Genomic DNA, 56,385 nt, shown 5'->3' with positions numbered 1-56,385 from the left:
AGAATCTACGCGGCGCCGATGTCCCGGTAAAGGATTTTCGACGCGAACTGAAAGAAGCGATGGGCGCCTTGCAGATGGATCCCAACTTCGCGGCGCGCTATGTGAACGATGGCTTCTCCGGCGGAGAAAAGAAACGTCATGAAGTTCTGCAAATGACGTTGATGCAGCCGAAGCTGTGCATTCTCGACGAAATCGATTCCGGTCTGGATATCGACGCTCTGCGCATTCTGGCCGCAGGCGTGGAACGCCTGCGCAGTCCGGAGCGCAGTATGCTACTGATTACTCACTACCAGAGACTGCTCAACTATTTGAGCGTAGATCGTATCCATGTTTTCATGGCCGGGCGGATCGTCATGAGCGGCGGCCGCGAGCTGGCCGAAAAGCTGGAAGCCCACGGTTATGAGTGGGCGGCGCGGGAAGCGGGATTGAGCCCTGGCGCGCTATGAGCGAGGCGCCTTCGGCCACAATGGAGCTGCGTGATGCGCCCCTCCCTTCGCCGCACGACGAATCCTGGCGCAAGGTCGATCTTGGCGGCTTTGATCCGCGGACGCTGAAGTTGACAGAGGCTGCAGTGCAACCGCCGCCCGCCAGCGAGCTGCATGCCTGTTCGCTGCTCACGCTGGCGGAAGCGGATGGCAGCATGCAGCAAATTGTGGCGGAGCGACAGCAAATGAAACGTCGCCAGGCCCGCGATGCAATCGCACTGGCGCGAGCCCTGGCCCCATCGACGCCATTGATTCTCAGCGCTGCGCCCGGCGCACAGGCGGCAGCGACGCTTCGCTTTCGGCCGACTGCTGGCGCTCTCTTTGCGCCACAGATCTACGTTTTTGTCGGCGCCGGCGCCGAGCTGACTCTGATTCTGGAGTGCGAATCGCAGGGCGAAGAGACTGTCTATTTACCGCAGCTTGAGCTGCATGTGGCAAAGGGCGGACGCCTCAAAGCGGCCCTTGCCGTAGCCCATGCCGGCGGCGATCGACGATTTGGATGGCTGGAAAGCTTTCTGGCAGAGGATGCCAGCGTCCACCTGGCAACAGCCTTCGATGGCGGTCGCCTGGCCAAGGATTTTCTGATTGGCCGACTGCAAGGTCGCGGCGCAGTATTTCGCGCCGTTGGCGCCCTGGCCCTTGGCGGTCGCGACTTCTGCGACGTGGAGATGATTGCCGACCATCAGGCCGACGACACACAGAGCTCCCTGCACTACAAGACCGTGCTGCGCGAACGAGCGCATAGCATTTTCGATGGCAATCTGATCATACCTCCAGGTCGACAGCGCGTCCGTTCGCACCAGTTGAATAACAACATTCTGCTCGATCGCAGCGCGCGCGCCGAGTCGATGCCGCGGCTGGTCATTCAGGCGGAGCGAGTGCAGGCCGAGCATGGGGCCACCGTCGGTCAACTGGACCACGATGCGCTGTTCTACCTGATGGCTCGCGGGCTGAGCGAAGCGGAGGCGCGGGTCCTGCTGGTGCACGGCTTCCTGGAGCAATTGCTGGCCGAGTTTCCGTCCGCCGAACTGGCCGAGAAGATTCTGTCGCGCTTCTACCGACGATTGAGCCTCTGACGTCATGGCCTATATCGCACTGCTCCCAGAAACGGAACTGCTTGAGGCTCAAGTCCGCTGCATCCAGACGGAGATTGGCCGCATCGTGCTGGCTCGAGTGGCGGGCCAGATCCACGCCTTTGAGGACCGCTGCAGCCATGATGACGGACCGCTGGCCGGCGGCAAACTGGAGGGACATTGCATCCATTGTCCCAGGCACGGCGCCAGCTTCGACATCCGCAATGGATCGGCGCTGCAGCTGCCGGCAACGGAGGATATCGAGATCTTTGCGGTACGCGTTGTCAATGGTCAGGTGGAAGTGGATCTGGCCTGAAGCCCGCTGCGGCCTCCGGCCAAAAGGGGATTGATGACGCCGCAGCCGGCGCCTACTATAGTCGGAGACAGGCAGAAATGGGAAGCTTACTGGATTACCGCGCGATTCGGGAGGATTTCCCAATTCTTTCAACGCGCATGAACGGCCGACCGCTGGTCTTTCTGGACAGCGCTGCCAGCTCGCAGAAGCCGCAGCGCGTAATTGACGCCTTCAACGACTACTATCGCTGCCGCAATGCCAACATCCATCGTGGCGCCTATCGTTTGAGTTACGAAGCTACCGATCTGTATGAAACCACGCGTCGCCGCGTCGCTCATCTGCTCAATGCGCCGCATCCCGAATCCTGCGTGTTCACGCGCAACGCTACGGAAAGCATCAACCTTGTGGCGCGCTCCTGGGGCGAGGCCAATCTCGAAGAGGGCGATGAGATTCTGGTCAGCGAACTGGAACACCATTCCAATCTGGTGCCGTGGTTCATGGTGGCGCAACGCTGCGGCGCCAGAATCCGCCATATTCCGCTGACCGCGGACTATCAGCTTGATCTTTCACGCCTCGACGAAGTGATCAATGCGCGCACGCGGATCATCGCCGTGCAACACATGTCCAATGCGCTTGGCGTCATTCATGATCTGAAGCGCATTGGCGCCAGAGCGCGCAGCGCCGGCGCACTGTTTCTGATCGACGGCGCACAGGGCGCTTCACATTTGCGCGTCGATGTACAGGATCTCGATTGCGATTTCTATGCACTCTCCGCTCACAAGATGCTCGGTCCCACCGGCGTCGGCGTGCTCTATGGAAAAAGGGAACTGATGGAAGCCATGCCGCCCTTTCTCGGAGGCGGCGATATGATCCTGACCGTCTGGAAAGACGGCTTTAAGCCGGCCCCGCTGCCTAACAAGTTTGAGGCCGGTACGCCGAATATCGCCGGCGTGGTGGCCTTTGCCATCGCCCTTGACTATCTGGAAAAGGTTGGTCTGGAGCGAATTCATCAGCATGAGGCGGCGCTTCTATCTTACGCTGTTGAAGAATTGTCCAGGGTTCCAGGCCTTACGCTTTACGGCACATCCGATCTGAGCGTGCGCGGCGGGGTCGTTTCCTTTAATGTGGACGGCGTCCATGCTCATGATGTCGGGACCATCCTCGATGAAGAAGGCATCGCCATCCGCGCCGGACATCATTGCTGCGAACCCTTGATGCGACTGCTCGACATTCCGGGCACGGCGCGCGCCAGCTTCTACATGTACAATGGGCCGGAAGATGTAGATGCTCTGGTTCGCGCCCTGCACAAGGTGCGCGACATTTTCCGCAGCGCCGTAAAATCTTGAGTCGAGGAGCCCAGGGCAGTCATGGCGCTGAGCGAAGATCTATATAAAGAAGTAATTATCCAGCATTCGCAGAGTCCCTCGCACCGCGGGCATCTATCGCACCCCAGCGTCGTGGAAGAGGGCCTCAATCGCAGCTGCGGCGATCAGGTGGAAGTGGAACTTTTCATCGAAGCGGGACGCATTCAGGAAATCCGCGTCAATGGGCGCGGCTGCAGCATCTCCACAGCCTCCGGCTCGGTCATGGCTGAGGCCGTCGAGGGCATGGAGCTGGCCCAGGCGAGCAAGTTGATTGATCAGTTCAAATCGATGATTGTGGAGGGCGGCGCCGTTGAGTTTCCGGAGGAGCTCGAGGACCTGGAGGCCTTCAAGGGAGTGCAACGCTACCCGGTGCGCGTCAAATGCGCCACCCTTTCCTGGAACGCGCTGGAACAGGCGCTGCAGAGAGCCGCGGGAAATTGATCGCAAATTCAGGACACGGCGCCCCCGCTGGCCTGAAAGCCCATGGAGACATCCTTCGATGAAGCGCTATGGGAGCGCGGCGCACGGATCATCAATCGCATCCGACTGGGCTTGACCCTCTTTTTTGCCTCGAATGTAGCCGCCGCCGTTCGCTACTACACGGCAGTGCAGACGACGGTGCTGTCCGCCGGACTGCTGCTGATGCTCGCCTACACAATCCTTTACTGGCTCTTGAGTCGCAAGGGCAGAGCCAGCCAGACGCTCGCGCGCTGGCTTACGATTCTCGATATCGCCCTGCTGGGCATGATGCTTTCGGCGCTGATCGTTGGCCGTCCGCAAATAGGCTGGCTGATAGTTCGCGAACCTATATTGTATTCGATCTACTTTTTCTACATCATGATGTCCGGATTCCTGGGCAATCCGCGCTTTACGATTCTGGCCGGCATAGCCTCGATGATCAGCTATCTGTGCGCGCTGATCTTTGCTCTCTCCAGCGGCTTACTGATCAGCGGCGACGAAGATAACGCCTGGGCGGCGGGCAAGACCACCTATCTGGGAGAGGCTTTGCATTGCCTCTATTTGCTGGCTGCGGCGCTGATCGTCCGTTCGGTAGTGGGCTTTTTGCAATCGGCCTCCGCCCGTGTGGAGCGGGCGCGCCGCGATCAGGAGCGCGCATACCGCAACCTGCACGACAATCGCATGAACATTGCCATGGCCGTGGGCGTGCTCAAGAAGTCGATAACGCAATTCAACGAATTCCTCGACTCCATGCTGCAGGGCATGGACAACAACGCCAGCTCCGTGGCCGAAATGAGCGCAATCCTGGATGAATTCAGCGCCACTGCAGCCAACACGCGTGAAAACGTAGACCAGCAAAGCAAACGATTGGCTACACTGCAAGAACAGGGCTCGCTGGTGGGCGCCACTCTCGATCAGATTGTCATCTCCACCGACGCGCTGGGGCAGGTTTCCTCGCGCTCGCGGGCCTTTGTTGGCGAGGTCAATCAAGCCTTGCAAGAAACCATCGAATCGCTGCATCGTATTCTGGAGTCGCTGGCGCGCCTTGGCAAAATCAACAGCGTCATGGCCAACATCGCCGACCAGACCAACCTATTGGCGCTCAACGCTTCCATTGAAGCCGCCCGGGCCGGAGAAGCCGGACGCGGCTTTGCAGTCGTCGCCCTGGAAATTGGCAAACTGGCCGACTACAGCGTCAACAATGCGCGTTCCATCGAAGAGATCGTAAAGCAGAGCCGCCAGCTAACAGAGCGCGTGCGCGGCGCCTCCGCCAGGGTGACGGAGCGCGTCGATCTGCAGCAGAAAGAGCTGATCCAGATTGACGAGCAGGTTGGCGGGCTGCGCGAGGCCTTTCGCCGCCAACAGCAGTTGAATCAAACGCTGCTGACGCAACTGGACGACCTGCAGCGTTTTTCGGCGGAGAACAATCGCAATATGCAGTTGCAGCAAGCCGGGGCGCAAGAGGTGGTTACCGCACTGGAAAAGATGGAAGGCGAGACGCTTGCCCTTTCCAACCAGTCGCAAACGGTAAGACCTGAAATCGAACGCATCGGCGAATTGACCGATCATATGCTCAAATTGACGGTCGAGGACGCCGGCGAAGCGGCCGCCGATTGATCGGTTGAGGATCCTGGCCGCACAGGTTCATCTGTCTCGCATTCCTTTCGTCTAATAGGCGCAGTATGTCCAGCGATAAGCAACCGATCCGAGTGAGCATGCGCCTGAAGATCATTCTGGCCTTCTTCCTGTTCAGTTCGGCTGTCTCCGTCACCCTCGCCTATGCAAGCTACCGAATTCTCTACGACCAGTTGTTCACCGAACTGCAAGGCCGTGTAAAGAATATCGCCTACCTGGGCGCCAGCAATCTGAATGCGAACGACCTGCGCGAACTCTTTGGACGCGTGGAGCAAGCCAGCGAAGATCGAGTCGCGGCCGAGGAGGCGGAGAATTCGGCGGAATACAGACGAATCTCCGATCAACTCAATGCGATTCGCAATTCCGAAGAACGATTGATCCGCTACGTTTACCTGTTGCGCAAGGAAAGCGACAATACCGCCCTCTACGTCGTCGACGCCGATTTCCTGGAAGACCGCAAACAGCAGGACGCGGCGCAGGATGAATTGTCCAGCTTTGCCAGCGAATTGGACATGTCCGAATATCCTGTGATGCAGCAGGCCTTTGCCGATCGCAGCAACATGGTCGAAAAGGAATTCACCTTCGATTCAGACTTTAATGTACGCTCGGTAAGCGCCTATGCTCCGGTTTACGGCCCCGACGGCGTTATGCTTGGCTTGCTTGGCATCGACATGGTCGACGCCGATATGCAGGCAGCTCTGGCCAACGTGACTCAGCTTTCGGTGATCCTGACGGCATCGGCAATTGCCGTGGCCTTGCTGACATCCATCCTGCTGGGCGCCTATTTTACGCGCGGCATTCTGGCGCTGGAGCGCATTGTACGGCGCTTTGGAGAGCGCGACTTTGGCGTGCGGGCCCGCGTGGAGTCTTCGGACGAAGTGGGACAGCTGAGCTTCAGCTTCAATTCCATGGCTGAAACGATCAGCAGCTACAATGATCGGCTGCAGGGACTGCTAGATTCCTACGGCAAATTTGTTCCGCACGATCTACTCAAACTCCTCGGACGGGCCAGCATCACCGAAGTGCGCATGGGCGACCAGGTTCGCAGCGAAATGAGCGTGCTCTTTTCAGACATTCGCGACTTCACCACGCTTTCGGAGCTGATGACGCCTGAGGAAAACTTCAATTTCCTGAATAGCTATCTGCGACGAGTTGGCCCGCTGATTCGCAATCAAGGCGGCATCATTGATAAGTACATTGGCGACGCTGTCATGGCCCTGTTTCCACGCCAGGCTGACGACGCCGTCCACGCTGCCATCGCCATGGTTCGAGAAGTGCGCAGCTACAATGTGCAGCGCCAGCGGGCCGGCTACCAGCCGCTCAAGATTGGCGTCGGCATCCACACTGGAGCGCTGATGCTGGGCACCGTGGGCGAAGAGCAAAGAATGGATACGACCGTCATTTCCGACGCGGTCAATCTGGCTTCGCGTATGGAAGGCCTCACCAAGTACTACGGCGTCAATATTCTGGTCAGCGAAGAAACCATCGAAGCGCTACAAGTTCGAGGCGATTTCAGCTTCCGCTTTGTCGATCAGGTGCAGGTCAAAGGCAAACGCGACGACGTAAAGATCTATGAAATACTGGACGCCGAACCGGATTCAGCTGTTGCACGACGACGGGCATTGATGCCAGACTACCTGGAAGCGGTAAAGCTCTACCGACGCGGTCAATTCAAAGAGGCCGCCGAGCGATTTGAAGCGATCATTGCCCGCGATTTTGATCCAGTGTCGGAGATCTATCTGCGTCGGGCGCTGCAATGGCGCGAAGTCCCGCCGCCGCAGGACTGGCGCCCCATCGAGTTGCTCGATCACAAATAGACTGCAGCGCCTGGCTGCGAGCCGTCCAGATCCAATTAGCGCTTGGAGAATTGCGTTCCGCGCCGCGCTTTATGCAGGCCGTATTTTTTGCGCTCCACCATCCGCGAGTCGCGCATCAGCATACCGGCTTTTTTCAGGGGGGCGCGCAGCGATTGATCGTGCAGCTGCAGCGCTCGAGCGATTCCCATGCGGACCGCGCCGGCCTGGCCGCTGATGCCGCCGCCTTGAACATAGACATGCAGATCATACTTTTCGCCGCTGCCAGTCAGACGCAGACCCTCAGTAGCCTGACTCAGCATACGGCCAACGCGGAAGTACTCCTCTGGCTTGCGGCCGTTGATCAGTAGTTCGCCCTTGCCTGGCGACAGTTTGACCCGCGCAATGGCGTTTTTCCGACGACCTACAGTGAAGATATCTTTTGCCATGGTATTAACTTCTCAATCCGCTCTGCTTTAAATTGCTCTTACTTGAATACAGGCTTCCAGCGCTCCGCCTGCTGCGCCTTGTGCGGGTGCTCGGCATCAGCAAATATGCGAATGTTTCGCATCAGCTTACGGCCCAGCGGTCCCTTTGGCAGCATGCGCTTTACGGCGGTCTCCAGTACAAAGACCGGATTCTCATTCATCCGCGCCCGCAGATTAGCCGTTTTCAGTCCGCCCGGATAGAGCGAGTGCTTGTAGTAGACCTTCTGCTCCATCTTCTTGCCGGTGGTCTTCATCCGTCCGGCATTGACTACGATGATCTGATCGCCAATATCCTGATGAGGCGCGTAGTCGGCGCGATGCTTGCCGCGCAGGCGGTGGGCAAGGCGACCGGCCAGGCGGCCAAGGGTTTCGCCCTCAGCATCAATCATAATCCATTGCTTTTTTACGTCTTCGTTTCGAGTGAAACGAGTTCTCTGCGAAGCCAGATAGGTTGCCATAAGTTCTCTGTATGTTTGGCGGACGGATTCTTGGGCCGTCCGGATCGGTCAGGCCAGCAGGCCAGGGCCGCTGCTACCGGAATCGGCATGATTTCCAGGGGCAAGGGCATGGTCAACGGAAATCATTGACCACCCGTCCCCGACGACCGCCTGGCCTCGCGCCGCAGCCTTGTGGACCGCTGGCCGCAGTCCATACTCCCGGCCTCAGGCGCTCAGCGCGCCGCCACAACTGGAACCGCTGCCAGCGGTACAGGCAAAGCAATGGTTGTGCAGCACAATCGATCGGGCCTCCCAGTCAGCCTGGTTGAGATCGCCAATGTGCCCGATCGCCGCCGGCAACTCCAGCATCTGATTAAAATCGCAATCATAGAGCTGGCCATCATAGCCAACCGAAACCTGTCGGCGGCACATCAGCCCATCCAAGGTCGCCGGGTTAAAGGCCCCGGCCAGCATACTCATATATTCTTCCAGCTTGTTGGCGCGCAGCAGCGACTCCAGAAACCTGCTGATCGGCATATTGTTCATGCAATATAGATTGTGAAAACGGATGCCAAAGTCGGCGGCTAATCGCTCACGGAACTCGCGCTCCAGCTGCGCTTGCTGACCGGCCAGGAACAGGCCGCTGGGATTGTAGACCAGATTTAGCCTGAGCTGATCGCCGTATCCAAGTTCGTTGAGTTTGCGCAAAGCGGCTATGGAACGCTCAAATACGCCGCGGCCACGCTGCTGATCCGTGCGCGCTGCGGCAAAGTGCGGCAGCGAAGCCACAATCTCGGCTTGCTGCGAAGCCAGAAACTCGGCCAGATCTTCCTGGCCAGGCTCTTGCAAGATCGTCAGGTTGCAACGATCAATGACAAGCTTCCCAAGGGCGCGCGACTCGCGCACCAGCATTCGGAAGTTTGGATTCAATTCCGGGGCCCCGCCGGTAATATCTACGGTATCAACGCCGGGCAATCGGGCAAGGGCCTGCAAGCAAAGCTGCGCAACTTCGGCATTCATGCTCTCGCTGCGCATCGGAGAGGCGTCCACATGACAATGCCGACAGGCCTGGTTGCAAACCTTGCCAACATTGATTTGCAAAGTTTGTAGCTCGGCGGCGCCAAGCCGACGCTGACCTGAAATTTCCGCCAGGCGTGCTGTGAAGTCCGGCGCCGTATCGGACAGCGCCTTGAGCTGCATCCCAGAACTGATGCTGGAACGACTCATAGCGCAGTATTGTCGACGTGATTCATCATCTGCACGCTGTGCACCAGCGTAATGCCGGCGGCCATTGCCGCCGCGACGTGCACCGCCTCCATCATCTGTTCCTGGTCTGCGCCTTTTTCCAGACAGGTATGACTGTATGCGTCGATGCAATAGGGACACTTCAGCGCATGCGCTACAGCCAGAGCAATCAACGCCTTCTCACGCTCGCTGAGGGCGCCAGCGGCCATCGATTGGTTGTAATAGTCAAAATATGCCTTCCCCAGTTGCGGCTGGAAGCGGCCAATATCGCCAAACTTTTTCAAGTCCTGGGAATCGTAGTAGTGGGGACGATCGGGCATCTGCAAACTCCTTGAATCGATAGAATCGCGCTGCAAGTTTCGGTCACAAAAATTGACTTAACAACATGCAATCGCCTGTAAATTGCAAAAAATATGATTGAACGCACGGCGATTTCTACATTTCTCGTTTTTATGGCCATCGACTTCAAAAAGACGCAGCTTGGAATCCAGCCGCAGGTTCTCACCGGCCTGGTCAGCCTGGATAGCAACTCCAATGTGAATTTCAGCGAACTGGATCGTCTGGTCAGCGCAGACCAGAACATTTCTGCTCTGGTGATGAAGGCGGCCAACTCTTCCTTTTACTCGCGTGGTATTCCCATCGCACGTCTGCAGCAGGCTATCGGCCGCCTTGGCTTCAACGTTGTTCGCTCCATGGCGATTGTCGCTTCTTCACAGCAAATGTTTGAGCAGGCTCGTTACGCCCGCTTTCGCCGTTACGTAAGCGAGCACTGCATGGTTACGGCGCTGATTGCCCGGCAACTGGCGGTCAAACTGGGACGTAAGGACCTTGCCGAGGAGGCCTTCGTTGCCGGACTGCTGCACGACATTGCCAAGGTTGTGATGAATGCTCACGATCGCCAGAAGTTCATCGCCACCCTTGATATCATTGAAAAGGAACAGGCCAGCGGCGTTGAGGCGGAGCGTCAGATTTTTGGCTTCGACCACCACCAGGTCGGCGCAATGATCGTGGACGAGTGGAAGCTGCCGCATCTTTTTAAGGCGGCCCTTTCCGAACACGAGGGACAGCCGCAGTTGCATCGGCCGGATCGCGAAGAACGAGAGCTGGCAATCCTTTCGCTGGTTGGCTACGCCAATGCCATCGCCCACAAGATTGGCTACGGCGGCGGCGAGAATGAACCAGACGCGGATCTGCAACTGTTTAGCGCAGAACTCAAGGCGCCGGCGGAGCTGCAGGCCTACTACCTTTCCGATGCAGTTCGCAGCGACCTGCAAAACGACGATCAATTCAAATTCTACATGTCGCTGGTCTAGATCGCAGGGAGCGGGCGAAGCGCCAGGCAATGAACCATAATGAAGCCAGCGCAACCGTAGCGGATGGTTCAGACGAACTGACCTTTCGCATCTTGCTGTACGAACCGGCGGATTACCAGGATGCGCTGCCGGCGCGGCTGGAAGGCGTTGCCGAGGCTCTCGGTCAACCGGACCTCAAAGGTCCTTTCTTTGCACTCGTCCAGGAACTTGCCGCCAATGCTTTGAAGGCGCTCTACAAGCGAATCTACGAAGACTACATGATTGCCGAGCTTGGACTCCAGGATGTCGAGTACGAGCAATGGCTTCAGATTTTTCGCAGCGAGATTGAAACCAACAGCGCCGCAAACTTTGCGGAAATTGCCCGCGAGAAGAATCTCTACGCCCAGGTAACTGGACGTCTTCTGCCAGATTGCTATCGCTTCGAAGTTAGCAATCCCGGCGAGCCAAGCGAAATCGAGAATGAGCGCCTGCAGGCGGCGCTGAAGCGGGCCCGGGAAACGAACGGCCTTGGCTTTATTTTTTCGGACAGCGAGGGCGCCGACAGTCAGCAGGAAGGCGGAGGCCTGGGAATTCCGCTGCTGGTCACCACGTTGCGCAGCCTGGGCGCCGGCAACGATGCGCTGAGCATTGGCGGCGAGAACGGCGCTACCGTAGCGCGGATCAATTTCCCGCTGTCCATCTTCCAGCACAAACAAACCGAGGTCGTGCGGCGCATTTCGCGCAACAAGCGACTGCTTGCCGCAGTCTGGAATTTGAACCGCGAACTGGGTCATGGCTTTGTGCGCTTCACTCCGGATGGCGCTTTGCTGGAAGTGAATGATTCGCTACTGCAACAACTGCAGATCGAGACCGATCGGCCGCAGGAAATGCAAAATCTTCTGCCAGCGCGCTTCTTTGGCGATATCTTTCGCGGGGCGCGCAACATTCGCGATACGCGCCGCTTTGAGAATTATCGTCTGTGGCTGCGCGCCATGGATGGCACCGAAGCTCTCTATAATATCAGCGGCTATTTGACCCCCTCCGGCATGGTTGATACGGTCTGGCAGCGCGTGGTCGTTGAGAATGCCGGCGGCCGCTTGCGCGAAGGCTCTGTGATGGAGAGCCTTGAGATCCAGAAGATCATAACGCCCTACATTCCGCCGCAAATTATGACCAAGGCCCGCGAGGTGGTGCGCCAGGGGAAAAAGAAACTGCCCGATGAAGTGCGCGATATCACCATCATGTTTCTGGATATGGTGGGATTCACGCAGAAGTCAGAGCGCATGCAGCCGCAAAAGATTGTCGATTTTCTGAACCTGGCGCTTGGCGCCGCCGTACGCTCCATCGAGCGTCATGATGGCGCCGTGGACAAGTTTATGGGCGACGCCATTATGGCGCTGTTCCGCAATCCTCATGCGGGGGTAGTTGCTGCCATGGAAATCCAGCGCAGCTTTTCGCAGATGAATGAGTTTCGCCGCCACACCGGGGAAGAGCCGGTGGAGTCGCGCATTGGCATTCATTCCGGAAAAGTCATCGTTGGCAATATCGGCTACGGCGGCCGCATGGATTGGACTGCCATCGGCGATACGGTCAATACTGCGGCGCGCATTGAGCAGAACAGCAAGCCAGGTCAGGTACTGATCAGCGAAGACACTTACGAAAGGATTCGCGACTATCTGACCGTCGGCGAGCGCTTCCAGATTCGAGTCAAGGGCAAGCGGCAGGAGATTGCCGTGTACTTTGTGGAAAACGTAGAATCGGAGGATGCGCAGATGACTGCCGCCGCCATACGCCGAACGCTCAATCAGGACGCCGCCGCCCAGAACTGAGCGACCGCCTGCCCGAGCTTGCCCTATTTTGAACTCAACTGATCGGCGCCATCCCAATCGGGCGGCCGACCCTGTAGACTGGCGTCGCGGGCCCGCTCCAGGAAAAGTCGCGCCGCCAGGTCCGCGGAGTCCTGGTCGGTTAGCGAACGGAAGAGCGACTCAGCGCGATCAAACTGCCGTTCCTCGTAAGCGCGCACCGCTTGCTCAAAGGGCTGCCGCAAACGAAGCCGGGTCTGTTCGGCGACCGTATCGCCGAACAGCAGTTCGTACAGCGCTACCGGCGCCGATTTTCCCTTTACTCGAACGCGGCCCAGGTAGCGCAGTTGCGCCAGTCCATGGGGAAGCGCCGCCGCTACGGCGTCGGTGATCAAAGCGGTAGCGCCGTAGTACTTGGTCGCACTTTCGACGCGCGAAGCCAGATTGACATCGTCGGATATCACTGTGCCTTCCATGCGTTCGTTCTCGCCAATGGTTCCCAGCATCAGACGACCGGAATGCACGCCAAATCCAACGCTGATGATCGGAAAATTGTGCCGCGCGCGGGCCTGATTCCACTCCTGCATTGCGGCGCGCATCTCCAGAACGGCTGCGACGGCATCGGCTGGCGACTGTGGAAAGAGCGCCATGATAGCATCGCCAATGTATTTGTCGATGAACCCGTTGTGCGCTCGAACAATCGGCCCCATGCGCCGCATATAGGAGTTGATGAAGTCGAAATTCTCCTTGGGCGTCATCGTCTCCGAGAGGTTGGTAAAGGAGCGAATGTCGGAAAACAGAATGGTCATTTCCTTCTGCACCTGGTCGCCGAGCGCCACCTCGCTCAGATTACTGCGCTGCAACAGATTGAGAAATTCAAATGGAACAAAGCGTCGCGAGGCCTGATTGAAGCGCGTTAAGTCAACGTTCAGGCGCTCCGTCTCATCATGCAGGCGCACAAAACGATTGGCCAGCACCAGCGACATAGCCAGGACAAAAATGGTGAAGGCATAGGTCAGCACAGTTGGGAGATTGATGACGCCCTTGCCGGCGAGCACATCGAGCAGAAAAGCCGCAGCCAGCACCAGCGAAGCGCTCAACATCAAAGCGGCATCCAGATCGCGTCGCCAGCTGGCGTGCCCGGCGATAAATAAAATCGCAATTGTGTACAGGAGCCAGCCGGGCTGAATAAAGGTAAAGAGTACGTACTGCCACATTGCATTGGAGGGATGCAGGGCAATCAAGATAACGGCTGCCGCATTCAAGATATGCAGCGTGCGCGCCGTGCGATCGCGCCAGAGGCCCAGAGCGAAAAGCCGCTCATCGTAGCGCCGGAAGAAGGCGCGAATAAACTCGTAGAACAAGGGCAGCGTTAGAACCACGCTGATCGTCTGGATGCGCTTGAGATCATGCAGCGAAAGCCCAAACTCGTACTTCCATTGCGTGCGCAGCAAACCGTAGATTGTAAAAGCCAGCAGGAAGAGAGAAAAATAAAGGTTTTCTCGCTCCTGCCGGCGTCGCAAATAGAAGAGCGCAAAATAGATGGCAAAGGTCAAATAAACCGCCAGCGATAGCGTCTGGCTGACATTTTCCAGATAGAAGTCCCGCAGCAGATCGCGCGTCGGCCTCAATTCGATGCGATCGCGGTAGATCCCAAGTTCGCCCGGAATGCAGCCGCGTACCTGAACCAACAGCGTATTGTGTCCGCGGCGCAGCAAGCCCGGAGGGATTTCATAGAGTCGCTGTCGATCATAGGCCTGACAGTTTGGCGATTCCCAATCCCCGGTTTGACCGATAGCCGCGCCATTCAGGTAAGTTCGATCGCGGTCGGCGATCTCTCCAAGACGCAGGGAAAAGGGGATGCCGTCGGACTCACCGCGCCACTCAAAGTCGCGCCGGTACCATACGCTTTCTTGATCGCGGAAAGGCGAACCTTCTTCGCCGAGATTGCCCGGCGTCTTCATTTCTACCCAGCCAGCGTCGCTGCGATCGCCTTCGGACTCGCGTGCGGGGTCGATTGGCGAGGACGTAACGAACCATTGTGCGCCGGCCTGGTCCAGGCGCAGATACGATGAATCGCTCTGGACTTGCTGTGCGGCAACCGGAGCGGACAGCAGCAGGGAGACCAGAACCAGAAAATATGTACTGCTTCGAAATTCAGCGGCTGGCGCTTTCGCGCAGAATAAAACTCGCCATGGCATCGCTGACTGGGTCGCCGGCGGACGAAATAGAGAGAACCATTTGCGAATGGCTGTATCCGGGAATTTCCATGAAGGCATTCAGCTTTCCCCTTGCCCGAAGAATTGCGGCAAACTGACGGCACTGGCTCACAATATAGGGTAAGTCCTGCTCGCCGGAAATCAGTAAGACCTCAGGCAGCCGGTCAACCGGCATTTGCTGCGGAGAAAAAGAAGCCCATTGGCTGGGATCCTCGCCAAAATGCGGTCGAGTTAGTTCACGATTGAACTCTTCCTCGCTGCCAGCAGCCATGCCGGCAATATCCAGCACCGGCGAAAGCGCCACGATCCCATGGATCCTGCTTCGGTCCGCGCCGGCCGATTCAAACAGCCCTGGCTTTTGGCTGCTCAACAGCGCGAGGTGTCCGCCGGCGCTATGACCGACTAGCGTCAAAGGCAGGGGCCCATACTTTTGGGCGATCTCCTTCTGGAACCAGGCTACGGCGGCAGCTACGTCGCGCAGTTGCTCTTCCGGACTTGCCTCGGGAAAGAGGCGATAACTGATAACTGCCGTGGCCACGCCGCGCGCCGCCAGCGATTCGCCAACATTGGAATAGAGACCGGTGAAGAGCCGAAAATAGCGGCGGTCCTGATTGCGCCAGAACCCGCCATGGATGAACAGTGCGGCGGCCTTTGGAGCGCCGGTCGGATAAAAGAGATCGGCCTGATGACGGTCATTGTTATCGCCCAGGTAAGCCTGGTCCGGCTGTCGCCTGAGGCCAGCGGCGCCGCAGGCAAGGTTTGCAACAATGCCGATGCCTGCCAGAAAGAGACGCGGCCATTTTTTCATTGGGCTTACTCCGCCGACGCAGGTTGCAAGCGAGCGCTGAGCTGCTCGCGTCGTTGGCGCATCTGCTGAAGCTCCCCAAGCATCGTCAATAGTTCTGCACGTACATCAGGCGCCGGAGCGCGACCTTCGGCAAGGGCCGTTTCCATTTGTGCCAGGCGACTGGCAATGGCCGATAGCAACCGTTCATTGCGCTGCTGGACCAGACGCAGCTTCTGGAGGTAACGGGCCTGGCGTTGGGCGGCGTCGCCGTAGCGCTCCAGGCGCAGACTCAAGCGTTGCAGGCGCAGGTTGGCGGCCGGGTCGCTGCCAGCTTTGCTTCTGGCCTGCTGCAGCTTCTTCTTCTGGGCAAGCTGGCGGGACAGGACCTTGTATTCCTTTTCCAGTTCGCCCAGGCGCGCCTTGAGTCGACCATGAGCAAGCTGCAATGCTCTGGAGGGATCAAGCGAGGGCTTGCTGGCCGTTGATTTACGTTGCACAGGTTCCGCCATTTTTTGCCCCATCGCTATTTTTTTTCGGCAGGAGTGGCGGAGCGGCCTACTGGAAAACCCCTGTCCGCAGTCCGTTGCGCCGAAAACGGCTGGCAGGCCGCCGACGGGCGCCGTCTAAGCTACAAGAAACCGGGATCAGCTCTCGGCTTTCAGCCAGCAAGAAACTGCCCCCTGGAGATTGAAATGAATCGGACCCGTCTTTTAGTTGCCGCACTTGTCCTGGCCCTGCTAACGCCCGGCCTGGCGGCGCAAGCGCCAACAGCCGCTGAAAGTCCGCGCATCAGCGGCTGGCGCATCGATACCAGCGCCAGTCAGATTTCCTTCTACGTGCGCGCCCGTCTGACCAATGTTCGCGGCGTCTTTCGCAGCTTTGGCCTGCGCGAGTTCAGCATGAGCGGCGACGATTTGAGCAGCATGCGCGGCAAGATTGCCATTCAAACGGCAACGGTCTTTTCTCGCGACAGCAAGCGTGATGAACACCTGCGGCAAGATGACTTCTTCTGGTCGGAGCGCTATCCGGACGCTCTGGTAACTGTAGACAGCATTGTCCTGCAGGAAGGCCGCTATATGGCGACCTTCACCTTGCAAATCCGCGATAAATCAAAGAGCTACACCATTCCGCTGGAGATCGTGCGCGAAGGCCAGAGTATTCGTGCTACCGGATCCTTGCAGGCCGACCGTCACCATTTTGACTTGAATGGAACCTTCGGCGCAAACCTGGTCATGGACGATCTGGTTGATCTGAACTTTCGCATTGTGCTGACGAAAGGCTGAACCCATGCGCCGCTGCGCCCCCTGTGGCGCAGCGGACGCCGGTCCGGCCGCCACTGCTGGCGATCGTTTTCTTCTTTGCCTGTGCGCTCAGGCGCCAGGCAGCAGCGCCGCGATTGGCTTCGCCGACCGCGGTACGAAGGGCAGAGGGCGTCCTGCCGAGTTTGTCAAATGGGCCTCGTGGTCAATTCCCGCAGCGCGATAGATCGTTGCCATCACATCGCGCCAGTGATAGCGTTCCGATCCCTGTCGCTCGCGGGTTCCTTTCTCGTTGGACTCGCCAACTACCACGCCGCCAGGAATAGCGCCGCCGCCGATCAACGTCGTCCAGCAAGATGGAAAATGATCGCGACCATCCCGTCCGCCCACCTCCGGCGTGCGGCCGAATTCTGTAGATAGGACAAGCAGCGTCTGTTTCAACAATCCGCTGCTGGCCAGTTCCGCAGTTAAGGTTGCGATAGCGCCATCCAGATCCCTGCAAATCGTCGCCACGCGATCGCGGTTGTTGTTGTGCGTATCCCAACCGCCCAGCGTCACCTGAATGAAGGGAATCTCCGCTTCCGCCAGCCGGCGCGCCATCAGCAGCGCTTTGCCCGCCCAGCTCTCGCCAAAACGAGCGCGCAACGCCGCCGGTTCGCGCGCAATATCGAAAACGGAAAGGCGATCGGTGTTCATGAAGTCCAGCGCCGCCTCGAAACTCTTGTCCCAGTAGCCTATCGCCGCCGCCGAGTTCTGCGCCTTGAAGGGGCCATTGACAATGTTCAGCAGTTGTTCGCGGCGGGCAAGACGCTCCGGCGTATAGCGGCCCCAGGCCGGGCGCAGGTGATTGACCGGTTGGTTGAGGTTGCCAATATGAAAGCCGGCGTAATGCACGCCGAGAAATCCGGGGCGGCCGATCAAGCCGCTGCGTTCTCCCAGCGTGATCTGCGAAGGGAAATAGGGTCCTGCCTCGGCGTTGCGTTTTTTTACGTAGGCAATCATCGATCCAAAGTTCGGCAGATCCGGAAAGCCGCGCCCCTCGCTCATGCGGTATCCGCTATTCAACAGGTACTGCCCGAAGCCGTGATCGCCCTCCTCGCTCCAGGTTGTTCGAATTACCGAAAGATGGTTCAGGACGCGCGCCGTTTTCTGAAAAGTTTCCGCCACGCGCAACGAGGGAATGGCGCTGTCTACGGCAGCGAAGTTTGTCAGCCCGGGTTTGGGGTCGAGCGTATCAATGTGGCTCATGCCGCCGGCCATATTCAAGAAAATGACGCTCTTGACCGGCGATGGCAAAGTCACGTCGTCGTAGATGTCTTCGGCGTGCAGCCTCCGGCCAAAGACCTGCGCCGCGGCCGCGCCGGCCAGCGCCGCACCGGCGCCCTTTAAGAATTCGCCGCGGCTCATGGATGCGCGCCGCAGTATCTGTATCATTCTATCAATTGACATGTTGAAACTCCATGCTGTTAAAGAGCGCCCAGAGTAGATCTTGTAGCGCTGCCTGATCATACTGGGGACGCGCCAGTCGTCCCTGGACCAGTCTCAAGACCGATTGCTTCTCTTCCGGAGTCCAGTTGCGGGACAGGGCGCTGCGAAAGGTCAGATTCATGGCGCCCTCCATGCCGCTGCGGTCAAACTCCGCTTTGAATAGAGTGTCGGCGCCGGCAAATTCCCAGGCCAGACGGCCGGTCAGTCGGCCGTTGATCAGCGTCAGAATCTGCTCGATGGTCAGGGTGCGATCATCATCGTCGATGTCGATGCGCGGACCGGCGCCAAATACGGCATGAAAGCTGGAGTAGTCCGCGGGTCGCGGGACCTGCGAGGCGACGACGAAGTCGCGGTTGTTCTGGATCGGCAGTCGCAGCGTTCCCACGCCGCTCAAGTCTGTATCTGATTGCGCTGCCGCGGCGGGCGGCAGCGACGCTCGCTCGCGCAGCTCGCTTACTTTCGCGGCCTGCGCTGCGCGTATCAGCGAGTTCATCAGCTGATCGGCATCCAGACGCTGCGGCTGAAAGTAAAGTTGCACGTCGCCAGAATCCGCAGCATTGGGCGGCGGCGCAGACCGGGCGTAGGCCTCGCTGCTGACAATGTAGAGGATGAGATCCTTGATGCGAAAGCCGCGCGCCAGAAACGCCTTTTCGAGGTGATCCAGCAACTCCGGCGACCGCATCTCCGTTTCTTGATTCCAGTCATCGAAAGGCTCAAAGAAGCTCCAGCCCATCAGGCGATGCCAGATGCGATTGATGATCACCTTGCGAAAGCGTACATTTTCCGGCGCTGTCAGCCAGGCGGCAAAGGCTGCGCGCCGGTCCTGGCCGGGTCGCAAAACGGCGCGCGTCCCATCTGGATAGCGCGCCTCAACCAGATCGCCGCCCGGTTCGAGGTCGCTTGTCGGGTAGCGCAAGCCAAGGCCGGGGTCATAGAAAATAGTTCGCAAGGGAAGCCGCGCCGCCTGACGACGATCGCGCTTTTGCTGGTCGCTGAGGCGCGCCAGCACCTCGCGATTGAATTCTCGCTCCTTCTCCTGCCAGAGCTTGCGATCCTCCTCGCTCAAGTCGTTGCGACGATCGCCTGGCAGCCAGGGCCGGCCGGCAAATTGTTCCCAGTCGCGATAGTACTCGTTGGAGGCGTAGGTCTGGCTGAAAAATGCGGCCAGACCATAGTAGTCGCGACGCTTGAAGTCAGGTTGATAGGGATGATCGTGGCAGCGAGCGCACTGCACCTTACGACCGTAGAACAGTCGGCCCGCATACTCAGCAATCTGCAGCGGATCAGCGTCATCGCGCAGGTAGAAGCCCGCGGCCGGATTCTGCTCTGGCGACCCGCTTGCCGTAATCATCTCGACTGCCATTTGATTGTAAGGCTTGTTTTCATGGAGCGATTGCGACAGGTAGCGCTGAAAGCCCCCATAGACGCTGTTTTTCTCCTGCGTACGATCGCGAAAAAGAGACGCAAGATAGGATCCCCAGTATTCGGCGAATTCAGGGTCGCGTAAGAAAGCGATTGCATAGCGACGTTGCGCGTCATCCGGCTGGCCTTCGAAATCCTGTAGCTCGGCCAGTCGCGGTATCGAGCCTCGCAATTGAAGCGACATCCGGCGCAAGATAGCGGCCGGCGCCGCAGTTTGCGGATGTTTGCCGGTCGCCTGCTGGTAAACTGCATCCAGCGGATGCTGATCATTGGCCTGCAGCGAGGCGGCGACGACAAAGGCCAGAGTCAGAGCGCCGGCCAGGACAGATGCAATTGTTATTGTACGCATAGTTTCATTGCCTGAGCTAAAGATCTTCTAACGCCTTGCGATGACTGCACAACGACGTCGGCGCGCGTCATCGCCTGGTCCGCCTATTGGACGAGCTTCATCAACCGCAGTCTGCCAGAATTTGTCTGGAAGCGTCCGCCGTTTTTCTAGTTCCCGCGAACCTCAGCCGCCGAGATAGCGTCGCTTGGCTTCAAGGTGTTCGCTGTAGGTTGCGCTAAAATGATGGGAGCCGTCCGGTTTCAGGACAAAATACAGGAACTCGGATTGCGCCGGAGCAAAAGCCGCCTCAATGGCCGCCCGCCCTGGATTGGAAATGGGCCCTGGCGGCAGGCCCGCATTTCGATAGGTATTGTAAGGCGATACAATCTGAAGATCTTTGTCGTACAGCTTTGCGCGCGGCCGATCCAGCAAGTATTGAATGGTAGCGCAGGACTCCAGACGCATACGCTTGTGCAGACGGTTCAGAAACACCTGCGACATCATGGGCCGCTCTTCCGGTCGCACCGCCTCGCGTTCCACGATGCTTGCCAGGATCACCCGTTCGCGGAGCTCAACCGGCGAGTACTGACGATCGCCGACAACTTCCTTGAGAACCTGCTGGTAGCGCTTGAGCATCAGTTCCTGAAGCTTCGCCGCCGGATAGCCAGGCGGGGCCATGTAGGTTTCCGGGAACAGATAGCCCTCGGTACTGGCGTCGGAAATTCCGTAGCGCCGCAACGTGTCTGGATCGCTGGCTATTCTCAGAAACTCGGCGCGGTCGCGCACAAATCCCTTCTCCGCCAGGTAGTCGCCGATTTGGCGATTGTTCCAGCCCTCCGGAATGGTTAAGGCAATCAAACGAACGCGACCCTCGCTCAGTATCGCGGCTATTTGGCCGACGCTCATTCCGTCGTTCAATTCATAGACGCCAGTTTTCAGTTTTCCGGAGAGTCCCCGCAAACGCAGGTAGGTGCGAAACCAGTCGGCATCGCGCACCAATCCTTGATCTTTCAGGGCGCGCGAAACGCTCAGGGCGCCAGCCCCCGCGGCCACTTCAAATTCAACGCGATGCGTACCGTCGCCGGCCGCGGCGCCCCGCCACTGCACCAGGGCAAAGCCGCCCAGCAGCAATGCTCCGCCGACGGCCAGCGCCAGAATCAGCATTTTCTTCATGCGAGCAGATCCCATTACACTTTATCCTGCGCGGACGCTGCGGACAGCGGACGCCTGCAGTTGGAGCCGGTCCTAAGACCGGCTCCAAGCGACAGGAGGTCGCGCCATTCGCAAACCGAATGTGAGGAACGGTTGAAAAATTCATGCGAATTCTCCATGGAATTCGCCATTGCCGAAGGCAATGCCGTGAATTTTGAAAACCGTTCCGTTTGTCCCAAGACTCCACGGATGGAGTTTTGGGACGCACTCCAAATAGATGCCGCCGGCCCTGGGCCGGCAAGCAGGGAATTGCGGCGACCGGACTCCGTCGCGCCTGGATCAGACGCCGCGAAAGCGTGGACTGCGCTTCTCGCCAATGGAACGCAGCGCCTCCCGGAAATCCTCGCTCTGGTAGTTTTCGGCCTGCGCCGCCGCCTCGTAGTCCAACGCTTCTTCAAGACTGTGGTTCAGGTACAGACCCTTTTTCAACAGACGCACGGCCTGGGGCGCGGCAGCGGCAATTTCGCGGGCCGTCTCCAGCGCCCGCTCCATCACTTGCGCTGCCGGAAATACATCATGGCACAAACCGCGACGTAAGGCCTCCTCCCCGGAGAAGTAGCGCCCGCTGAGCAGCAGCTCCTGCGCTTGATGTAGACCGGCGACCTCCTTGACCAGGAAGCTGGAACCCATGCCGGGATGGATGCCAATGCGCACAAAATTAAAGGCATACTTTGCGTCTGGAACAAAATAGCGAATATCGCAGGCCAGCGCGAGGGCCAGCGAAGCGCCGACGGCGTGTCCGTTGACAGCAGCAATGACGGGAAAAGGAGCGCTGCGAACGCTCAAGAAGAGTCGGTAAAAGGAGCCCATGAAGCTGCGATTCTCATCGGGATCTCGTTCGGCAAAGCTGGCCAGCAAACCAAAGTCGCCGCCGCTGGAAAACACGCCGTTGCGTCCGCTGATTACAAGCGCCCGGATCTCGGACTCATCTGTGGAAAGCCGCGTGATCTCGTGGTGGAACTGCAGCCCCAGTTCGAGGGTTAGCGAATTACGAGTTTCCGCGTTGTCCAGATAGAGCACGGCAATGTTGCCGCCCTCCTCCTGCTTGAGGATTTCTACGTCGATCGTTTTCATCAATAGTCCCCTGGCAATCGCGTCAGCGATCAATCGCGCGAGAGATCAGGCGGTTCATCGCGCGTGGAATGCAGCGGATGCCGGTCCATGTCTTTACGCCTCAAGGTGAGCGCCATCGACCAGACAAAGAGCGCTGTGACAAAACCCACCGATGTCAGCATGATCAGCCATCCGCCAGCATTCATTGACCGGCCTCCAGAGCGCGCCAGCGACGAACGGCCGCCGCAACCAGCGTGGCGAAAAAGCCGCCCAGAAAAAGCACAAAAAAGACGGTGTAGCGCGCGACCTCATCCTCGCGCAGCTTTTCCCATTGCGCCGGTCCATCGTAATACAGCCATGCGCCAAAGAGCACAATCAGGTAAAGCGGCGAAACATACTTCAATATGAAACGGAAGACCCGCGGGATGTGAATCAATCCGCCGCGCTCGGCTTCGTCCATGCCCGCATCGACGCCTATGACGCGGGCAAAAAAGATCACGAGAATCGTGGCCAGGACGTAGATCAACAAGGTGCCCACCCAGAAATTCAAGTAATCGAGAGCCCGCAGGTCCTCCGAAAACTGAACCACAAAGCCACAGCCAACCGCGGTGATGAAGGCCAGCAGGGCAACCGACACGCGGCGACCGATGCCCAGTCCTTCTTCCAGAAAGGCGATGGCCGGCTGCAGCATAGAGATCGAACTGGTTATGGCGGCAACAAACAACAGAAAAAACCAGAAGAAGCCGACGGCCGAACCAAGCGGCATATTGGCGAATATGTTGGGCATGGCCATGAAACCCAGCGTGAGCGATCCCTTGCTGGCGACGCGCTCGGCTTGCTGTCCAAGAAAAATGAAGGCGGTCGGAATGGTAATCAGGCCGCCCAGGGCCACCTCGGCAAACATGTTGCCAGAGGCCGAAGTCAGGCTGGAAAGCGCCACATCGTCCCCCGCGCGCACATAGCTGGCATAGGTAATGATGATGCCAAAGCCCACGGACAACGAGAAGAAGACCTGTCCGGCCGCATCGATCCACATTCTGGGCTGACTGAGATTTTGCAGCAGCGAGATGCCATTGCGATCCGGATTCCACATGAATCCCAGTCCTTCCAGGACATTCTGATCGGGCAGCGCCGGATCAGGCGCGCCCAGCGTCAGCACCCGCACCAGTACAATTCCAGCGCACAAGAAAAGCAGCGGTATGGCAATGCGCGAGACCCACTCAATGCCACGGATCAATCCGCGATATACAATGAGAAAGTTAAGGGCAAAGCAAAGCATCAACATCCAGACGCTGGTTGCCAGGCCGTTGTGAAACAGCGATCCATCGGCGTTCTGTCCGGTGTATTTGGAAAAAAAGTCCACATAGCTTTTCGGATCCTGACCAAGATCAAGTCCGCCTTGAAGGTATTGCAGCGCATAGTAGAGACACCATGATTCTATATATACATAGAACATATAAATCCCAACAGGAACCAGCAGGCCCAGCACGCCCACGTAGGCTGCGCCGCGCGTCTTCCAGAGCGTATAGAAAATGCCTGGACTGGAGTTGAATCCGCGCCGGCCGCCCATTCGACCCATGGACCATTCCGCCCAGGCGATCGGCAGACCAAGCAGCAGGAAGGCCAGAAAGTAAGGAATCATGAAGTGGCCGCCGCCGTATTGCGCCGCCAGTCCGGGGAATCGCAGAAAATTACCCAGGCCAATGGCGCTGCCCATTACCGCGAAGATCACGCCCAGCCGCGAGGACCAGTTTTCCTTGCCGTTCTTGTTCACAGTGCTCTGCCCTTGAAAAACCCTGCCGTCATCGCAGCCCGGCGGCGCAGAGCGGGTCAACCAAAAGCCCCGCCCAGGCCAGGCCGCTGCACCCGCGGATGATCATTCAGTCTGTCCACAGTCGAAATCCGGCAAGACGCTTGTAGACTTCGCCGCGGTCGCCGCCGTCTGCGACGCCAGCGCTGGAGTTTGCTGGCAAGCGACTGAGATTGTGGTAGGCTACAAGCGCCGCGGCCTCCAGCGCGGTCTGCGCAGCCTGACCTTCCCACGGCGCCGGCTGCCAGTTTGCAAGTTGCTCGGACAGCAATGCAGTAGTATAGCGACCCTCGCGAAAGCGAGTTTCACTCAGGATGGCGCGCAAGTATTCGAGATTGGAAGCCGGCCCAAAAAATACGGTCTCAGCCAGCGCTCGATCGAGCAGATCAATGGCCGCTTCGCGAACCGCGCCCCAGGCAATCAGTTTTGCCGCCATGGCATCGTAGTAGATAGAGATCTCACTGCCGCTTTCCACCCCGGCGTCGACGCGCAATCCCTCAAGGTCGGGAGTCTCAAAGCGAACGATCCGACCGGCAGAGGGAGCAAAGTCGCGCGCCGGGTCCTCGGCGTAGATGCGCGCTTCGATGGCATGTCCGTGCTGCTGCAGATCGCCTTGAGCGAAGGAAAGCGGTTCGCCCATGGCGACGCGGATTTGTTCGACTGCCAGATCTACGCCCAGCGTCATCTCTGTAACTGGATGCTCCACCTGCAGCCGCGTGTTCATTTCCAGAAAATAGAAATCGCCGTCGGCGTCGGAGTAGACAAATTCCACGGTGCCCGCGCCCTCATAGCCGACCGCTCGCGCTGCCTCAATCGCTGCGTTGGCCATAGCATCGCGCGTCCTGGTCGGCAAGTTGGGGGCCGGCGCCTCCTCGATCACTTTCTGGCGTCTGCGCTGTACGGAACATTCGCGCTCGAAAAGATGCACTACGTTGCCATGGCCATCGGCGAAGATCTGAATCTCAATGTGCCGCGGCGCCTGGATGAAGCGCTCCAGAAACACCGTGTCATTGCCAAAGGCGTTTGAGGCTTCGCGCCGCGCCGAAGCAAGCGCCGCCTCAAATTCTGCGACGTCCTCCACCAGGCGAATGCCTCTTCCGCCGCCGCCAGCGCTGGCTTTGATCAATAGCGGAAATCCGACGCGCCGGGATTCCTCGACCAGGCGCTGCGCACTCTGATCTTCTCCATGGTAGCCAGGCGCCACAGGGACGCCGCGCGCTTCCATCAAGCGGCGGGCCTGGATCTTGTCGCCCATGGCGCGCATTGCCGGCGGCGGCGGACCAATGAATATCAATCCGGCGGCCGCAACCGCTTCGGCAAATTCGGCGTTCTCGCTTAAGAAGCCGTAGCCTGGATGTACTGCATCGGCCCCGCAGCGCGCACAGGCCTCCAACAGATGGGCAATGTTCAGATAGGAATCACGCGCATCTGATTCGCCAAGAAAATAGCTCTGATCAGCCTCGGCGACATAGGGCATCAGGCGATCGGCGCGCGAGTAGACCGCAATGCTCTGGATGCCCAGTTGTCGGCAGGCGCGCTGCACTCGCCTGGCGATCTCGCCTCGATTGGCGATGAGCACGCGTTCAATTCTGCGCTGCATCCATGCATTGTTGGCCACGCGCTGCGCCAGGGCCAGCCGCTTTTCGGCGGTGGCCGTGGCTACAGCGCTTTTGCTTGACCGGTTTTCGAAGCGAAGTCCTGCTCGGGTTGCGCCAGAGGGGCGTCTTTTGCCAGCGGAGCGATCAAGCCGCCCCTTTCTGCAGCCGATTCTCCTTATTATAGAGGCTGATATGAATGCGCGGATCGTCAGTCTTCACTGTGCCCTGGCAGCCTTCGCGCTGGCTTTGCTGCAATGTCAATCACCGCCTGCCGAAAGCCAGCCAGTCGCTCTATCTGCTGAACAGACGGGGCCGGCTTACCTTGGCATCATCTATGTGAGCAATCGTGGAACGGCAGGCGTCCGCGTTGTCGATGTACTGCCGGCAAGTCCCGCGGAGCGCGCCGGCATCTTGAAAGGCGATACAATCGTCTACGCCAACGGCCAGTTCATTGGCGGCGGCTATCTGCTGCGGGCCATCATCGACGCATTGCGACCCGGACAGACCATTGACCTGGCCTTACGCCGACTCAACGGCCATGAGACGCGCGTCACGGCAGAGCTGGATCCTATTCCGCCTGGCGATCCCTGGATGCGCCAGCGCCCGCAATAAGAGCCGGCGCCAAAACGGGGAGTGCTGCGCTCAGGCCTCCTGCAATGCCAGCGCGGGCTGCGCAAGCGACCCAATGGGACAGCGTTGCAGATATTCGTCGCTGAACAGACCGCCGAGATAAGCGGCAAAGCCCTTCTCCAGATTCTCCAGCAACGAAGGCGGGCGGACTACATTGACCTCCAGCAAACCGCGCAGGAAGAGCATCACCGTGACGGCGCTGGCTGCAGAGTCCACGCCGCTTTTCAGCAGGCCCGATTCTTCATCGGCCTGGATCGCGGCATGGTACTCGCCCTGAACCTGTGCGCAGTAGTCTATCAGAATGGTCTGCAATTCGTCGTTGTTCAGATCCTTTTCATTGAGCAACGACAGTGGAAGCAAGGGATAACGCATCTGGCGCTCGCGAACGTAGTAGAGAATCCCGCGCACTTTGCGCACCAGCGCCGATTCGTCGCTCAACGAATTCTGGTAGCGCATCAGCTCTTTGTCATCGGCCACAATCTCGCGAATGACCAGCAGCAAGTCGGAAATGCAGTGATCCAGGGAAACCCAGTAGTTGTAAAAGGCGCCGCGAGTCAGTTGCGCCCGTCGAACAATCTCGCAGACGCTGGTATGATGGTAGCCGCGGTTGATGATCTCATCAAGGCAAGCATCGCGAATCTTTTCCAGAGTTGCCTCGCCCTTGGTATACTTGGCGCGGACAAGTTTGCGACCGTTTTCTTTTTGCATCCCAGGCTCCCCGGCGGCCCCCTGCTCTGACTGCAGGGCAAGGGCCAGCGATGGAAATTGGCGTATTCCACTAGGATGAATTCAAGAAAAAAACCAGGGAGCCTGGAGGAATCATGAACGCAGCTTCGCACTACACCCGTCCGGTGGACCGGCTTGAGGCCGCGGAACTTGAGACGCTGGTCGATCTGGCCCTCGCCGAGGATGCGCCGGCCGGAGATGCGACCAGCGATGCGATCTTTGCCGCCGACCATCAAAGCCGCGCCCGGATTGTAGCGCGCGAATCGGGCATCGTCTGCGGCCTGCCGGCGCTGCAAGCGGTCTGTAAACGCGACCGACTGCGCCATCCGCCGGGGCTGGAGCTGGTCGGTCAGCTGGACGATGGCCAGGCCTTTGCCGCCGGACAGAGCCTGATGGAATTTCGCGGGCCAACGCGGACCTTGCTACGCCTGGAGCGTGTGCTGCTGAACTTCCTGCAGTATCTCTGCGGCATTGCCACGGCGACAGCCGCCGCAGTGGCCCAGGCGCCTGCCGGGCTTGCCGTGCTTGATACGCGCAAGACCCTGCCGGGCTATCGTCGACTTGCCAAATACGCCGTCTATTGCGGCGGCGGTTCCAACCATCGCCTGCACCTCAGCGAAATGGCCATGATCAAGGACAACCATATCGCTGCCGCCGGATCGCTGAGCGAAGCCCTGCGGCTGGTGCGGAAAGCTAGGCCAGGCATTGCCGTTGAAGTAGAAGTCGATACCATGCTACAGCTTGCGGAACTGCTGCCCCTGGCCCCGGACTTTGTGCTGCTTGACAACATGGACGACGCCACGCTGGCCCAGGCCGTGGAAATGACTCGCCGGCTGGCGCCAGGGACGCGCATCGAGGTCTCCGGCGGCTGGCGCCCGGAACAGCTCAAACGGCTGCAAGCGCTCTGCCCATTGGGCGTCAGCATGGGCTTTCTTACCCATACCACGCGATTCCTGGATTTGAGCATGGAATTTTTGACAGAGCCTGTAGACCAGGGCTGAAAGCGCTGGAAAACTGCTGACGCCGCGCTGGCCGCCTCCGATACTTTAGCCAGCGCCTTGCTGGCGCAGTTCAGATTTGAGATGCTATGGCTGTAGACCCCAGACAACTTTTTAACGCGGCGCTTCACGCCGAGCGCAGCGGCAAACTGTCCGAGGCTGTTCGGCTCTACAAGGCAGCGGCGCGCGCCGATCACACGCTGCGGCCGGCCTTTCTCAATCTGGGCGCGCTCTACAGTCGGCACGGTCGCGCCGATCTGGCCATGGGCTTCTATCAGCGCGCCCTGGAATTGGGGCAGGACGAAACCATCTACTACAACCTGGGCGCCGAGTGTTACCGCCTGGAGCGCTTTGATGAAAGCGCGCAATACCTGAAGCGCGCGCTCAAGTTGAACACGCGCATGCTTAAGGGTCACATACTGCTGGCTTATGTTTACGATCGACTGCAGGCGCCCGAGCGCGCCGCGATCTACTTCCAGAATGCCTTGAAGCTGGAACCCGGCAACCGGATGGCTTCGCTGGGCTATGCGGTACTGCTATCGCAGCTGGAACGCTTTGAGGAAGCGCTGAGCGTACTGGAGCTCTGCCGGCAACGATTGCCGGCGGATAACAGCGTCAACAATCTGCGCGCCGCGCTGTTGCTGAAGCTCAATCGTCACGATGAATCGCTGGCCGAGTACCAGCGTCTGGCCCGCGAGTCGAGCGGCTACTCCAGCTTTACAGACTATCTTCAGCAGGCGCGCAAAGACAACGCTGCCGACTACGAACAGGCGCTTGCCGGCATCGATGATCGCATTCGCGACCGCGCCCAACGCTTGCGGGGGCGCATCGAAGCGCGTAAGCGGCGGCTGGGCGCCCTGGATCCGGCGGCGCGTGCGCCGCAACGTCTGGGACTGGAAGGTTCGCAGGATGTCCAGGAAGAGATGAAGCAAGAGCTGCGCGACTTTGTGGACCTCAGCTTTTTGCACCTCTTCAAGGGCGATACCGACCGCGCATTGCAATACCTGTTACACGCCCGCAAGCTGAAGCAATCGCGCGAGCAAGCGGGTTAAGAGCCGGTCTCAAAACGGCAGGAAGGTCGTTTGGAGACCGGCTCTAAGACCACACGAAGAAGGGATCGCCGGTCGCGGCATAGACTGCCAGAAAGACCAGCAGGATTCGGCCGGCGGACTCAATGCCCAGCAGCAAGGCAAAGAAGGCCGCCGTCTGCCCGGCATGATGACTTACAGCGGAGCGAACCACGGAGTCTGTCGCTGCTGTAAGCAGCGAAAGGCCGAGGCTTGCCGCCTGACCGGCCACGGTCGCTTCCATCCATTCGCTGCGCTGTAGTTTTTCCACGCCGTCTTTGTAGTGGTGATAGAGTCGAAAGGTTTTCAACTGATCACAGATGCGGATTGTATCGCGTATCTGATCCCAGCTGCGATAGACGGCGTAGGCCGCAAGTCCAAGCAACCCGGCGCCTACAATCAGCAAGGCCGATGGGCGCAGCGCGAAGGCCTCCGCCAGCGATAGGTCGGTTGTGCGAGCGGAAAGCCAGTAAATAAAGAAGTAGCCAATCCACGAACTGATGCTGAGCGACAGCCCCAGCCAGCTGCGCGAAAGCGCCCGCCATTGCAGAAAATCATCAGCAAATCGCCGAATTTCAGGCAGCATCTTGCGCTGCAGAATGATCAGCAGTCTGGCCAGGGTGACGCCGACACGCAGCAGCACAATGGCCAGGAATACAACGCGCACTGTTTGCAGCGCGCCGGGATTCAGCAGAGTTTCCATCTTCCATTGATCCACGATGCGTCTGAGTCTTGCTCAATGCGCCGCAGGGCCGCCTTCGCCCAGGATGCTCACATGATAACAGCGCTGGCGCTTTTCCAGTATGGCATAGATGCCGCCCTCGGCCTGCAGTTCCAGCAGGGTCTGCATCAACGCCGCATGGAACTGGCGGCGCAGTGAAGCGCCAATCAGGTAGCCCAATCGCTGTCGCAAGGACTCCCTGGCCTCGCGATTCCAGGGACGAAGGGGAGGCGGCGGCAACGAAACGTAGAATTCGTCATAGAACAGATCAAAGCTGATGCCCGAGCTGTGCGTGGATACGATCGATGCATTGGCATTTCGATTGCGCAGCCGCTCTTGATAGGCGGCCGGTCGCAAAGCGGAGCTGATGGCAAATTTTACCGGCGGTCGCGGACCTTTGCGCTGCAGGATTTCCTGAAAACGAGCGGCGATGCGCTCCAGCCCCCGCTTGGCGGCTGGCGTAAGGTAGCGGTAGCGACGCGGGACGTTATAATAGTAGTACAGGGTATCCGGGGTGTTGGGAACTTCGGCCAGCTTGCCGGCGGCGACCAGCTGCTCCAGCTGTGCATCGCTCTCCACCGGCGGAATGCCATACAGGGCGGCAACCTTGAGATGATCCGCCAGCAGATGGCTGCGCAATTCCGCCTCGCGCTGTGGCGTACTGAAGTCCTCGTAGATCGGCAGACTATCGATGAATTGACGCTCGATCGACTCCGCCTGTTTTACGTAGGCTCGGTTCTCCTCGGAATCGGCGCGAAGCGCAAAGGCCAGCGCTGCGCAGACGCCCATGCTGAGCAGCAACAATGCCAACAGAATCGCTCGCAGGCGCATGGCCTGAAATTTGCCGCGCACGGCGCCGCGTCGACAGAAATTGAGCTGGTTCTGTTGAACCGCGCCGTTCTCTATGTCCGCCGATGCGCGACTTTCTCCTTTCCCTCTTCCTGCGACGCGAGGGCGAACGGTCGGAGTTGGACGGACTGCGCGCATGGGCCATCCTGCCGGTATTGCTCTATCATTTCTGGCTGGCGGCGCGATTTGCAGCGCCGCCATTGCCGGAATGGCTGGCGACCGGATTGTTACACAGCTACTCCGGAGTCAGTCTGTTCTTCACGCTCAGCGGCTACCTGATAACGTCCATTCTGCTGCGCGAAAATGGTCCACAGACCTGGGCTGGAATCGGAAGCTTCTGGGCGCAGCGCGCCTTGCGAATCTTACCGGCGCTGTATGCCTATCTGGCCATTACACTCTGGATAAGCTGGCAGCGTCTGGCGGCGCTGGAAGTCCATGGTCTGCAGGCGGCGCCGGAATATCTGGCGCTGTCGGCCAGCGTACAACGCTGGCCCCTTGATTTTCTGCTGGTTTCCAACTACCGCGAAACCTTTCAGCCACACGTCTGGTCGCTCTGCGTCGAACAGCACTTTTATCTGCTCTTTCCGGCGCTGCTCTGGATATTGCGCGGCCATCCAAAGCAAACGGCCCTTGCCGCTGGCGCGCTCTATCTGCTTCCCGGAATTTTGCGAATGGGACGCGCACTGGCCGGCGACGCAGTCGCTTTTCAGGAAGCCATCTACCACCAGACGCAGTTTCGATTCGATGACATCATGGTCGGGGTTTTGCTGGCGGCGGCGATGCGCGGCTTTCAGCTTTCGGCATGGCTGCATCGCTGGCGCGCAGAATGGAGCATGCCGGCGCTGGCGGCGGCGCTGCTGATCCCCGGACACGTGCTGGCCCTCGAAGAGAATCTCTACTTTCAAGCGCTGCGCTACAATCTAATCAATCTCGGCTATGGCGCGTTGTTGCTGGGCGCTCTGACCTTGCGCGGTCCGCTCTGCGCTTTGCTCTCCCTGCCTTTCTGGCGCCCGCTGGCGCGCCTCAGCTACAGCATGTATCTATGGCATTTCTTTGCCGGCGCCCGCGCCATGGGCGGACTTTCCGAGCGAATCCTGAGCGGCGAGTTTATTGCGCCGGCTGAACTGGCCCGCTCCTTTGCCTCCAGTGCAGGCTTGACCGGGCTCTATGCGCTTGCTTCCTACTATTTCATCGAGCAGCCCTTCTTGCTGCTGCGTCGACGCCTGACCAGGCGCGCTGCTCCCATCGCCTGATTGTCAAACTCCGGCAAACTGTACAGTCATACGAGCTCTCAACGTCGCAGCGTTGCACGTCGCGTCGCAGCTTTGCGCCTGGTTGCCGATCCGCCGTTGTTGCTCTGGCCGGCAATTCGCGGCGGCGCCTTTTGTGCAGAGGCGGAAAGCATGTGCTGCCGGGTCATCGGCGCTTCGTCATCATAGCCGTTCGACAACAGCATCTGAAATAACAGAATGCCGCCAAAGCGGAAGCCGGCGGCCGACGCGCGGAGGTACATTCGAAACATGCGCAGGAAGGCCTCGCCGTACTGGGCGCGGATCGCATCAGCATGCTCTTCCAGCCGACTGGACCAGTGATCCAGAGTCAGGGCGTAGTGGTAGCGCAGATTCTCAACATCAACGACATGCAGCGGACGATTCTTCTTTTCCGCGGGCGCGACCATTTCTGCAAGCGAAGGGATATAGGCGCCGGGGAAAATGTACTTTTCTAACCAGGCATCCAGCGGCGCGGGCGAGATCCGACCGATGGTGTGCACCATGGCCAATCCGCGCGGTTTGACGGCGTGGGCGATTATATCGTAGAGTCCGCTATAGTTCTCTTTGCCGACGTGCTCAAACATCCCGATCGATGCAAACTTGTCATATTGTCGCCTTTCGCGCCCAATCACGCGATAGTCGTCGTGCACGTACTCCAGCCGGTCCTGAGCAATGCCCAGGCGATCGGCGCGCTCGCGAGCATAGGCAATCTGCTCCCGTGAAATGTTGAAGGCCCGCACCTTGACGCCATACTTGCGGACTGCGTGCAACGCAAAGCCGCCCCAGCCGCAACCGGCTTCAACTACCGTCTCGCCCGGCTGCAGCCGCAGCTTACGGCAAACCAGATCCAGCTTGGCAATCTGCGCCTTTTCGATGGAGTCCCGCGGCGACTCAAAATAGGCGCAGGTATATTGTTTTGCTTCGCGATCCAACCAGAGGCTGTAGAAATCATTACCAAGGTCGTAGTGGGCGGCAATATTCTTGCGCGAGCCCTCCATCGTGTTACGTCGACTGAAGTAGCCCCAGGCGAACTTTGCCATTTGCATTAGCCCCGGTTTCAAACCGCTGCTGCGCGCCAGAAAGCCCAGATGCATGACCTGCTCGAGATCGCCCTCAACTTCTATTTCCTCGGCCATGTAGGCCTCGCCAAAACCGACCGAGGGGTCGCGCAGGATGTCGCGCATGGCGCGCAGCGTCTTTATTTTCAACTTAAAGACTGGCTGGCCAGTAGCGTAACGGTAGATGGATCCATCGGGCCACTCAACGACGTAGCCATGGGGGAACTTGATCTGATCCAGCAGGGCTATAATAGTTTCGATCATGGGCCGGGCTCCACGGCGCCGCTGCATCGCGCTGCAGGGGGCAAGACTTGTTAGCCGATTGCCGCGCTGCAGGCTTCTGGCGTCCAGAAATTTCCCGCACAGTACAATTGACGATACTGCAGAATTACGTCGTCTTTGAGGCCGGCTGACAGAAGATTTCAGTTGCTCTACAATGACGTTGATTGCTGTGTCCGGGACATGGCAAGAGGAAGTTCAAAGCGGAAAAAGGGCCGAAAAGGCGGACTGGGCGGCGTCGCGGCGCGCTGGGCATTGCTCGGCGCCGGCGTCCTGGCCGGCATAGGTCTGATTACAGCGCGTCATCTCAATCGGATGCGCAAGCGCGATCTGCTCGACGACTACTTCATTACGCCTTTCGAATTGCAAACGCCTCATCAAAACGTTGAATTTGAAAGCGATGACGGCCTTTGTTTGCGAGGCTGGTGGTTCACACGCGAGGGCGAGGAGAAAACGATTGTAGCCTGTTCCGGTCGCTTTGGTCAGAAGTCAGACTTGATTGGCATAGGTACAGGACTGTGGCGCGCCGGCTTCAACGTAATTGTTTTTGATTGTCGCGGCCGCGGGGAATCAGAAAAGGGCCGAACATCTCCCGGATTTTTTGAACTGAGGGATCTACGCGCGGCGCGCAATTTTGCGCAGCGGTCCATTCCAGGCGCGCGTGTGGCGCTGCTTGGCTACAGCATGGGCGCCAGTATGGCCATCCAGCTGGCTGCCGAGGATCCGCGAATCCGCGCGGTTGTCGCCGACTCTCCCTTCGCTTCGCTGGGCGACCTGGTAGCCGGCTACTATGCTCGCTACTTTCTGCCAGGGCGCTGGATCGCAGCGCTTACGGCCTTCTGGAACCGGCTGATCTTTGGCTGGAACATTGCTGATCTCTCGCCAGAAGCCGATGCATCCGAGCCGCACCAGCGACCGCTCCTTATCATCCACGGCGACGAAGACTCGGTCATTCCCTTACGACACGCAGAGCGCATTCACCAGGCCGCCGGCGCACGCAGTCAGCTATGGGTGGCCGCCGGCGTCGATCATTGCGGCGCCTATTTTCAGAATCGAGCCGTCTATATCCAGCGTGTGGCCGATTTCTTTTTGACCGCCTTTGCAGATTGAGCGCCAGAGTTGACTGCGATGCCGACGACCCCGAGCAAGTACCGTGACTGAACAGAGATTGTTGCACAGCATAGATCATGGCGGTCATGGCGCGCCGCTTGTGATCTTACACGGTTTGTTTGGCTCATCCCGCAACTGGACGCAGGCCGCCCGGGTTTTGAATCAGGCGGCCCATGTCTTTGCCCTCGATCTGCGCAATCACGGCGAAAGCTTTAGCTCTCCGATTCATACGATTGCCGAAATGCGCGGCGACCTCTTGCGCTGGATGGATGCGCAGCAACTGCAACAGGCCATGGTGCTGGGTCACAGCATGGGCGGCATGAATGCCATGGATTTTGCGGCGGCCTATCCCGATCGCGTTCTGGGTTTGATTGTCGTCGATATAGCGCCGCGCGCCTATGCGCCGCACCACCAGCGAGAGTTTGCCGCGCTGCGCACCGATCTCAGCGGCTTGCAGAGTCGGCAGGAAATTGACCGACGCATGGCCGCCGCCCATCCTGATGCTGCTGTTCGACAATTCTTGCAGATGAACCTGGAGCGCACGGCCGAAGGCTACCGCTGGAAACTGAACGTCGACGCTCTGCAGCGCGCGGAAATCACCGGCCAATTCTCGCTGCCGCGCCCGGCCTATGGCGGTCCTGCGCTCTTTATTGCCGGCGGAGCGTCCAGCTACGTGCAGCCCGCAGACCATGCCTTGATTCAATCTTGCTTTCCGGCTGCAAATATCGAAACCATCGCCGGCGCCGATCACTGGCTGCACCACAGCGCCCAGCAGCAATTCCTGGAGCTGAGCTTGCCCTTTTTGCAAGCATTGAATCGATAATAATCGATCGTCAGCGGGAAAGCGAGCCGCCCGCCAGCTGCCCGCAGGCCCCGGCAACTTCGGCGCCCAGGCTGCGGCGAATGAATACCCAGTGGCCTGCCGCGCGCAGTTGTGCCTGAAAGCGCAGACAGCTTTCGCGATCGGGGGCCGCAAATTGGCTGCTCATCGGGTTGGGATTCCAGGGAATCAGGTTGATGCGCAAGCGCATCGGGGCGCAAAATTGAAGCAAAGCTTTTGCATCGTCCGGGCCATCATTGACGCCGGCCAGTAAGGGAATCTCCAGCATCAAACGCTTCTGCGCAAATCGCGACTGCAAGTGCAACAGCCGCCCTATTTCCTGCAACGGATAGCGCAAATTGATGGGCATCAGTTGCGAGCGCAGGTCGTCAATGGCGCTGCAAAGCGAGATGGCCAGATGGAAGGCCTGGGCCTCGGCAAAGTAGCGCTCCAGGGCCGGCAGCACTCCGGCTGTGGAAATGCAAACATGTCGCTCGCCCAGCGCAAACTCGCCGGATCGTGCAAAGAAGCCGGCCGCTGCGATTACTGACTCGTAGTTGTAGAAAGGCTCGCCCATGCCCATAAAAACAATATTACTGACCGGCGGCGCCAGATCCTCGCCGCTGGCCTGCGCCAGACGCGCCTGATCGAGGATCTCCAGGACGCTGAGATTACGTTGAAAGGGCAGAGCTGCTGTGGCGCAAAATTTGCAATCCAGTACGCAGCCTGCCTGGCTGGAGACGCAAATGGTGCGCCGGCCGCGGCCCGGGCGAAGATCAACCGCCTCGACGCGCGCGCCGTCGACAAGTTCAAGCAAGAGACGCGCGCTGCCGTCCAATGCTTGCTGTCGTTCGACGATACGCATTCCAGAAGCTGTAGCTTCCTGCGCCATTGAGGGACAGTCGCTGTCGCTATAACGAGTATTTTACGCGAAAGGCGCCCTCGCTGCCGGGCGGCGCCTCGTCCAGTGGCTGAAATTCCAGACCCTTGGGCGAGCCTGCCGCCTTGCGCGTGGCGTCCGTAATCAGAATATCGTAGGCCTTTGCCGTGTCCTCGCCCAGTTTGCTGGCCGCATTGACTTCTGCGCCAAAGACATCGCTGTCGCCTATACGCAGCACCCGTCCATAGCCCAGTCCAATACAGACCAGCAATTGTTCCTCGGGCGAGCGCGACTGGTTGTAGGCGCTGGAGGCGCGCTGCATGGCCAGACTGCATTGCAGCGCCTTGTTTACATTGCGAAAAATGACCAGGAAACTGTCGCCCTCGACCTTCAAGAGTATGCCATCATGTTCTTCGATGATTGGCACATAGACGCGCTCCGACTCGTGGATCGTTTGCAGAAAATGGATGATTCCAAATTTGGCCACGCCGCGCGAAAATCCGGAAAGGTCGGTGAACATGACGCACCATTCCTCGCCAAAGAGGTCCCAGATGCGCTGGTCGATCTGATTCTTGTCGGCGCCGGGGGCCAGACGCTGCTCGATCAGCGCCTCCAGTCGATCTTCCGAGGCGCTCACATAGACGGAACGGCGATTACCCATGACCATAGCATTCACGCGCCGCCATTTGTGGCAAGCGCATCCTGCAATCGGCGCAAACGCCGCTGGCTTGTGAAAATAGCTAGCTCAGCACCACCTGCTCGCCTCGTTCGCGCAGCGGATAGCCCAGAAAAATGAAAAAGGCGACAATGCAGGCGATGCCTGCGACGGTAACGCTGAGTTTGAGGCCGGTAATCTCATCCGGACCATCATAGTAGGAGTCAATCAGGGCATAGACGCCATTGGCGATGCCAATAAGCGATTTCTGAAAGAAGGCCTGGACGCCAAAGAAGATCGCCTCGCGACGCTGGCCGGTCTGCTTTTCATCCAGGTCGACACAATCGGAAAGCAGAGCAAAGGGCAGCACCAGGAAGCCGGCTACCGGAATTGCGGCAATTGAAACGTAGATTGTAGATTGCAGGGTCAGTGACAGGTAGGGGAACAGCCCCACGACCCAGATCAGCAGCAAGGAGATGCCAGTCAAAAGCAAGGTCCCCAGAAAGGAGGCCTTCTTCCCGATCGCCTTGGACACTTTGTTGAATACAAAGAAAAAAACTATCTGGATGACGATAAAAGGCCCCATCAAAGCTGTGGCGCCGGTTTCCGGAAGATGCAACACCTTGGCCACCCATTGCGGCACAAAGAGCAACAGCGTGGCCAGTGCAAACCAGTAGAGCGAGGTCGTGGCGATAACATAACGAAAGGGCCGATTGCTGATCGTTATTCCAATCCAGCGAAGCACGGAGGCCCCGGCAGCGGCGGCTTCCACATTTTGTGCGGCCCCCGGTTGCTCTTTGATCAAGAACACAGTGGGTAAAAATGAGATAAGACAGAGGGCGGCAACGATCAAACCCATTCCGGAATAGCCCAGGTATTCGATCGCAACGCCGCCCAGTGCAAAGAGCATTGTGCCAACAGTCGTCCACAGCGCCTGCATCGTCGTCAGATTCAATCTGGCGCTGACGCCGCTGACGATTTCCGGAAGCAAGGCCAGATAGGGGGCTACAACTATTGTATAGAAAATATAGAATAGCTGGATCATTGCACAGGCATACACCGCGTTCAACCAGTGCGGGCCCTCAAAGGGCGGCGTCCACAACAGCCAGATTACCAGCGCAAAGGGAACCATGCCGTAGAGAACGAAAGGAATACGCCGCCCGCGTCTGGTATAGGTGATGTCGCTCCACCAGGCAACCAGCGGATCGGTAATGGCGTCCGTCAGGCGTCCGGCGATCATGAAGACGCCAATCACGGCGCCGGTTACATAACCGCCATCAGTATAAAACTTGTAGAGCCATTGCTGGGTGATCAGATTGCTGAGATTCATCCCCAGACCGCCGGCGGCGTAGGCGATCTTTCTGGAAGTGCTCAGCTGGCTCATAGGTCCTTACCCTGGCGCTAGGTGCGCTGCGGCAAAGGGACCGGCTGCGCCCTTGCCTCCGCAACTACAATCACGGCAGGACCCCCGAAAGCTGCAAAACCTGAGCGGCGCAATCCTCAAGCGCCGCCTTCGATATGGTCGCCCAGCAACTCGAGGTACTCCACGGGCGCTTTGCGCGGTCGAGCGCGCGAAAGAGAAACGATCAGCTGCTCTTCGTCGCCGGTCATCAGCAGCTTTCCGCTATTTTTGGAACGCACCTCGGTGCGCAGCGTGCAGCGAATCTTCTCCAGCGAACTTACCCAGGTTTCAGCAAGCAGCGTCTCGCCGGCCTGCGGCGGCGCCAGGTAGTGGAAATTGCCGCCCATATAGAAAAAGGTCGTGTCCATTGCTACAAAGCGCTCAAAACTGAGGCCCAGCTCGCTGGAGAAAGCCCAGCGCGCATCCTCAAAGAGGCGCCAGTAGTAGGCTGGATCGTAACTTCCGAAAACGTTGCGTTCGCTGTAGAGGGCCTGCCACTCGCTGCGCACACGATTGCAATTTCGGGGGCGCTCCTTGTCTGGCACGTACTCCGGCGTCTCTGGAGCGCCATCGCCGCGTATGACGGGAGGCGCTGCCGATTGCGTTGTTTCCCACTGCTGAATCAGCTCAATCTGCGCCGCCGGCTCGCCGCCAGACTCCAGCACGCTTTGGTCCCAGTAAACGAAGTCCTGACGTGCGCCATAGACGCTCTTTACGCTGAGACTGGCGCCGGCATATTGTTGCTTCTTGAACGCAATGCGCGTGAACAGGGGACGCAGCCCAAGACCCTCATCTATCATCCGCGCGATGGAGTAGCCCTCCTGCTCCAGCGCCTGCCAGCGCACCTCCTGGCAAAAACGTTCGTAAGTGCGACTGGTTACATGGCGCTGCGTATCGAGGTCCGTCTGGTAGGTCTTGAATCCGTCGCTTTGCATGGCTGCCTTCCGCCGGGCAGCATACATAACGTTCGTTACGTCGTCAAGCGCGAGCGGCGGGCGCAGCAAATGCCATTGACGATAGTGGAATAGAGGATCGAGCTGACTGAATGCGACCAGCAGTTCGCGATCGGGTTATGGCGGCGGCGGCTCAGCTCTTTTCCAGGCAGGGCTATGGCGCCACGGCCATGCGCCAGATCTTTGCCAACGCCGATGTTGTGCCGGCCAGCCTTTACGACCACTTTGCCTCCAAGAAGGACCTGGGTCTTGCCTACCTGCAGGCCGAGGAGCAGCGCACGCTTGCCGATTTGCAAACGCTGATGCAGCAGTATCCCGATCCGCAGCGTTTCCTGCAAGCCTGGGTTGCGCTCAAGCGTCGCCAGATCGCTCAGCGCAAGTTTTTTGGCTGCCCCTTTGCTCGCTTCTCGATGAACCTCGAATCGCCGCCGGATACCGCCTTTGCTCGCGCGCTGCGTCGCGTGGCCCAGCGCTGGCGTCTGCTGCTGCTGCAATACTTCCGCGCTGCGGCAAGGGCCGGCTGGATTTCGCCCGAGGCCGACCTGGCCGGCGCCGCCAAGGAGGCGCTCTGCATCTACCAGGGCGCCATCGCCATGTGGCGCCTGAGCGGCGACGCCCGTTATTTCCAGCTGATGAAGTCGCAGTACCTGCAACTCTACGATCGCTTGCGCAGCGGTCGGCCGCCGCTGCCGCGACATTCGAGCAGCAAGGGCGCTGGCAATAGAGCCCTTGCTCTCAAACGATCGTAATGCGCGTCGCCTCTGGCGGACAATGAATGCGCATCGGAAAGGAATGACCCAGTCCGGAATTCACGTACATCCTGGTCAATCCGCGCTCATACCAACCGGCTACGAACTCCGCGCCCGGTAGAAGCAAGGACCTGCCCTGCGGCCCGCGCGCTGTACGCAGGTGACCGCCGTGTGTATGACCGGAAAGCACCAGCGAAAAGGGCAAATGCTGGAGCCAGGTAAAATTGGCCGGCACATGATTGAGCAAGATTGAGGGCTGGTCCGGTCGCAGCGCGCTAAGGAGGCGGACGGCTTCATAGGGCCTGCTGCCGTACTCCAGTCCCGCGATTTGCAATTGGCCTTTGCCGCGCTTCAGGACTGTATGCTGAGCGGACAGAAAACGAACGCCGGCCCTCGATAGGATGCGCCGCAATTCGCTGGCTGAATCATAGTAGTCGTGGTTGCCGGTAACAGCATAAATTCCAGCAGGATACAGTTCGTGGAGTCGGTTCAAAAACGCGGCGCAGAGCGGCAGCGCGCGATTGTCGGCATCAACCAGATCCCCCGTCAGCAACAGGGCGTCGCCCGTCGCATGTTCGCGTAAATAGGAAAGCCAGAGCCGGACGTGCGCCTCGCCAATGGCCGGCCCGAAATGCAAATCGGAGATCTGTACCATTCGCAGACCGCGCAGATCCTCGCTGGCGTCCGGCAAGCGCAGCGAAAGGTCCGTGGTAATGGGATGGTTGGAGCCAAAGCTCATGGCGCCAAGGGCCGCTGCAATGCCATAGACGGGCGCAAAATCCAGGGCAGCAACGGCGATTGCAGCGCTGCGCTGCAGCATCTGCCGACGATTCATCCCATGCTCGTCGCTTGCGGCCTGCAGACTCTCTGGCCGTCTTTCATCGCTAACATTGCTCCGCAGCAGTCGTTGCCCGAGCGCTACAAAGGCCAGAAAGGGAAAGCTGCACAGTATTGCCATCGTCAGCAGATGGAGTTGGGCCGCGAGGCCATCGTCCGCCAACGGCCAATTGCCGCCGCCGAGGAAAATCAGCGGCGGCGCCAGGGCAGCGACGGTCAAGAGGATGATGCCCGCGGCAAGTCGCGGTCTGCGTCGACGAAGCGAAAACGCAAAGGCCAGCGCAGCGATTCCGCTGGCGATGCTGATGGCGGATAGAAATACTTGATAGAAACTCATTACCTGCCCCGCTCGCTTCCAAAGTACAGGCCAAGCGCATTGGCAACCGGCCGCTGCGGGCCGGGAAGGTTGTGATGGATGGGAGCGTTAAGCGCCTGCAATTCTCCCGTCGCATTGCGCGCCACCAGCGTACTGGAACCGCCGCCATCCAGGTTCATCACCGTCACTGCGCCCTGCTCTCGCATCAGGGCGACCAGATCCAGAATTCGAGCGCCCATGGAATAGCCGGGCTGGCGCCCATCAATGACCATCCAGATCATTCGAGCGCCGCTGGCGTCGATTCCAATGGCGCTGCGCGGATGTGGTCGATCATAGTAAACGGGGCTCTCGCCCTGCAAGTGTACGCTGAGCTGCCCGTCCTTGAGCAGCAGCGGCTGGCCAGAGATGGCATTCCACGCCGCTATCGGACGTCGATCGAAGCTGATGCGGTTCTCTCGCGTAAAGTAGGCAGTGGAGACTGGCGGTCGAACCCGAATAGGGTACTCAATGCCCTCAGATAAAACCGGACCATTGGGGCTCACCGGCTCGCCTCGATGGGGATAATAGTCCCAGGGCCGACGGTAATGCCAGGGGAGAAAAAAATCGCCGTTCATTGCGGCAAAGAGCCCGCGCTCTTCGGCGTACTCCTGGACTGTTTGCGCCCGGTATTCGCTGCCTGCGGAGAGCGTCGGCCGCGAAATCGCAAAGTGCAGATCTGGCTGCCGCAAATCGATGATCAGCGTATGCACCACCATTCGCCGCGGCGCTTGCAGGCTCTTACGCAGGTAGCGCAAGCCTGGATGCAATTCCAGGCTTAGATCTTCCGGTTGCGGGCGGGCGAGCATTGCCAGGCGCAAGAGCGCCGCCGCCACAATCGGCAACAAAAACGCGGCCAGCAAGGCTGCCAGCGCCGCACCGGTTCGCGGCAGGCGACGCCGCAACCAAAGTGCGGACAGAACCAGCAGCGTCGCCAGAGCGACAAGTAGCAGCGGATAAGAGACCTCAACCGCCATGACCGGCAGCCAGCGGCCCGGCTCAAGCGCCGGCCAGCAGGAAATCCGGCAGGGACCCAGACGGCGCAGGCCGGGCTGAACGATTCGCCTCCGATTCAGATTTTCCAAAATTGTGCTCGCCGACCGCGCCGCCCCCGCCGTGTATGTAATTACACCTGTGTATTTACATATGTGTAATTACAGCGACTTGAAAGGCCGCTGCCGGGACTCCTGCTATGATTTACAATGCCAGCTCTGAAAAAAGCCCGGAGAGCCTGATGCGCGTTCGATTTCAGGACTGTGATCCCTTTGGCCATCTGAACAACGCCCGCTATGCCGAGTATTTTTTTGACGCTCGCGAAGACCATCTGCGCGAGAGCTACGATCTGGATCTTTATGCGATGGCCGCCGAGCAACGCAGGGGCTGGCTGGTACGGCACACCGAGACGGCCTTTCTGCGCCCCGCCTTGCAAAATGAAATGCTGCGCATCGTCACGCGTCTGGTCGATTGTGGCGATGCTTCCATTTCCGTGGAGGGTTTAATGCTCGATCGCGGCGGCCGCGACCTCAAAGCGGTGCTGCGCGTTGATTTTACACACGTAGATCTGGATCGCAATCGACCGGCGCGCCACAGCCAGGAGCTGCGCCAGTTTTTTCAGGCCATACTCTACACGGAAGCGTCGGACATCGAAACTCAATTTGCCGAACGACTGCAGACGCTGCGCAAGCAAGTGCGCAGCGGAAAATTCGAGCGCATTGATTTTCAGCGAGGGGCGGCTTGAAGGCCCGCGTCGCGACGCGCAGCCAGGCGCAAAGCGCCTCGCGGCGGTTGCCGCTACGCAAACAGCTGATCCAGGATGGCCTCAGTTGCTTGAATCTGAACCTGCAGCGCGCAGCGCGCGGCGTCGCGGCGCACTTCGATCGGGCGCTGGCGCCGGCAGGCTTGAGTTCCAATCGCTTTTCAGTGCTGATGGCGCTGGGCGCGGCGGATTACTTCACGCTCCGCAATCTGGCGCAGACCCTGGCGCTGGACCGCACCACGTTGATACGAAACCTACTGCCCTTGCAGGAACTGGGTCTGGTGGAAGACCTGGCGCCGGGCCTGCGCAAGGAGCGACGCATTGCCCTTTCCGAAGGCGGGCGGCGCAGCCTGGAACGCAGCTATCCTTTGTGGCTGGAGGCGCACCGCCAGATGCAAGAACTCCTGGGCGGGGAAAGCTATCGCCAACTGTTGCGCAAGTTGCGCAAGGTTGCAGCACAAGCCGGCGACGCAAGCCGCCGCCGACAGTCAGCGGCGACCGCCCCGTAGTACTACCTGGCGCGGAGCGATACGCCAGCCGACGGTTTCGGCTTGCAAGCGGCAGGCAGCGCCGCGTCTTTCAGACATGCAGTCCTCCGCCCGTTTGATCCTGGATGGCAACGAAGCCTGCGCGCGCGTCGCTTACTTCCTGAACGATGTCATTGCCATCTATCCGATTACGCCGGCCTCGCCGATGGGCGAATATGCCGATGCCTGGTCGGCGGAGGGCAAGCGCAACTATGCCGGGCTGAGTCCGCAGATCGTGGAACTGCAGAGCGAGGGCGGCGCTGCCGGCGCCCTACACGGATCGCTGCAGAGCGGCGCGCTCTCCACAACCTTCACCGCATCACAGGGCCTGCTGTTGATGATACCTAATATGTACAAAATAGCGGGCGAACTTACGCCGGCGGTGATTCATGTTGCCTCGCGAGCGCTGGCGACGCACGCCCTTTCCATCTTTGGCGATCACAGCGATGTCATGGCGGCGCGCGGCGCAGGCTGGGGCATGCTCTTTGCCGCCACCGTGCAGGAAGCCCAGGATTTTGCCTTCATCGCTCAGATGGCTTCGCTGCGCAGTCGCTTGCCCTTCCTGCATGTCTTTGATGGCTTTCGTACTTCGCACGAGATTCGCGCCATTGTCGAACTTTCAGAGGCTGAAATGCTCGATTTGCTGGATCGCGATGCCATTGAGGCCTTTCGGCAGCGCGCCCTGCGACCGGAGGCGCCGCTACTGCGCGGGTCGGCCCAGAATCCCGATGTCTTTTTTCAATCTCGCGAGCGCGCCAATCTGGAATACGATGCCGCTTCGAAGATCGTGCGCCAGTGCATGCAGGAATTTGGCAATCGCACCGGTCGTCGCTACGACATCTTCGAATACCACGGTCATCCCCAGGCCGACCGCGTTGTTGTCCTGATGGGTTCGGGCGCGCCAACGATGCGCGCCACTGTCGATCGACTGAATGCCGAGGGACAGCGGCTGGGCGTGCTGAGCGTTCGCCTCTTTCGGCCTCTGGATCAAGCGGCGCTGATTGCCGCTTTGCCAGCAAGCGTTCAGGCCATCGCCGTCCTTGACCGCTGCAAGGAGCCCGGCGCGGCCGGCGAGCCGCTCTACCAGGATTTGCTGGCGGCGCTGGCCCGAGAAAGAGCGGGCCAAACAAGTCCGCAAATCGTCGGCGGACGCTACGGCCTGGGCTCCCGTGAATTTACGCCAGCCATGGGCCGCGCCATATTTGAGATGCTACAACAGCCTGCGATCAAGCGATCCTTTACCGTAGGCATCCGGGACGACATCAGCGGCCTGAGCCTGGACTACGATGCGAACTGGAACCTGGAGCTGCCGCAGTCGTTCCGGGGCATGTTTTTCGGTCTGGGCGCCGATGGCACGGTGGGCGCCAACAAGAGCTCAATCAAGATTCTGGGCGACGCCACCGATCTGCAGGTGCAGGGCTACTTTGTTTATGATTCCAAAAAGTCAGGTTCTTCAACTATTTCACACCTGCGGGCATCGCCGCAGCCAATCGATACGGCCTGCCTGATTGAGAAGGCCAACTTCATCGCCTGCCATCACTTTCCATTGCTGGTTCGCTACGATGTTCTGTCCGCCGCCGAAGAGGGCGCCATTTTTCTGGTCAATGCGCCCTGCACTGCCGAGGAACTCTGGCAACGCCTGCCGCTTGCCGTGCAACATCAAATCCTGGATAAGAAACTGAAGCTCTACTCGGTCAATGCCAGCGCCATTGCCCGCGAGCTGGGCCTGGGTTCGCGCATCAACACTATCATGCAGGCCGCCTTCTTCCAACTCAGCGGGCTCTTGCCGATGGAGCAGGCCATGGCCGCCATGCGCCATTCCGTGGAAAAGACCTACGGAAAGCGCGGAGATGTCGTCGTCCAAAAAAACCTGGCGGCGCTCGATCGCGCCCTCGCCGCGCTGCAGATGGCGCCAATTGGCGCGCCCGCCTCCGTTGCCGAGGGCGCCACTCTGGAAGAGGATCGGCCGGCTTTTGTACGACAGTTTACCGAAGCCTTGCTGGCCGGCCGCGGCGAGCAGTTGCCGGTGAGCGCCATGCCGCTGGATGGCACATTTCCAACCGCTACGGCGCGCTATGAAAAACGCCGCATTGCCCAGGAATTGCCGGTGTGGGACGAGAAGGTCTGCATCCAGTGCGGCAAGTGTACGCTGGTCTGTCCGCACAGCGTCATTCGGATGAAGGCTTATGAAGCGACGGAGCTTGCTGCGGCGCCGCCTGGCTTTAAGAGCGCACCGGCGCGGGTGCGCGATTGGTCCTCGCGTCAGCTGACCATTCAGGTGGCGCCCGAGGATTGCACCAGCTGCACGCTCTGCGTTGAGGTCTGTCCGGCGCGCAACAAAGAACGCAGCGGTCAAAAGGCGCTCTACATGCAGCCGGCGGAGCCAATCGTCGAAGCCGAGCAAAGATCGTGGGACTTTTTTCTCTCGCTGCCAGAGCTGCCGCGCGATCAGGTGCGCCACGACCAGGTCAAGGGCTCGCAGTTTCTGCAGCCCTTGTTTGAATTTTCGGGGGCCTGCGCTGGCTGCGGCGAAACGCCCTACATCAAGCTGGCCACTCAACTCTTTGGCGATCGCATGATCGTTGCCAACGCCACCGGTTGCTCTTCTATCTATGGAGGAAACCTGCCGACGACGCCGTGGAGCAAGAACGCCGCCGGCCGCGGTCCAGCCTGGTCCAATTCGCTATTTGAGGACAATGCCGAATTTGGTCTGGGCATGCGCCTGGCAATCAACCAGCGCCGGCGCCAGGCGATGCAGCGACTGCAAGAACTGCGCGCCAGCGTCGGCGAGGGCCTGGCCGATGCCATTCTAAAGGCCGAAGAACTTGAGGAACCCGAAGTATTTGAGCAGCGCCAGCGCGTAACAGAGCTGAAGCGCATCCTGCAGGGTTTGGACATGCCCCAGGCGCGGGCCCTGCTGGCTGAGGCTGACAACCTCTGCCGCCAGAGCGTCTGGATCATTGGCGGCGACGGCTGGGGCTATGACATCGGCTATGGCGGACTGGACCATGTGCTTGCTTCGGGTCAGGATGTGAATGTGCTCTTGCTTGATACGGAGGTCTATTCCAACACCGGCGGTCAAACCTCCAAGGCGACGCCGCTGGGCGCCGTGGCCAAATTTTCGGCATCGGGCAAGGAGGCGCCCAAGAAGGATCTGGCGCTGCTGGCCATGGAGTACGGCCGCGTCTATGTGGCTCGCGTGGCGATGGGCGCCGACGATTCGCAGACCGTGCGCGCTTTTGCCGAAGCGGAGCGCTACCGCGGGCCCTCGCTGATTATCGCCTACAGTCATTGCATTGCGCACGGCTACGATCTCAAGCGCGGACTCAGCCAGCAGCGACTGGCTGTGGAAAGCGGCTACTGGCCGCTCTTTCGCTACCATCCGGAAAAGACCGGCCCGGAACGCATGCAACTGGACAGCAAGGCGCCCTCTATTCGACTGCGCGACTATATGTACAATGAAATGCGATTTGCTATGTTACTACGAAGTAATCCAACCCGCGCACGCAGCCTGCTGAAGCTGGCCGAGGAACAGCTACAGCAGCAATGGCGAAAGTACGAAGCGCTGGCGGACTCCGCTGCGCGCCTGTCCGTGGAGGAACGTCATGGTTGATTTACGATCCAGATATCTTGGACTTGAACTGAAGAACCCGCTGGTAGCTTCGGCATCGCCGCTGTCCAGATCGCTGGATAGCGTACGGCGCCTGGAGGACGCCGGCGTTGCTGCGCTGGTGATGTACTCGCTGTTTGAGGAACAGATCAATCACGAGAAGCACGAGCTGGATCATTTCCTGAGTCATGGCGCAGAGAGCTTTGCCGAAGCGCTCTCCTACTTTCCGGAGCCGGCGGAGTACGCCAACCTGGACGCCGAGGAATATCTGGAGCAACTGCAGCAACTGAAACAATCGCTCTCCATTCCGGTCATTGCCAGCCTGAATGGCGTCTCCGCCGGCGGCTGGATCAAATATGCGCAACGCATGCAGGAAGCCGGCGCCGATGCGATCGAGCTGAATGTTTTCTATATTCCGGCGGATCTTGATCAAAAGGGCGCGGATGTTGAAGCGATGTATATCGAAGATGTGGCGGCGGTTCGCAGCTGCGTCAGCATCCCGGTAGCAATCAAGCTATCGCCTTACTTCAGCGCCTTTGGCAACATGGCCCGTCGGCTGGTCGAGGCCGGCGCCAGCGGCTTGACCTTGTTCAATCGCTTTTACCAGCCAGACATTGACCTCGATTGCCTGGAGGTGACGCCGCACCTGACGCTTTCCACGCAATTTGAAAATCGCCTGCCCCTGCAATGGATCGCTATCCTTCGCGGTCGCGTGACCGCCAGCCTTGCGGCAACCAGCGGAGTACACGACTGGCAGGATACGCTCAAATTGTTGCTGGTTGGCGCCGATGCCGTCATGATGGCCAGCGCGCTCTTGCGCCACGGTCCGGCGCGCGCCGCAGAAACTTTGCAGGGCTTGCAGCAATGGATGGAAGAGCGCGAGTATGAATCAGTGGAGCAATTGAAGGGAAGCATGAGCTACCAGCATGTGGCGGAGCCGGCGGCCTTTGAACGCGCCAACTACATGCGCATGCTGCACAGCGCCTGGTATTTGCCGGAATCGGCCGGTTAGTATATGATTCGGAGAGTGAAAGCTCCGTTGAAACTCACTCCATCTCGTCGATGTCAAACGGAACGGGGCGACGCAGGTAGCTTGCACATTGCGGGCCGTAGGCCGTGTTTCTGTAGACTGCGCAGCTCCAGAAATCGATCGAATGCGGCAAATTGCGGCGCGCCTTTGCAATGTCGCGCGTTAACATCATACCGGCCGATAGCGATTGCTCAGGCATCGGTCGGGCGCAGCGCTGCGCCGCGAAGTGTAGAGCCCACAGCTGGACTGTCTCGACATAGATTGACCAGGGTCGGCGCTGTCCTTCCTCTCCGGCGTCTCGAGGGCCAAACGACAGTGCAAAACTGGTGCACCCGCCGCCCTGCCACGCCCACTATTTCAGCTTATCTCGAGTCCTCAATTTCAAGTAACATTCTGGTGGCCGGACCGAGTTTCTCAATGAGCAGGTCGACTACCCGTTTTTCACGAATAGATTCAAGAAAGTCTTCCTTCAGGCAAGAGTTGATGTCCGAGTCGGCACGCAAAGTCAACAGTTCGAGCGCCTCAAGCGCTACTTCCAATTCTTCCTTATGCCCGTCGCCACCCTTTGCTAAGCGACAAACATAATCAGCAAACGCTCCCATTGCGACGCTCGGGAGCTTGAATGCATCCGTCCTGTGCATCGTGTATTCCTCCGATTTTTTGAATGCCGGCGCATTTAAAGCCAGGAGGTTAGGTATTTTTGAATATTCCGGGTCGCGGATCTCAAATTCCATAGGAAACACCACTAACGGCCGCTCAATGCATTTTGCAAATCGATCAACAAGCTCCGCAAAATTGCTGCATCATTATGCGTCAGGCTTTCTTCCTGAAATATTCTGAGCAATTGCCTTTGGCGGTCGTAAAGTTTGGTTAGATGAGTGCCCTCGAGTCGGTACGCATCCATCGTGCTCCCGCTGCCAATTCTTGCCCTTTCCCGATATAGCGCATTGACCGCGTCTCTAAGTCGTCCGATCGAAACATTTCTCAGTAGTTGCGTACGTGCACTCTCAATTTGCTGAATCTCTGACTGACGCCAAAACAACTACCGCGCGAGCACTGCCGAGACCAAGAAATGCCGCCAATCCTGGAGCATATGTCACAATAGTGGCGCTTGTCCATTGGCCTATGGTGGCGAACGCGCCGTTCGCTGCTATTGCTATTTCTGGGCAGGCAAATATGCAGATCGTAGCTGCTCCACAGCCTGCTCCAGCGTAAAGCCTCAGCCTCGCTTCCATGCGACCATTTTGAACTTGCGCAGCCACCGCTTCATGCTCTCCATCCGCAAGACGACCGAACTCAGCATCAGCCTCTGCGTACGAGGATGGCGCTCGCTTGATCAGCGAAGACTCAGCGAACCGTCTGCGCGAGAAGCTGGAAAGCTTCGGAACTGGACCGGAGGCGGACCTGCGTCGGGACGCCTACATCCATAACACGATGATCGAGGGCTCTACGAACTTCCAGCTGTCCGTGGAGCTGGCTCGTATTGCCATATGTAGCGGGGAAAGCCTATGGCGCTATTGTTCGCGGCGTGCTCCGCAAGGCAGCAGCTACTCCTTCGGCAATGTCCGGGGCTGCAGCCAATACGCTTGAAGAATCTGCGGCGCGCGCCGCCGCAATGCGATCGGGCGCCGCAAATTCCGAGAATGCGCTCATTTCCGAACTCCGGGGAGCGCCGCCCACCGGCAGACCGCCGGTCCCCAGTGGAAGCACACCGCGGCCAACGCCGCCGCAGCCCGCGAACATTCCAAATCCGCTGGACTACATTCCGATCAGACGCACAGTGGAAGGTGTTCCGCTAACCGTCCGACCTTCTGCGGGCGCGCCTGATTTATTGCATACTGTTGACGCCCCGCCAGGATTTACAATCTGGGGACGTGGCAACAAAGTCCAGGGGGAACTGGCGGAGGCGGTCACTGGCGGGCGGGGAACGCTGCCGTGGAACCATGAGGTGGATCGACTTGAAAATCGAGTGGTAACTTCCGTTAAGTCGATTGACTTAAATCGTACAACTATCCGGGAGGGGAACAAACTTTCCAATCTGGTAAATCGTTATATCGATGATATCGCGGACTTTGAATTCTCCACCAGAGAGCCCCTGATTAGGAGGGGCGCGGATTTTGATTCCGCGGCGCTTGAAATTGTGGTCCCGCGCGGAACTTTGAGCAATGCTCCTGGAGGACGGGAATTCATGCAAATTATGGTTCAGCGTGCACGGGATCGCGGCGTCGCTCTGAGGTTTTTTGAGGTGCCATAGTGAAAGTCGATAGAGCAGCTGTAACAGTATTTAAGGGAAGGATCGGCATCAAGGCGGAGTATCGTACGACGGCAGGATATGGCGTCGCGGGGCCGTCGACTTTGGTTGCCGATGTTGAGGAGGTCAATGAATATGGCCGCGGTTTGCTTGCGGCTTTTGAAGACAGCGCAGCAAACGCCAACAGGTATCCCGGAGATTGGAGAACTGAAACGCCGCTTTTCAAACAGCTCAAGGCCCGCTCCGAGATGCAAATGCTCAAGGAGGGAATAAATTTAGCGGCCGATAGAAGAGATAGGATCGTAAGGTTCAGGAGCGCGAAGCCTCATCCGAAATATGGCGCCATTGGTACCAGACACGATCCGGACTATGAGGTAGTCTACAATGATGAAAGGCAGCTCGGCCTGCTACTCCTCAAAGCGCTGATCATCACCCGGGACAATGCCGGCGCAAGATTTCGGCGAATGTATGAATATCTGAATGAAATACTGGCGGAGGCGGAGTCGACCGGCCAGTGAAGTAGCAGGTCACTGCGCGGCGCGTAAATGGCGCGTCCACGGCGCGTAGCCGGGAAAGCCTGCGCTGCAGCATCCGCGACGACTACCGGGAAAAGCGTTCGCAAATTCGTACGCTACGGCCAGAGTATCTGGCGGAGTCAGTCGGAGCGGTCGCGGGGAATTAGAAGGAGATTGTGTTAAGCTTCGACCATCAGCGGCCCAACCTCACCGGCCTTGCAGGACCGGCAGTCGGTCTGCTGCCTGCGGCAGCGCGCGATTCCATTATTCGCACAGAGAAGCGATGAAGATCGGCGATGGCGCGGTGCCAGACTTCACTCCGCGGCAGGGATGCGCAGCATTGCAAGCGCGAGCGCCGCAAGACCCGCAGGCGAGATTACCGGGGCCGAGAGCGCTGTACCAGACATGACTGTCTTACCTGAAATCTCCGCCTGCGGGGCCGAAGCGAGAGCGGAGTGCGCAGCAGCCCGGCGCCGCTGGCCGAGCGCTAAGCGAGGCCAGGAAGCTGTATAAATCACAAGCATCGAGCGGCGGCCGCCCTGAGCATGACCGGCGCAACGCGCCGCCGGAAGCGAGACCCTGGCTCGCTTCCGGGAGGAAGGCCAGAACGATAGTCTGGCCTGAAATCAGCGCGCAAGAGTCGCCTGCTCGCACGCGACCATGGAGGTCGCGTGTGCAGGCGCAATTGGAGCTGGACCTGCTGCGCGAGTTGCAGAGTGCCGGCGCCAGCGATGAAAGGCTGCGCCATGCATCGCAGGTTTTTCACCAAGGGGAGAATTTTACAGTCTGGGACTCTCTCGGAATACAGGAGCTCGATTGGTGGTCGGAATTTGTTACGGCACGCGCAAGTTGTCCCGAAAGTACCAAATTCGAAGTGCTGGGGTGTTATCGCTACACTTCCCAGGCGGCGAATCAGTATATGCAGGAAAAGGTCATGGAACGCCTGCGAGAGCGTCTCGAAACCGTGGCACCGGACGACCGCGAAGCCTTTTTAATCGGCGCTATGCAATCCGGCCCCGTGCAGGCGCAAGGCGCTCTATTTCTGCGGAATGCCTTGCTGGAGTTGCTTCCTGCGGTTAGCGTTGCCGCCAGGAGCGCACGGGCGGCTTCCATTGCTTCGAGGGCCTCAAGAATTGAGCGTACTGCGGCGGCAGGTGGGATTGCCGCGGAAGAAGCGGCTGCCGCCGGTCGCGCCGCAAATCGCTAGTCCGCCCTCGGCGGACTAGCGACATCATCAGGCCCATCGGCTTCATCGAGCATTCCCGCGAATTCGGAGTACGCAACATCCGCGCCCGCCAATGTTGAAAGGCCTTGCTCGGCTGTGCGACCAACGCAGACCCAGAACAATTTTCGGCAAACCCTTGGTCCCAGTCCGTATCGGGCTGGCCGCTCGCAGAGTCACCACATCCTTACGCGTGCGGATTTCGATTCGGCCGCTGGAAAGAAATTGCGTCAACTCGGCATTGGCCCAAATGATGGCTCGATAAATGGCGTGCATTTGCCTCTGACAGCTGCGGACCGGATTGCGCAATTTCCGAATACTACGCTTCACAATGACTCCCACACCAACGCTTATCGCGACTATGTACGACGAGCAATCCTTGACCCGACTGTGAATACCCGTGAAAAGGCCATTCAAGTTCTGGCCGGCCTCCGACGCGAGTTGAACACCGGACGATTGAGGTTGAACCGTCAGTGACTCAGGAGATCAAAATTCTGCAGTCGGACTACGGCACGGCTTACCCACAGATCAGGTACGATTTGCCGGCTAACCAGAAGCAGGACTGGCTGCTGATTGGGAGAATGTGCACCCGCGAAGTTCCAGCAGACGATGCGCATCTGAACGCAGTTCAGATTCACTTAGATTTTCTGGGCATCGAAGCGGATATACTGTCGCTAACTGCGGCGCATTTGCTGTCCGAACGTGCGAAGGCGGTGCTTGACAACATGCACTTCAAAAAGCGCTGGTTCAGGTGGACAGTGAGCAGAAAGCCATTCTATCTCTTGCTGGTCGACTCGTACTGCGACCTACTTGACCCGAAGCAGTCCACGTTTGATTATTTTGATGACGGTGGCATTGCGGGGGTTGCACAAATTGCATTGAAGCCAAAGGCTAAGCCGAACGCCGACATTTTCAAGATTCCAGAGCTCCCCATGGATATCTTCTGCACGGCAACCGCGCAGGACGCTATTCGCGCCGCGGGGCTGATTGGATTCAAGTTCATTGACCTGGGAGATTTACACAACTGGCAAGCTTGGTGAGCGAAGCGGTGCGCTGCCCAGGGCGAGCCCGGTCGAAAGCGTTTGTGATTGGGGACAGTCCCGGCAGACCAGACAGCAAGGTTCCGCATCAAAACTAACTCTTGGCTGTGGTAGCGAGGATTGAATCGTACGGCCCGCCTACCGCGTCGCCATCTCCTCGATTCGCTTCTGATTGAGCAGCGAATGCAGGAATCGTTTGACGTACAGCTTGTCTTCTTCCGGCAGCCGGGCCGCCTGCTGAAATAGTTCCAGGAACTCGCGGTCCTCAAAATTGGCGCGGGCGCCGTTGGCGGTTTCGCCGTTGATCAGATAGTCGCTGGTGACACCCAGAGCGGCGGCTATCCGGTTGGCGTTCTCTGCCGAGGGTTGCGAGACGCCCTTTTAGTAGCGACCGATCTGGTTATAGGCCGGCCTCAGCGCGCTCCACCGCCGCGTTTTTGCCTTGATCGATTCCACCGGCGCCCCCTGACTCTGACCACAACTGGCGACGGCGTCGCTGCTTTTCAACAGACGGGTGTCGCGCGGCAGAAGCCACGGCCAGGCGCCTGCTGGCGGACGTGCGCAAGAAGAAGCGCCCGGCCGCAAAAAAGCTGACTGGGGCGGAGCGGCCGGGGATCGGCCGGCCTCCTCAGCTGCTGCGCTTCGAGACCGCCACAGAGCGGCCGATGCAGGCGACCCGCAGGGCCGGGCCGGCCCTGCTCAGGGAGGCGCTCTGGAAGGTCGAGGCCCTGCGAAAAGAGCTGCGCGGAATGGGGAAGGAGGAGAATCAGTGAATCGGCTGGAGTAATGTTCTCTTGAAGGTCCGAGAGGCTATGCGTATCATTGAGGAAGATGGATGGCGTCTTGTGGCTACAGCTGGCAGTCACCGGCAATTCAAGCATCCGGATAAAAAGGGGCGAGTTACGGTGGCCGGAAAGCCATCCGATGATCTGCATCCAAAGACTCTTAACAGCATATTGAAGCAGGCTGGTTTACGATGAAGTACGTAGTCATTATTGAACGGGGAGAGAACAACCTGAGCGCTTACGTCCCGGACCTTCCGGGTTGCGTTGCCACCGGTGACAATGAAGAGGACCTCCTGCATCTCATGAAGGAAGCGATCGAACTGCACCTTCGCGGGATGCGTGAAGATGGCGATGCAATTCCGCAGCCCTCAGCTTCCGCCGCATATGTGAATGTCTGATCAAACAAACATCGGCGACGCACGCTCCGCCCACCCCCGCCCGCAGCGCGCCGCGACCGCAGGGAGCGCCGCATTAATTCGCGCCCCCATTTTGAAGGAAAAGCGGAAGCTGATGTAAGCGGGACTTCCAGGGGCTCTTGCAGACTCGCGTTGCGCGGTCCCGGCAATTCCGAATACTATGTGAATCCATAGCAACGCTTGCGGCAGGGACCGCGCCCGCGCGGCGCGCGCAAGGCCGCAGCGGGGCCGGCCACAGCGCGCCAGAACGTTCGATTTTTTCCTTGATCGATTCCACCGGCGCCGCGCAACTCTGCAGTGCCGGCGCCTTATAGCGTCACTGCTCTTTAACAGACGCATGTCGCGGGACCTTTGTTCACGCGGCATGTCCAACTTGAGGGAGAACGACTTCGGCGCAGAATCGCACTGCGTCCCTGATATTGCTTCGTCGCCGGGACGCTGGTGCTTGTGGATGCCCGCACCGACGGCGTTGAGTACCACAACGGCCGCTGGTTCAAGGAGATCCAGGAGATTATTCCCGGCGACATTGTCCTCTCCTACAATGAGTCCACACAGGCTGTGGAGCCAAAGCGAGTCGTCCAGACCTTTGTGCGCCAGACGGACCGCATCTACCATGTCCGCTACAGCAACGGCGCTGAATTTGAGACTACATTCAATCACGAGTTCTATGTAAAAGACGCGGGCTGGGTGCAGGCGAAGCAGCTGCGCGCTGGCGATGTGAGTCTTCTGGCCAATGGCGGCGAGCGGATGATTGCCGGCGTAAACGGCGAGGCCCGCTACGAAACAGTCTACAACTTCGAGGTCCAGGATAACCACAGCTACTTCGTGGGGCGTGATGCGGTGCTGGTGCATAATCTGGCGTACAGTCTCTCGCAAATGCATTGCAATTCAGAGGGTCGACTTTGTATGACTGCAGTATTCAGCTCGCACGGGCCGCCGTTCATGGATTTGGGTAGCCATCAGGGGCTTCGGCGCCTGCCTGGGAATTCCGATGGCAATACTGAGATCTGGACAGACGGTATACGGACGATTGTTATGTACGGTCCGCCGGACAATAAGACCGTAATCTCAGCTCCGGACGCAAATGGATCGATGATTATCTCTTATCATACAGGCGTCGGCGGATTGACGGAATCAAGGCCCTATGCAATTCAGATGGGCGGGCAGTTCTATCAGGCAACGGATAATAGTGGTTTGAATTTTGTGTGTTATGATTGTGGCGGCGGCGCATCCCAGCAAATAACCTTCGCTGAGGGAACGGACTATACTGTCACAACCACGTACGGCGATGGCTCGCGGGCGATCGAACGGCGCGCCGACGGCAAAACGGCAATGCAGATGCAGATAACAGCGGACGGTTATGCTTCGCAGATTGCACTGTTTGAAGATGGAGTCATGCGAACCCGAATTGATCGCCCGGACCCAAGCACAACCGCAGCGATCACATATAAATACCTCAACGGAACAAATTACTACCAGATTTCGACAGCGCTTCCGACCGGAGTTTGCCACCCGATTCAGGGATGCGTGAGCGGCGCAAACGTTCTTTCGACGCAGAGCGGTTTCTATCGCAGCAATGGCGCCTTTCACGGCGGTATTGACGTCGGCTTCGAAGGTACATATCATGCTATGTTGCCCGGGACCGTAACTGGCGTAGGCCAGGGTACGACCTGGAATATAGATGGTGAGGAGCGCGGAATCTGGCTTGGAACTGACGGCAAATACTACTATACTGGTGATGCAAAAACGGACATAGAGTATGTGCCCAGAACCGAGAAGGAGCGAGAACTAATGGCGGCAATTCCGCGTGATCAAATGAGTCGCGCCGGCACTTACATGAACGTTGCCTCGCAAATAGGCGGGCGGACATACACAATTACCTACGCACACATGCAGCCGAACTTCGAGGTGGGCGAAGTGGTTGCGCCTGGCGCGGAGCTGGGGCAAATTGGAGAAACCGGCCGGGCAACGGGGCCGCACGCACACATATCCGTACGGATTCCGCGTGCTTCCCTGCCGCCGGGAATACCGGAGCAATATAAAAATGGAGAAGGAGAATCTGTTTTGATTGATCCAATGTATTTCTTTACTTACATTGCGCCCCGAGGAGCAGGCAGATGAGGTGTATCGCTAACCTTCATGTCTGACGATAATATCGACAGATGGAGGAAACCGGAGATGAAAAAGGAAAGACTCACGACCAAAGACGCGGCCGCTAAACTTGCTCACAGGCGGCTCAGTGTACTGCAGCTTGCGGAGGCGCTCGGAAATATCACGGAGGCTTGCAAGCGAAGCGGCATGGACCGCAACAGTTTCTACGAGTGGAAGC

56 protein-coding genes (1 of these 56 only partly in view) are annotated in these 56,385 nt (G+C 58.9%); 30 read left to right on the top strand and 26 right to left on the bottom strand.

Going from position 1 to position 56,385, the window contains the following annotated elements; translation table 11 throughout:
- The 7 genes from sufC to K1X75_12750 all read left to right on the top strand — a co-directional run.
- Positions 1-446, top strand: partial view of a Fe-S cluster assembly ATPase SufC gene (gene sufC / locus K1X75_12780; GenBank protein MBX7058934.1) — the 3' portion only. Its footprint begins 319 nt before the window's first position; only the last 446 of its 765 coding nucleotides appear in the window; the start codon falls outside the window, past its left edge; its stop codon occupies positions 444-446.
- On the top strand, positions 443-1,561 hold the full coding sequence (locus K1X75_12775) for a SufD family Fe-S cluster assembly protein (GenBank protein ID MBX7058933.1): 1,119 nt from the start codon (positions 443-445) through the stop codon (positions 1,559-1,561). Before sufC ends, K1X75_12775 begins: the two co-directional genes overlap by 4 nt.
- A gap of 4 nt (positions 1,562-1,565) precedes the next feature.
- Positions 1,566-1,874 carry a non-heme iron oxygenase ferredoxin subunit gene (locus K1X75_12770; GenBank protein ID MBX7058932.1) on the top strand — a complete coding sequence of 103 codons (309 nt, stop codon included), beginning with the start codon at positions 1,566-1,568 and terminating at the stop codon, positions 1,872-1,874.
- Between the two features lie 77 nt (positions 1,875-1,951).
- On the top strand, positions 1,952-3,199 hold the full coding sequence (locus K1X75_12765; GenBank protein MBX7058931.1) for a cysteine desulfurase: 1,248 nt from the start codon (positions 1,952-1,954) through the stop codon (positions 3,197-3,199).
- Positions 3,200-3,220: 21 nt separating this feature from the next.
- A complete protein-coding gene (locus tag K1X75_12760) occupies positions 3,221-3,658 on the top strand; it encodes an SUF system NifU family Fe-S cluster assembly protein (GenBank protein ID MBX7058930.1) in 438 nt (145 codons plus the stop codon).
- Between the two features lie 42 nt (positions 3,659-3,700).
- On the top strand, positions 3,701-5,293 hold the full coding sequence (locus K1X75_12755; GenBank protein MBX7058929.1) for a hypothetical protein: 1,593 nt from the start codon (positions 3,701-3,703) through the stop codon (positions 5,291-5,293).
- Between the two features lie 65 nt (positions 5,294-5,358).
- Complete coding sequence (locus K1X75_12750) at positions 5,359-7,128, top strand: HAMP domain-containing protein (protein MBX7058928.1); 1,770 nt, start codon at positions 5,359-5,361, stop codon at positions 7,126-7,128.
- A gap of 35 nt (positions 7,129-7,163) precedes the next feature.
- Here K1X75_12750 and rpsI read toward each other — a convergent pair whose 3' ends face one another.
- The 4 genes from rpsI to K1X75_12730 all read right to left on the bottom strand — a co-directional run bounded on the left by rpsI (position 7,164) and on the right by K1X75_12730 (position 9,594).
- Positions 7,164-7,553, bottom strand: coding sequence for a 30S ribosomal protein S9 (gene rpsI, locus K1X75_12745; protein ID MBX7058927.1), 390 nt, complete (start codon positions 7,551-7,553; stop codon positions 7,164-7,166).
- A 38-nt stretch (positions 7,554-7,591) separates the two neighbouring features.
- The gene (gene rplM, locus K1X75_12740) at positions 7,592-8,050 is read right to left on the bottom strand and encodes a 50S ribosomal protein L13 (protein MBX7058926.1); all 459 of its coding nucleotides are present in this window, start codon (positions 8,048-8,050) and stop codon (positions 7,592-7,594) included.
- 204 nt (positions 8,051-8,254) lie between these two features.
- Positions 8,255-9,229 carry an arsenosugar biosynthesis radical SAM protein ArsS gene (gene arsS, locus K1X75_12735; protein ID MBX7058925.1) on the bottom strand — a complete coding sequence of 325 codons (975 nt, stop codon included), beginning with the start codon at positions 9,227-9,229 and terminating at the stop codon, positions 8,255-8,257.
- Between the two features lie 23 nt (positions 9,230-9,252).
- On the bottom strand, positions 9,253-9,594 hold the full coding sequence (locus K1X75_12730; protein ID MBX7058924.1) for an arsenosugar biosynthesis-associated peroxidase-like protein: 342 nt from the start codon (positions 9,592-9,594) through the stop codon (positions 9,253-9,255).
- Between the two features lie 93 nt (positions 9,595-9,687).
- Between K1X75_12730 and K1X75_12725 the strand changes: the two genes are divergently transcribed.
- Both K1X75_12725 and K1X75_12720 read left to right on the top strand, forming a co-directional pair.
- Positions 9,688-10,587 carry an HDOD domain-containing protein gene (locus tag K1X75_12725; GenBank protein MBX7058923.1) on the top strand — a complete coding sequence of 300 codons (900 nt, stop codon included), beginning with the start codon at positions 9,688-9,690 and terminating at the stop codon, positions 10,585-10,587.
- Between the two features lie 29 nt (positions 10,588-10,616).
- Positions 10,617-12,395, top strand: a complete 1,779-nt coding sequence (locus tag K1X75_12720; protein MBX7058922.1) for an adenylate/guanylate cyclase domain-containing protein — start codon at positions 10,617-10,619, stop codon at positions 12,393-12,395.
- A gap of 23 nt (positions 12,396-12,418) precedes the next feature.
- On the opposite strand, the gene K1X75_12715 is transcribed toward K1X75_12720, so the two are convergent.
- From K1X75_12715 to K1X75_12705, 3 genes are read right to left on the bottom strand one after another with little or no spacing between them, the layout of a single operon-like run.
- Positions 12,419-14,572 carry an adenylate/guanylate cyclase domain-containing protein gene (locus K1X75_12715; protein MBX7058921.1) on the bottom strand — a complete coding sequence of 718 codons (2,154 nt, stop codon included), beginning with the start codon at positions 14,570-14,572 and terminating at the stop codon, positions 12,419-12,421.
- On the bottom strand, positions 14,529-15,398 hold the full coding sequence (locus K1X75_12710) for an alpha/beta hydrolase (GenBank protein MBX7058920.1): 870 nt from the start codon (positions 15,396-15,398) through the stop codon (positions 14,529-14,531). The genes K1X75_12715 and K1X75_12710 overlap by 44 nt, the downstream gene beginning before the upstream one ends.
- A 5-nt stretch (positions 15,399-15,403) precedes the next feature.
- On the bottom strand, positions 15,404-15,874 hold the full coding sequence (locus K1X75_12705; GenBank protein ID MBX7058919.1) for a hypothetical protein: 471 nt from the start codon (positions 15,872-15,874) through the stop codon (positions 15,404-15,406).
- Between the two features lie 195 nt (positions 15,875-16,069).
- Here K1X75_12705 and K1X75_12700 point away from each other — a divergent pair, with 195 nt between their 5' ends.
- On the top strand, positions 16,070-16,660 hold the full coding sequence (locus tag K1X75_12700; GenBank protein MBX7058918.1) for a YceI family protein: 591 nt from the start codon (positions 16,070-16,072) through the stop codon (positions 16,658-16,660).
- A gap of 87 nt (positions 16,661-16,747) precedes the next feature.
- On the opposite strand, the gene K1X75_12695 is transcribed toward K1X75_12700, so the two are convergent.
- From K1X75_12695 to K1X75_12665, 7 genes are all read right to left on the bottom strand, one after another.
- On the bottom strand, positions 16,748-18,085 hold the full coding sequence (locus K1X75_12695) for a DUF1501 domain-containing protein (GenBank protein ID MBX7058917.1): 1,338 nt from the start codon (positions 18,083-18,085) through the stop codon (positions 16,748-16,750).
- Positions 18,075-19,895 (bottom strand): DUF1549 and DUF1553 domain-containing protein, encoded by a 1,821-nt coding sequence (locus tag K1X75_12690; GenBank protein ID MBX7058916.1) that lies wholly within the window; start codon positions 19,893-19,895, stop codon positions 18,075-18,077. The genes K1X75_12695 and K1X75_12690 overlap by 11 nt, the downstream gene beginning before the upstream one ends.
- A gap of 162 nt (positions 19,896-20,057) precedes the next feature.
- Positions 20,058-21,062, bottom strand: a complete 1,005-nt coding sequence (gene mltG, locus K1X75_12685) for an endolytic transglycosylase MltG (GenBank protein ID MBX7058915.1) — start codon at positions 21,060-21,062, stop codon at positions 20,058-20,060.
- Between the two features lie 303 nt (positions 21,063-21,365).
- On the bottom strand, positions 21,366-22,160 hold the full coding sequence (locus K1X75_12680; GenBank protein ID MBX7058914.1) for an enoyl-CoA hydratase/isomerase family protein: 795 nt from the start codon (positions 22,158-22,160) through the stop codon (positions 21,366-21,368).
- A 29-nt stretch (positions 22,161-22,189) separates the two neighbouring features.
- Positions 22,190-22,345: a hypothetical protein gene (locus K1X75_12675; GenBank protein MBX7058913.1), complete on the bottom strand. Its 156-nt coding sequence runs from the start codon at positions 22,343-22,345 to the stop codon at positions 22,190-22,192.
- Positions 22,342-23,856, bottom strand: coding sequence for a sodium-dependent transporter (locus K1X75_12670; GenBank protein ID MBX7058912.1), 1,515 nt, complete (start codon positions 23,854-23,856; stop codon positions 22,342-22,344). The genes K1X75_12675 and K1X75_12670 overlap by 4 nt, the downstream gene beginning before the upstream one ends.
- 163 nt (positions 23,857-24,019) lie before the next feature.
- Positions 24,020-25,549, bottom strand: a complete 1,530-nt coding sequence (locus K1X75_12665; GenBank protein ID MBX7058911.1) for an ATP-grasp domain-containing protein — start codon at positions 25,547-25,549, stop codon at positions 24,020-24,022.
- A gap of 190 nt (positions 25,550-25,739) precedes the next feature.
- On the opposite strand from K1X75_12665, the gene K1X75_12660 reads away from it, so the two are divergent.
- Positions 25,740-26,159 (top strand): PDZ domain-containing protein, encoded by a 420-nt coding sequence (locus tag K1X75_12660; GenBank protein MBX7058910.1) that lies wholly within the window; start codon positions 25,740-25,742, stop codon positions 26,157-26,159.
- A gap of 30 nt (positions 26,160-26,189) precedes the next feature.
- Here K1X75_12660 and K1X75_12655 read toward each other — a convergent pair whose 3' ends face one another.
- Positions 26,190-26,885: a TetR/AcrR family transcriptional regulator gene (locus K1X75_12655; GenBank protein MBX7058909.1), complete on the bottom strand. Its 696-nt coding sequence runs from the start codon at positions 26,883-26,885 to the stop codon at positions 26,190-26,192.
- Positions 26,886-26,998: 113 nt separating this feature from the next.
- On the opposite strand from K1X75_12655, the gene nadC reads away from it, so the two are divergent.
- Both nadC and K1X75_12645 read left to right on the top strand, forming a co-directional pair.
- Positions 26,999-27,904, top strand: a complete 906-nt coding sequence (gene nadC / locus K1X75_12650; GenBank protein ID MBX7058908.1) for a carboxylating nicotinate-nucleotide diphosphorylase — start codon at positions 26,999-27,001, stop codon at positions 27,902-27,904.
- 86 nt (positions 27,905-27,990) lie between these two features.
- On the top strand, positions 27,991-28,953 hold the full coding sequence (locus tag K1X75_12645) for a tetratricopeptide repeat protein (protein MBX7058907.1): 963 nt from the start codon (positions 27,991-27,993) through the stop codon (positions 28,951-28,953).
- A 43-nt stretch (positions 28,954-28,996) separates the two neighbouring features.
- Here the strand turns inward: K1X75_12645 and K1X75_12640 are convergent, their stop codons facing one another.
- Positions 28,997-29,686, bottom strand: a complete 690-nt coding sequence (locus tag K1X75_12640) for a hypothetical protein (GenBank protein ID MBX7058906.1) — start codon at positions 29,684-29,686, stop codon at positions 28,997-28,999.
- A gap of 18 nt (positions 29,687-29,704) precedes the next feature.
- The gene (locus K1X75_12635) at positions 29,705-30,541 is read right to left on the bottom strand and encodes a hypothetical protein (GenBank protein ID MBX7058905.1); all 837 of its coding nucleotides are present in this window, start codon (positions 30,539-30,541) and stop codon (positions 29,705-29,707) included.
- A 62-nt stretch (positions 30,542-30,603) separates the two neighbouring features.
- Here K1X75_12635 and K1X75_12630 point away from each other — a divergent pair, with 62 nt between their 5' ends.
- The gene (locus K1X75_12630) at positions 30,604-31,791 is read left to right on the top strand and encodes an acyltransferase (GenBank protein ID MBX7058904.1); all 1,188 of its coding nucleotides are present in this window, start codon (positions 30,604-30,606) and stop codon (positions 31,789-31,791) included.
- Between the two features lie 38 nt (positions 31,792-31,829).
- On the opposite strand, the gene K1X75_12625 is transcribed toward K1X75_12630, so the two are convergent.
- Positions 31,830-33,131, bottom strand: a complete 1,302-nt coding sequence (locus K1X75_12625; protein ID MBX7058903.1) for a cyclopropane-fatty-acyl-phospholipid synthase family protein — start codon at positions 33,129-33,131, stop codon at positions 31,830-31,832.
- A gap of 198 nt (positions 33,132-33,329) precedes the next feature.
- Here K1X75_12625 and K1X75_12620 point away from each other — a divergent pair, with 198 nt between their 5' ends.
- Both K1X75_12620 and K1X75_12615 read left to right on the top strand, forming a co-directional pair.
- Entirely contained in the window at positions 33,330-34,256 is a 927-nt protein-coding gene (locus tag K1X75_12620; GenBank protein ID MBX7058902.1) for an alpha/beta fold hydrolase, read from the top strand.
- A 43-nt stretch (positions 34,257-34,299) separates the two neighbouring features.
- The gene (locus tag K1X75_12615; GenBank protein ID MBX7058901.1) at positions 34,300-35,079 is read left to right on the top strand and encodes an alpha/beta fold hydrolase; all 780 of its coding nucleotides are present in this window, start codon (positions 34,300-34,302) and stop codon (positions 35,077-35,079) included.
- Positions 35,080-35,089: 10 nt separating this feature from the next.
- Here K1X75_12615 and K1X75_12610 read toward each other — a convergent pair whose 3' ends face one another.
- The 4 genes from K1X75_12610 to K1X75_12595 form a co-directional block, all read right to left on the bottom strand.
- Positions 35,090-35,968, bottom strand: coding sequence for a 23S rRNA (adenine(2503)-C(2))-methyltransferase RlmN (locus tag K1X75_12610; protein ID MBX7058900.1), 879 nt, complete (start codon positions 35,966-35,968; stop codon positions 35,090-35,092).
- A gap of 19 nt (positions 35,969-35,987) precedes the next feature.
- Positions 35,988-36,617, bottom strand: coding sequence for an adenylate/guanylate cyclase domain-containing protein (locus tag K1X75_12605; GenBank protein ID MBX7058899.1), 630 nt, complete (start codon positions 36,615-36,617; stop codon positions 35,988-35,990).
- A 79-nt stretch (positions 36,618-36,696) separates the two neighbouring features.
- Positions 36,697-37,995: an MFS transporter gene (locus K1X75_12600; protein MBX7058898.1), complete on the bottom strand. Its 1,299-nt coding sequence runs from the start codon at positions 37,993-37,995 to the stop codon at positions 36,697-36,699.
- Between the two features lie 116 nt (positions 37,996-38,111).
- Positions 38,112-38,948, bottom strand: coding sequence for an acyl-[acyl-carrier-protein] thioesterase (locus K1X75_12595; GenBank protein MBX7058897.1), 837 nt, complete (start codon positions 38,946-38,948; stop codon positions 38,112-38,114).
- A 110-nt stretch (positions 38,949-39,058) separates the two neighbouring features.
- On the opposite strand from K1X75_12595, the gene K1X75_12590 reads away from it, so the two are divergent.
- Entirely contained in the window at positions 39,059-39,715 is a 657-nt protein-coding gene (locus K1X75_12590) for a TetR/AcrR family transcriptional regulator (GenBank protein MBX7058896.1), read from the top strand.
- On the opposite strand, the gene K1X75_12585 is transcribed toward K1X75_12590, so the two are convergent.
- A complete protein-coding gene (locus tag K1X75_12585) occupies positions 39,702-40,889 on the bottom strand; it encodes a metallophosphoesterase (protein ID MBX7058895.1) in 1,188 nt (395 codons plus the stop codon). The two genes, K1X75_12590 and K1X75_12585, sit on opposite strands and share 14 nt — an antisense overlap.
- Positions 40,889-41,881 carry a phosphodiester glycosidase family protein gene (locus K1X75_12580; protein MBX7058894.1) on the bottom strand — a complete coding sequence of 331 codons (993 nt, stop codon included), beginning with the start codon at positions 41,879-41,881 and terminating at the stop codon, positions 40,889-40,891. Before K1X75_12580 ends, K1X75_12585 begins: the two co-directional genes overlap by 1 nt.
- 215 nt (positions 41,882-42,096) lie before the next feature.
- Here K1X75_12580 and K1X75_12575 point away from each other — a divergent pair, with 215 nt between their 5' ends.
- From K1X75_12575 to K1X75_12560, 4 genes are all read left to right on the top strand, one after another.
- Entirely contained in the window at positions 42,097-42,642 is a 546-nt protein-coding gene (locus K1X75_12575; protein MBX7058893.1) for an acyl-CoA thioesterase, read from the top strand.
- A complete protein-coding gene (locus tag K1X75_12570) occupies positions 42,639-43,169 on the top strand; it encodes a MarR family winged helix-turn-helix transcriptional regulator (protein MBX7058892.1) in 531 nt (176 codons plus the stop codon). Before K1X75_12575 ends, K1X75_12570 begins: the two co-directional genes overlap by 4 nt.
- Positions 43,170-43,245: 76 nt before the next feature.
- Positions 43,246-46,800: a pyruvate:ferredoxin (flavodoxin) oxidoreductase gene (gene nifJ, locus K1X75_12565; protein MBX7058891.1), complete on the top strand. Its 3,555-nt coding sequence runs from the start codon at positions 43,246-43,248 to the stop codon at positions 46,798-46,800.
- Positions 46,793-47,809, top strand: a complete 1,017-nt coding sequence (locus tag K1X75_12560) for a dihydroorotate dehydrogenase-like protein (protein MBX7058890.1) — start codon at positions 46,793-46,795, stop codon at positions 47,807-47,809. Before nifJ ends, K1X75_12560 begins: the two co-directional genes overlap by 8 nt.
- 34 nt (positions 47,810-47,843) lie before the next feature.
- Here K1X75_12560 and K1X75_12555 read toward each other — a convergent pair whose 3' ends face one another.
- On the bottom strand, positions 47,844-48,026 hold the full coding sequence (locus tag K1X75_12555) for a hypothetical protein (protein MBX7058889.1): 183 nt from the start codon (positions 48,024-48,026) through the stop codon (positions 47,844-47,846).
- A 163-nt stretch (positions 48,027-48,189) separates the two neighbouring features.
- Positions 48,190-48,561 carry a hypothetical protein gene (locus K1X75_12550; protein MBX7058888.1) on the bottom strand — a complete coding sequence of 124 codons (372 nt, stop codon included), beginning with the start codon at positions 48,559-48,561 and terminating at the stop codon, positions 48,190-48,192.
- Positions 48,562-49,388: 827 nt separating this feature from the next.
- Between K1X75_12550 and K1X75_12545 the strand changes: the two genes are divergently transcribed.
- From K1X75_12545 to K1X75_12505, 9 genes are all read left to right on the top strand, one after another.
- Positions 49,389-50,081: a hypothetical protein gene (locus tag K1X75_12545; GenBank protein ID MBX7058887.1), complete on the top strand. Its 693-nt coding sequence runs from the start codon at positions 49,389-49,391 to the stop codon at positions 50,079-50,081.
- Complete coding sequence (locus tag K1X75_12540; protein ID MBX7058886.1) at positions 50,081-50,596, top strand: hypothetical protein; 516 nt, start codon at positions 50,081-50,083, stop codon at positions 50,594-50,596. The genes K1X75_12545 and K1X75_12540 overlap by 1 nt, the downstream gene beginning before the upstream one ends.
- 670 nt (positions 50,597-51,266) lie before the next feature.
- Entirely contained in the window at positions 51,267-51,800 is a 534-nt protein-coding gene (locus K1X75_12535; protein ID MBX7058885.1) for a hypothetical protein, read from the top strand.
- 114 nt (positions 51,801-51,914) lie between these two features.
- On the top strand, positions 51,915-52,292 hold the full coding sequence (locus K1X75_12530) for an AHH domain-containing protein (GenBank protein ID MBX7058884.1): 378 nt from the start codon (positions 51,915-51,917) through the stop codon (positions 52,290-52,292).
- Positions 52,289-52,855, top strand: a complete 567-nt coding sequence (locus K1X75_12525) for a hypothetical protein (GenBank protein MBX7058883.1) — start codon at positions 52,289-52,291, stop codon at positions 52,853-52,855. The genes K1X75_12530 and K1X75_12525 overlap by 4 nt, the downstream gene beginning before the upstream one ends.
- A 557-nt stretch (positions 52,856-53,412) precedes the next feature.
- Positions 53,413-53,628: a hypothetical protein gene (locus K1X75_12520; protein ID MBX7058882.1), complete on the top strand. Its 216-nt coding sequence runs from the start codon at positions 53,413-53,415 to the stop codon at positions 53,626-53,628.
- 21 nt (positions 53,629-53,649) lie between these two features.
- Positions 53,650-53,835 (top strand): type II toxin-antitoxin system HicA family toxin, encoded by a 186-nt coding sequence (locus tag K1X75_12515; GenBank protein MBX7058881.1) that lies wholly within the window; start codon positions 53,650-53,652, stop codon positions 53,833-53,835.
- Positions 53,832-54,038: a type II toxin-antitoxin system HicB family antitoxin gene (locus K1X75_12510; protein MBX7058880.1), complete on the top strand. Its 207-nt coding sequence runs from the start codon at positions 53,832-53,834 to the stop codon at positions 54,036-54,038. The genes K1X75_12515 and K1X75_12510 overlap by 4 nt, the downstream gene beginning before the upstream one ends.
- Before the next feature lie 465 nt (positions 54,039-54,503).
- Positions 54,504-56,177, top strand: coding sequence for a peptidoglycan DD-metalloendopeptidase family protein (locus K1X75_12505; GenBank protein ID MBX7058879.1), 1,674 nt, complete (start codon positions 54,504-54,506; stop codon positions 56,175-56,177).
- Positions 56,178-56,385: the final 208 nt, after the last annotated feature.

It is taken from the genome of Leptospirales bacterium (assembly GCA_019694655.1).
Lineage (GTDB): Bacteria > Spirochaetota > Leptospiria > Leptospirales > Leptonemataceae > SSF53.
Note: the sequence above shows the minus strand (reverse complement) of the source record. Positions and strands in the feature narration are given on the sequence as shown.

Excerpts from the sequence above, each read along its gene's own strand:
- K1X75_12775 (MBX7058933.1), top strand. The coding sequence starts at position 443 with ATGAGCGAGGCGCCTTCGGCCACAATGGAGCTGCGTGATGCGCCCCTC.
- K1X75_12770 (MBX7058932.1), top strand. The coding sequence starts at position 1,566 with ATGGCCTATATCGCACTGCTCCCAGAAACGGAACTGCTTGAGGCTCAA.
- K1X75_12765 (MBX7058931.1), top strand. The coding sequence starts at position 1,952 with ATGGGAAGCTTACTGGATTACCGCGCGATTCGGGAGGATTTCCCAATT.
- K1X75_12760 (MBX7058930.1), top strand. The coding sequence starts at position 3,221 with ATGGCGCTGAGCGAAGATCTATATAAAGAAGTAATTATCCAGCATTCG.
- K1X75_12755 (MBX7058929.1), top strand. The coding sequence starts at position 3,701 with ATGGAGACATCCTTCGATGAAGCGCTATGGGAGCGCGGCGCACGGATC.
- K1X75_12750 (MBX7058928.1), top strand. The coding sequence starts at position 5,359 with ATGTCCAGCGATAAGCAACCGATCCGAGTGAGCATGCGCCTGAAGATC.
- rpsI (MBX7058927.1), bottom strand. The coding sequence starts at position 7,553 with ATGGCAAAAGATATCTTCACTGTAGGTCGTCGGAAAAACGCCATTGCG.
- rplM (MBX7058926.1), bottom strand. The coding sequence starts at position 8,050 with ATGGCAACCTATCTGGCTTCGCAGAGAACTCGTTTCACTCGAAACGAA.
- arsS (MBX7058925.1), bottom strand. The coding sequence starts at position 9,229 with ATGCAGCTCAAGGCGCTGTCCGATACGGCGCCGGACTTCACAGCACGC.
- K1X75_12730 (MBX7058924.1), bottom strand. The coding sequence starts at position 9,594 with ATGCCCGATCGTCCCCACTACTACGATTCCCAGGACTTGAAAAAGTTT.
- K1X75_12725 (MBX7058923.1), top strand. The coding sequence starts at position 9,688 with ATGATTGAACGCACGGCGATTTCTACATTTCTCGTTTTTATGGCCATC.
- K1X75_12720 (MBX7058922.1), top strand. The coding sequence starts at position 10,617 with ATGAACCATAATGAAGCCAGCGCAACCGTAGCGGATGGTTCAGACGAA.
- K1X75_12715 (MBX7058921.1), bottom strand. The coding sequence starts at position 14,572 with ATGCCATGGCGAGTTTTATTCTGCGCGAAAGCGCCAGCCGCTGAATTT.
- K1X75_12710 (MBX7058920.1), bottom strand. The coding sequence starts at position 15,398 with ATGAAAAAATGGCCGCGTCTCTTTCTGGCAGGCATCGGCATTGTTGCA.
- K1X75_12700 (MBX7058918.1), top strand. The coding sequence starts at position 16,070 with ATGAATCGGACCCGTCTTTTAGTTGCCGCACTTGTCCTGGCCCTGCTA.
- K1X75_12695 (MBX7058917.1), bottom strand. The coding sequence starts at position 18,085 with ATGTCAATTGATAGAATGATACAGATACTGCGGCGCGCATCCATGAGC.
- K1X75_12690 (MBX7058916.1), bottom strand. The coding sequence starts at position 19,895 with ATGCGTACAATAACAATTGCATCTGTCCTGGCCGGCGCTCTGACTCTG.
- mltG (MBX7058915.1), bottom strand. The coding sequence starts at position 21,062 with ATGGGATCTGCTCGCATGAAGAAAATGCTGATTCTGGCGCTGGCCGTC.
- K1X75_12680 (MBX7058914.1), bottom strand. The coding sequence starts at position 22,160 with ATGAAAACGATCGACGTAGAAATCCTCAAGCAGGAGGAGGGCGGCAAC.
- K1X75_12675 (MBX7058913.1), bottom strand. The coding sequence starts at position 22,345 with ATGAATGCTGGCGGATGGCTGATCATGCTGACATCGGTGGGTTTTGTC.
- K1X75_12670 (MBX7058912.1), bottom strand. The coding sequence starts at position 23,856 with ATGGGCAGCGCCATTGGCCTGGGTAATTTTCTGCGATTCCCCGGACTG.
- K1X75_12665 (MBX7058911.1), bottom strand. The coding sequence starts at position 25,549 with ATGCAGCGCAGAATTGAACGCGTGCTCATCGCCAATCGAGGCGAGATC.
- K1X75_12660 (MBX7058910.1), top strand. The coding sequence starts at position 25,740 with ATGAATGCGCGGATCGTCAGTCTTCACTGTGCCCTGGCAGCCTTCGCG.
- K1X75_12655 (MBX7058909.1), bottom strand. The coding sequence starts at position 26,885 with ATGCAAAAAGAAAACGGTCGCAAACTTGTCCGCGCCAAGTATACCAAG.
- nadC (MBX7058908.1), top strand. The coding sequence starts at position 26,999 with ATGAACGCAGCTTCGCACTACACCCGTCCGGTGGACCGGCTTGAGGCC.
- K1X75_12645 (MBX7058907.1), top strand. The coding sequence starts at position 27,991 with ATGGCTGTAGACCCCAGACAACTTTTTAACGCGGCGCTTCACGCCGAG.
- K1X75_12630 (MBX7058904.1), top strand. The coding sequence starts at position 30,604 with ATGCGCGACTTTCTCCTTTCCCTCTTCCTGCGACGCGAGGGCGAACGG.
- K1X75_12625 (MBX7058903.1), bottom strand. The coding sequence starts at position 33,131 with ATGATCGAAACTATTATAGCCCTGCTGGATCAGATCAAGTTCCCCCAT.
- K1X75_12620 (MBX7058902.1), top strand. The coding sequence starts at position 33,330 with ATGGCAAGAGGAAGTTCAAAGCGGAAAAAGGGCCGAAAAGGCGGACTG.
- K1X75_12610 (MBX7058900.1), bottom strand. The coding sequence starts at position 35,968 with ATGGCGCAGGAAGCTACAGCTTCTGGAATGCGTATCGTCGAACGACAG.
- K1X75_12605 (MBX7058899.1), bottom strand. The coding sequence starts at position 36,617 with ATGGGTAATCGCCGTTCCGTCTATGTGAGCGCCTCGGAAGATCGACTG.
- K1X75_12600 (MBX7058898.1), bottom strand. The coding sequence starts at position 37,995 with ATGAGCCAGCTGAGCACTTCCAGAAAGATCGCCTACGCCGCCGGCGGT.
- K1X75_12595 (MBX7058897.1), bottom strand. The coding sequence starts at position 38,948 with ATGCAAAGCGACGGATTCAAGACCTACCAGACGGACCTCGATACGCAG.
- K1X75_12590 (MBX7058896.1), top strand. The coding sequence starts at position 39,059 with ATGCGACCAGCAGTTCGCGATCGGGTTATGGCGGCGGCGGCTCAGCTC.
- K1X75_12585 (MBX7058895.1), bottom strand. The coding sequence starts at position 40,889 with ATGAGTTTCTATCAAGTATTTCTATCCGCCATCAGCATCGCCAGCGGA.
- K1X75_12580 (MBX7058894.1), bottom strand. The coding sequence starts at position 41,881 with ATGGCGGTTGAGGTCTCTTATCCGCTGCTACTTGTCGCTCTGGCGACG.
- K1X75_12575 (MBX7058893.1), top strand. The coding sequence starts at position 42,097 with ATGATTTACAATGCCAGCTCTGAAAAAAGCCCGGAGAGCCTGATGCGC.
- nifJ (MBX7058891.1), top strand. The coding sequence starts at position 43,246 with ATGCAGTCCTCCGCCCGTTTGATCCTGGATGGCAACGAAGCCTGCGCG.
- K1X75_12560 (MBX7058890.1), top strand. The coding sequence starts at position 46,793 with ATGGTTGATTTACGATCCAGATATCTTGGACTTGAACTGAAGAACCCG.
- K1X75_12555 (MBX7058889.1), bottom strand. The coding sequence starts at position 48,026 with ATGCCTGAGCAATCGCTATCGGCCGGTATGATGTTAACGCGCGACATT.
- K1X75_12550 (MBX7058888.1), bottom strand. The coding sequence starts at position 48,561 with ATGGAATTTGAGATCCGCGACCCGGAATATTCAAAAATACCTAACCTC.
- K1X75_12545 (MBX7058887.1), top strand. The coding sequence starts at position 49,389 with ATGTCCGGGGCTGCAGCCAATACGCTTGAAGAATCTGCGGCGCGCGCC.
- K1X75_12510 (MBX7058880.1), top strand. The coding sequence starts at position 53,832 with ATGAAGTACGTAGTCATTATTGAACGGGGAGAGAACAACCTGAGCGCT.